The sequence below is a fragment of the Marinomonas dokdonensis genome, assembly GCF_052747885.1.
Genome location: NZ_JBRAND010000004.1, coordinates 115,344 through 173,014, shown reverse-complemented (window position 1 = coordinate 173,014; position 57,671 = coordinate 115,344). Strand labels below are relative to the sequence as shown.

Here is a 57,671-nt window from a genome sequence, read left to right as displayed (position 1 = left end):
TCAAGCCCCATGTATTTCCAAGCTCGAGCATAACCTTCTTTTTTAACAGGATCCGTTTGATCTTCTGCTTTTGGAATAGGTTGATCAATGGCAATCACCATTTCCGGAGAAGTCCCCCAAGTCACCTGAGGCTTAATATCTTCAGCTTTGATTACTACCACTTCATCAAACTTGGCATCGGCATCCGACACTAAATCTTTCCATGCAGCGACCGCCATATCCCACTGCTCGCCTTTTGGTGCATATGGGCGACCTTTTACGTACTCTAGGGTGGTGTCATCAACCGCGATCAAACCCACACGAGCACCCGCTTCAATGGCCATGTTACAGACTGTCATACGACCTTCCATAGACAAAGACTGAATGCCCGTACCACCAAATTCAATGGCGTAGCCTGTACCGCCCGCCGTACCGATCGCACCGATAATCGCCAACACCACGTCTTTTGCTGACACCCAAGGGGACAATTCACCGTCTACTCGAACCAGCATGTTACGATTTTTCTTTTGAACCAAACATTGAGTCGCTAAAACATGCTCAACTTCAGAAGTACCGATACCGTGGGCAAGCGCACCAAAAGCACCGTGAGTCGATGTATGGGAGTCACCGCAAACCACTGTCATTCCAGGAAGTGTGGCACCTTGCTCTGGCCCAACAACGTGCACAATCCCCTGACGTATATCTTTCATGTTGAATTCGGTAATGCCGAACTCATTACAGTTATCATCTAAAGTGGTTACTTGTATTTTAGAAACGGGATCTTCAATACCATCCACTCCATGAGCGCGCTCATTTTTTGTAGTCGGTACGTTATGATCTGGAGTTGCCAAGCTTGATGAAATACGCCAAGGCTTACGCCCAGCCATTCTTAGCCCTTCAAACGCTTGTGGTGAAGTCACCTCGTGAAGTAGCTGTAAATCGATATAAATCAAGGCACTACCATCGTCTCGTTGCTGGACTAAGTGACTGTCCCACAACTTGTCATAAAGGGTTCTTGCTGACATAAATTCTCTCCTAAATATCCTGTTGCGCTATCCTAAAACTTTGTATTAAATAACTCAAATTCATATTTTTCATGTTTTGGATAATTTCTTGGAATGATGGACATTACTGAACTCCTCACCTTCATCAAAGTGGCCGAGTCGGCTTCTTTTTCGGATGCTGCAAATAAGTTATTTATTACACAACCTGCGGCCAGTAAGCGTATCGCGGCACTAGAAAGCGCTTTAGGGGTTAAGCTTTTTGATCGGATTGGTCGACAGGTTCAACTTACCGAGGCGGGATTACGCTTGCTTCCTAAGGCAAAAAAAATTGCCGTGGATTTGCAAGACATTAAACGCAGCATGACCCTACAAATGGAAGGTGTGAGTGGCGAGTTACGCATTTCCACCAGCCACCATGTGGGCTTAAGAAGACTGCCAAAATCTTTAAAGCGCTTCCAACAGGACTTTCCGAATGCCCAGCTGGAAATTGAATTCACCCAATCTGAAGAAGCTTACCAACAAATCCTTAAGGGCCAAGCCGAACTTGCGATTATCACCCTTTCTCAAGCCGAGCACCCCATGTTGGAATCCACCGCAATTTGGTCGGACCCCTTAACCTGTGTCGTCAGTGCAGACCACCCATTAGCCAACCAAGCCAATTTAAGCCTCACGGACCTTGCTGACTATGCTTGTGTTTTGCCAAACAAAAACACCTTTACTCGACAAATTGCCGAACAAGCCCTAGGCAAACACGGCTTAAAACCCCAAGTAAGGATGAATACGAATAATTTGGAAACGCTAGCCATGTTGGTCAGCATAGGCTGGGGCTGGTCATTACTGCCCTCTACCCTAGTGGATGACAAGCTAGTGGTATTAAATATTCCAGACGTTAACGTGGAAAGGAAATTAGGGATTATTCACCACAAACAACGCACACTCAGCCGGGCGGCCATAGCTTTCATGGAGTTACTGAAGAGCGAAATCATTTAACGCTGGATTCGCTCTTCAAAACGCTAAGGTTAACGACGCTGACTCAAGAAAAGCACTAACAACGCACTTGCACTAACAAGTGATGCGGCAGTAAAGGCCCAAGAGCCACCTAACCATTCCCAAATATAGCCAGTAATTACCATACCAAGACCACCACCGAGACCTATGGCAAAAGCACTGTACATAGCCTGACCTTGGCCCGCAATTCGCTCTGGAAATAATCGACGAATTTGCTCTATAGACACCATATGAAATAAAGCAAAAGTGATGCAGTGTAATAACTGAGTAAAGAGCAAAACCCACAACACATCAGCGAACCAGCCTACTAATGCCCAACGTAAAATCCCACATAGAAAACTTAATGAGACTAAATGGAAAATATGAAAGCGATAAATCATATTTCCAAAGAACATGAATAGGATGATTTCAATGATCACCCCTAAGGCCATAATCAAACCAATGTTTGATCCAGAGTAACCATGATTTTCCAGATGCACAGCAAAGAACACATTAAATGGCGCATGGGACATAAAGGCTAAAAATGCCAAGCCGAAGAAAAGCAGAGATTCAGGAGTCAGAAGAACACTGAAAAATGACACACTTTCTTTTGCTGTGGTTTTTTCATAAGCCTGTTCATGAACAAAAAATGTTGTAATCACAGCCAACAATAAACAGGTACACATAGCGGGTATCACGACTGCGGCACCAAACTGTCCAATTAGAAAACCTGCAATGGCGACGGCAAAGACATAGCCCATTGAGCCACCTACTCGTATCCTTGTGTACGGAACATCTAAGGTACGAATACTGCGCACAGCCAGGGCATCTGTCATGGGCAACATGGCAGAATAAAACAGCGCCATACCGCAGGTGAGAATAAACAGGGTTTGAAAGTCTTTGTTCCAATTAAATGGTACAAGGGCAACAAAGCAGCCTAGGGTTGCCAATTGCAAAACACGCTTGGGCAAGCCTATTTTCGTGGTAAGCCAGCCCCAAAAATATGGAATCAGGATGCCTGATAAGGTGAAAGTAGACATTAACCAGCCGATTTCAGAAGCGCTCAAACCTATGCTTTTATAGTAAACAGAGATATAAGGCATCATCACACCGATGAGGGCACAAAAGAAAAAGTAGTAGATAAAAAGCGGCCAAGCTACCGGGCGAGCAGTTTTAGAAAACATGATGTATCCAAGAAAAATCAATTATCATCAACCGAGCGGCAGATAATTTAAGGTTAAGCGTATGCTGTACTAGAAGTATGCTAGAAATATGGAGAAAAAGCATCACGCAATCATTCAACTGCGCATATTTTATGTCTTATGATATAACCAAGGTATCCTTTATTAGTGTCGTTTATCTAACGGCTAACAATCTTGGCGTTAACGCATCATAACCTCTTAGGAGAATAACCATGAGCACTGAACAGGAATGGTGGCGCGGCTGTATTATCTATCAAGTTTACCCGCGTAGTTTTTACGATGCGAATAACGATGGCATCGGTGATCTGGCTGGCGTCACAGAAAAAATCCCATACATAGCTTCACTGGGAGTCGATGCCATTTGGTTATCGCCTTTCTTTACGTCCCCCATGAAGGACTTTGGCTACGATGTCTCCGATTACTGCGATGTTGACCCAATTTTCGGCACATTAGAGGATTTTGACCAGCTTATCGAAGTGGCTCATCAACACAAACTTAAAATCATCATAGATCAAGTGCTCAACCATACGTCAGACCAACACCCTTGGTTTAAGGAATCTCGAAGCAGCCTAGACAACGACAAGTCCGACTGGTACGTCTGGGTAGATGCTAATCCTGATGGTACAGTGCCGAATAACTGGCTCTCTGTGTTTGGTGGCCCAGCTTGGCACTGGGACAGCCGCAGAAGACAGTATTACCTGCATAATTTTTTAGACAGTCAGCCAGATTTAAACTTCCATAACCCTGACGTTGTTGATGCGGTACTTGATACGGTGGAGTTCTGGTTAAAACGCGGGGTGGATGGTTTTAGATTGGACACCGCAAATTACTATTATCACGACCTAGAGCTTCGCAACAACCCACCGAAAGAAGAAGTCGTGGAAGGCAGTATCGGGGTACGTTTAGACAACCCCTATGCATATCAATTGCACCTGTACGATAAATCACGTCCAGAAAACATTGGTTTTTTACAACGGCTCAGATCACTTCTAGACAAATACCCTAATACCACAACCGTGGGTGAAGTAGGCTGCGATTTTTCCCTTAAAACCATGTCTGAGTACACTCAAGGCAAAGACAAGCTACACATGTGCTACTCCTTTGACTTGCTTACCCACGATGCCTCTATGAGTCACATTCGCCAAACCATACAGACCATTGAAGAGGGTTTAGGGGACGGTTGGCCTTGCTGGTCAATGAGCAATCATGATGTGGTACGAGTGGCAACACGTTGGAACGCTGCTGGTTACAACAGTGCCCGCAGTAAAATTCATATGCTCATGCTACTGTCTTTACGAGGCAGTATCAGCTTGTATCAAGGGGAAGAGCTAGGGTTACCTGAAGCCGAGCTCACATTTGAACAATTGGTAGACCCTTTTGGAATCAATTTTTGGCCTGAGTTTAAAGGACGTGATGGTTGTCGCACCCCCATTCCTTGGAATGAAGAGCAAATGGGAGGTTTCACAAACGCAGATCAAGCTTGGTTGCCAATTGCTGACAGTCAACGCTCATTAGCCGTTAGTATTCAAGAAGATAATCGACACTCTGTGTTGCATGCTTACCGAGACTTCATGCATTTTCGTAAGCTGCATCCGGAGCTGATTTATGGAGATATTGAGTTTCTCTATGATGACGAAACCACTCTGGTGTTTACCCGTCAATTTGAAGGTAGGAAACTATTAATCGCTTTAAACTGTGCCGAGCAAAATAAAATTTTGCCAACCGAGTTGAAACTCACACCACAAGTTATGCCTGAAGCAATCCAGTCCGGCTATCTTGAGGAAAGCTCTATTGTGTTATTACCCTGCTCTGCCCTGTTTGCCATTGTCCATTCATAAAGATGCCCTAAACGAAACAGGCCCAATAAAAATTGGGCCTGTTTACTCAAAACTCAAATATCTACTCTAGGATTCTAATAATGCTTGGTTTGGCCATGCATTGATGATGGCTTTTACCAGGGTCGCCAAAGGTATCGCGAAGAAAATCCCCCAGAACCCCCAAACGCCGCCAAAAAACAACACTGCAATGATGATAGCAACAGGATGAAGGTTGACCGCTTCCGAGAACAACAAGGGCACTAACACATTACCATCCAGCGCTTGAACCACAAGATAGGCACCCACCACATAAAAGAATTCATTCTGTGTGCCGTATTGATAAAAAGCCACCAACACCACGGGTATGGTCACTGCTGCCGCACCGATAAAAGGGATTAACACCGATAAGCCTACCAATAAAGCCAATAACTCAGCATAGCGTAAGCCGAATACCAAAAAGGTAATATAGGTGACAATGCCCACGACCAGCATTTCAATGAACTTACCACGAATATAATTAGCAATTTGCTCGTTCATTTCCGAGGCAATATTACGCATCATACGACGCTCTTTTGGCAACCAAGAGGTTAAATACGCAAGAATTTTCGTCTGATCTTTAAGCAAAAAGAACATGACTAAGGGCACAAGTACCAAATAAATCATCAAAGAAAATAAAGATGGAATACTCGACAAAGAGAAAGACACCAACCATTGTCCAAGGTTGGCGGATTCTGTAGCAATGGAGTTAATTACTTCGTCAATGGCTTTTTGACTAACAATTTCACTATTGCCCTCGGCAAAACTTTGGGCTGTGTCACGGATCACCGTAAACATGCGCGGGGCATCATTCACTAAACGCACCGCCTGTCGCCAGATAATCGGTACCATTACCCCGATAAAGACCCCACAACTGGCCATAAAACTAAAAAAAACGATAAACACTGAAGCCGTATGATTAATGCCTATACGACGTAACTTATCGACCACCCCTTGTAGCAAGAAAGCCAATACCACTGCGATCAATACTGGAGCCAGTACACCGCCCCAAAAAGCCAGTACAAATAAGGTAGAAATCAGTAACAGAATAAAAACCACCACCTCCTCATGTGAGAAGTAGCGCTTTATAAGGGAATCTACAATTTTGAACATACAAGGTCCGTTTTAGTTTTTAAGAATGGTGAAAATATACACATTATTATCTTCAGTTTGTGAAACTAACGTTAAATTACTCATCGTCACATACTGGGGGATATCCTTCAATGAACCTGCGTCACCTGCCTCAACTCGTAATACCTGACCTGCCGTCATTTTACTTAATGCTAACTTGGTTTTAAGTAAGGGCATTGGACAACGATCTTCTCTTGCCTCTAAGATTACGTCATACTGTTGAGAGTCACTATTATTCATCGTTTTACCTTGCTGAGATCATTCCCGTTATTATGAGACTATTTCAACATGTTACCAGCCGCTTAACCATCTTAGTATTTGTTTTTACAGGAAGTTTTGCAAACACATCTTTGGCAGAAACACCTGATATCGCAGCGATAAAAGATGAACGCAGCTTGTCAAACCCGTCCTACATACTCGGACAATATTGGTTTCGTAAATTAAATGGCAGCCGTGCTCTTATCGACTTCCCACCTGCATACGAGTACTTTAGAGACGCCATCGCAACCCTCACTCCGCAGACTCGACTTTACAATAAAACCGTCGAAATGACCCTGTTAAATAGTACGCAAAGCAACGCCTTTGTCATTCCCGGCAATCATATGTTCATTTATTCCGACATAATGGAGATGATCAATAATGAAAACATGTTCTATGGGCTACTTTCCCACGAACTTGCCCACTTGGAGCTAAAACATTACGAACGGCAGAAGCAGCAATCCTCAGAAGAGTTGAGCAAAGCCTTAGTTCTGATTGGGGCTGGTATTGCCGCAGCTTTATCTGGGGCTGGAGGTGATGCCACCACAGCGTTATGGTTAGGTGGCATCGCCAACCAAGCAGAAAACACTCTAAAATACAGTCGAGAGCAAGAACAAGAAGCAGATCGACGAGGTAGAGAATACCTAAAAGCCGCAGGTCTTCCAGAAGAAGGTATGACTCAGCTTTTCCAAGCTTTTTTCAAAAAAGCCTTAGGCAGACCAACACTTGAGTTCTTGTCCACTCACCCTTCCCCTAATAATCGTTTGGCAGACTCATTAACTTTCGAAAAATCAAACGACATTTTTAGTACCGCAACCAACCCTGAGTTTAATTATTTTAGAGCCAGTGTGCTTGCCTATCGAGCTGGCCTTAATGATCAACCTTATGACTACCTAGGCCAACAAATCACAGATATAAATGCCAGTAACTTTGCTAAGGCGCTATTTTCCTATTTAATCAACCAGCCGGAAAGATCTTTAACTTTGCTATCAAAAATTACAGATAGCAATCTTTATACAGAATACCTAAAAGCCTTGAGTTTAATAAAAACCGGTGAGAGTGACCAAGCGATTGAAGTCATTCAGTATCAGCTAGATTTGGCGCCAAAAAACTTGCTCTTTGCCGCCTTGAAAGCACAAATAACACATACCAAAGCATTGGATTTTGGCACAGAATACCTATACGAAAAACGTCTTATATGGCGCGCCAACATTCAGTTTTACCAACACAGTAACAATATCCCTATGGCCCTGTATTATCGCTCCCTGCTTGATTTCAGCCAAGGAAAATCGAAAGAAGCCCAGCTTTTAATCAGAAGATCGGAACATGAAGCATTTAATACAGATAAAGAAATCATTCGAAAAGCCTCTAATCGTTTTAAACTCATAAAAGAAGCTGAAGCTTCTCAAGATTTAAAAGACGATTAATATTACTTAGACTTTTATTTCATAAAACAAAAAGGCCAGCTAAACTAGCTGGCCTTTAATATTATTAACAGAATATTAAGTTCTGTTAGATTTAAGTTCGTCAAATTGTGCTTGTAACTCTTTATGCTTCGCTGCATAAGCAGCTTCTTTTTGATACCAAGTACGCGCGTCTGATAAATCAACATCAGTGTTAACATTCTCACCAAGGTTTTCAAGGGTCTTAGCCAAAGCATGAACGCCTGCTTTGGCGCTGTATACGCGTTCACGTGGGGAATCATCAGAGCTGTAGGCGAAAGCAGTTGAAGAGATTGATACAGCCGCTAAAACAGATAGTGCAGATTTAGTAAATGTGTTCATTTTAATACCCTTTCTATAATATTTAAAAGTTTGGTTAGCCTGTCTAAGTAAAGCCTTGTTTGCTTGGGATGACGCTATAATAATCTTTACAAACAGAATAAAAAGACCTGAACACCTGCTTCCATTTTTGTTTCGTATAGCCGTAAAATAGACTAAAAATACGTTTATAAATAGCATTCGATGCACAATAAAATAAAGTGTCAAACAAACATCATTCAAGCACAGTAAATAAGAAAAAAGTTTGCAAGCGGCCCATCAAAAAACACACTGACAACCAAGTATGTTCAAGCATTTTGAAATAAATAAGCACACAGCTTGCACAATGCACTGCTAAATCTCTTAATTAAAAATCAATTTTTTAAAAAAATATCACTGCCCCCATCTTGACTGACCTTAAAGGCTCTTAGGCTAGACCAGATATGTGTTTTGAGAGAGTAATGTTAGGGGAAAGGTAACCCAAATTTAACCGAGTAACTTAAGCGAAAGCACTTGGTCAAATTTGAGCTATAGCTGTATTAATTTCTACATTTAGGTGGAAAGAGCTTTATGTGTATTTTGATCCGCACTTTACAACTTGAACACATCTACCGACTTATCTAGGGTTAGTGACAAGTTGGTTAGGTCGGATGCCATATTCCTGTTGCTGTTGGAATTCTCATAAGTGGCTTTGGCAAGATCGTTAATAGATACAATGCTGACGTTAATTTCCGATGCTACGTGGGTTTGCTCTTCAGCAGCAGTCGCAATTTGGACGTTCATGTCTTGAATTACAGACACAGATTGTCTAATAGATTGCAGTGCTTGGTTGGCATCATCTGACTTACTAGCGGTTGTTTTCGCATCTTCCATATTGCTACTCATTAGTTGAACAGAACGTTTTGCCTCTCCCTGCAAGCTACTAATCACGCCTTGGATTTCATTTGTGCTTTCTTTGGTTCGATTAGCAAGGTTACGCACTTCGTCGGCAACGACAGCGAAACCACGACCATGTTCGCCAGCTCGTGCGGCTTCAATGGCTGCATTCAATGCCAATAGGTTGGTTTGTTCAGAAATTGCATCGATAACTTCCAGAATTGCTCCAATACCTTGGGTTTCTTGTTCCAGTTTCGTAGTAACAAGCATGACTTTTTCGATGCCAGATAATAAAGTCGCTATGTCGTCATTCATTTCTTTAACGACCTTTATACCTTTATCAGAAAACTGATTCGCTTCTTTAGCAGCAGTGGATGCTAGTACAGCATTACGAGCCACTTCTTCAGCAGTCATTGTCATTTCATTCATTGCAGTTGATGTATTCTCTAACTGAACCATTTGCTCTTCAGAGCTTTGATTAGTTTTATCTGCAGATAATGAAACTTTGTCTGAAGAGGATTTAAGCTGACCTGTCGCATTATCGATATCACGGATAATGGATTTTAAGTTATTGATCATCAGAATGGTGGCAGCATAAACCCCTGTTTCCTGTCCGGTAACCTGTGTATTTAGTGTTAAATCCCCATTGGCAACACGCTTAACAAGTTCTTCGATTTCTTTCGGCTCTCCACCAATGGGTTTGTACATCAGCTTAACAACCGTTAAGTAGATGATGACGAGAGAAACCAAAATTAAGATAATTGACAAGGTTAAACCTTGGACAAGATTGGAGTTGGACGGTGCATTGATATCACTAGTTTTATTCCACACCCAAACAGTCCAGCCTAAAGAGGCTACTTTGGAACTGCTGACAAGATAGTCTTCCCCCTGATAGTTATATGTGTGTTGGCTGGTATCTTGGTCATAAAACTCCTCAAAAGACGGAAAAGCTTCAAAAATGTTTTTACCAATGCTCTCGGTATCTGGTGAAGCTAGAATAAAACCATCAGGTCGACTAACCATAAGTTGGTTCTGCTCAGATAAGCTCGCAGCGAAACGCGTAATGGCATCAACAGGAAGGTTAATATTTAACGTTGAAACCACTTCATTATTACGCAGAATAGGCACGGCCAATGCCATCGAGAATGTGCCATCCGCCGCATTAAAGGGCGTTGTCATAATGCGCTTTTCTCCGCCAAAGATACGTCTAAACCACTCACGATTAAGATCTTTAGCATTAAAGTTCGCAAGCTCTCCGTTCTCTGTATAGGTTATGCCGCTAGCAAGACCAACATACACAGAGGAAACATCAAGAGACTGTTTCATTTCTTGGAATTTTTTAACAGTAGTTTCTATATCTGTGATACCAGTTTTATCGATAGCTAAATCATTTCGAATAGCTTCTAGGCTGTCAAAGTACCTTTGCACTCTCTGGTCTATTGCATTGGAAATTAGAAAGGATTCAATTTTTAATTTGTCGGTCGCATTTTGATCAGATGCTGATTTGAAGTTTAAATAGCCTGTCATAGATACAATTAAAATTGCCAGTGCAAACAAAGCACCTATATATCCAAGTAACTTACCTTTAGCCGTCATAGAAGTGGTTTCCTTATCGATATTGCTCGTTGTGTTGCTATATCCTAGCGCCTGATTATTAACATAGGTAGCTTTTTTATTCGTTTAAATGAATATTTAGAGACACTTCTGATTGGCTCTTGTTATTAACGATCAGTGACAAGTTAATACGCTTAAAACGACTATGGAAAAATGCGCTCTAGTCAAAATTCATGGAAAGTAGATCAAAAGTTGATCACTCTTCAAACCGACTATCAATGTGCAGTCTTAATATGGCTAGACTTCCTAAGCTTGGTACTAGGGTTTTCCCTCTCTTAGCGCTAACATAGGGCTTTATTTTGTATTGTTTGGACTCTTTCTCGATGACACCCTTGGCACTAATTGACAATTTAGAGCATTTGCCCAACCCATTTACCCAGTTTGATCAGGTAACACACCAACTCACTAACTATGAAAACAAACTTGAGCAAACGGACTACCGAAGGGACCTACAGCTAGCTCTTTGTTTCATTTACAGCTACAACGGCTCTGTCGCTACTTTTAATTCTTATCGCCGAGAAGTAGAGCGACTTATTTTATGGTCTTGGCAGACTCAGCAGTGTCCAACGACTAGCCTTAGAAGAGAACAAATAGAAGAATTCATTCACTTCTGTATGTCACCACCACAAGAATGGATCGGCACTAAAAATGTTTCACGCTTCAAAAATCACATGGGGGCCCGCATACAGAACCCAACATGGCGGCCTTTTGTGGCTCATGTTAGCAAGCTAGATTTTAAAGAAGGTGAAACACCTCTAGCCAAGCATCACACTCTTTCTCAAGCGGCTATTCGGGCGACCTTTTCCATCTTGTCTTCATATTACGGCTTTTTAATGCAAGAAGACGCCGTACAGCAAAACCCTGTGGCGCTAATACGCCAAAAAAGTAAGTTTGTAAAAAAAGAAGTTACAAGAAAACAGGTTCGCCGTATTTCAAACCTACAATGGGATTATGTAATTGATACTGCAGAAGAGTTAGCTGAGGAGGACCCAGTAACTCACGAACGTACCCTGTTCATCATGAACGCCCTATTAGGCATGTATTTACGAATTTCTGAATTGGTGGCTGATGAAAGGTCTGCCCCTGTCATGGGGGACTTTATTAAAGATGCCGATGGACATTGGTGGTTTAAAGTTTTATCTAAAGGCAATAAAGAAAGATTAGTCGCCGTGTCAGACGATATGTTGTCAGCGCTTATTCGCTACCGTAAGTTTCGTAACCTCCCCGCCTTACCGACAGTTGCGGAAAGTACCCCTCTCATTCCTAAAAATAGAGGGCAAGGTGCTATGACCAGTTCAAGACAGGTGCGCAATATTGTGCAATTTTGTTTCGATAAGAGCTATGAGAAAATGTGTTCGGAAGGGTTAGCCACTGATGCAGACGACCTGAGAGTCGCCACTGTTCACTGGTTAAGGCACACAGGTATTTCTGAGGATGTTAAAACCCGCCCCAAAGAACATGTGCGTGAAGACGCCGGCCATGCCAGTATGGCCACGACAGATAAATACATTGATACTGAGTACCGAGAAAGACATGCCAGTGGGCGAAAAAAACTCATCCGCCCACATTAATAATTACAACAACTTACCACCTGTCGAGGCTTTGTATGTCTTCTTGCTTAGCCTCAACCCATTTACTTTCATTACCCTGAGTTTCTTTCTTCCAAAAGGCCGCACGGCTTTTTAAATAATCCATAATAAAGTCACAGGCTTGCAAGGCTTCGCTACGGTGCCCTGCACTCACCCCGACAAAAACAATCTGATCATTCACAGAAAGCTTGCCTACACGATGCACCACATGGGTGGCTAATAATGGCCAACGCTGTTTTGCTTCATCAACAATAGACGCCAAGTTTTTCTCTGTCATACCTGGGTAATGCTCTAGCTCGAAAGAGCCCTGGTCACCACTGTCTGGGGCAAATTCACGAACCAACCCAACAAACATAGCCACCGCGCCGGTTTTATTCTTTATTAAAAGGTCCCTGTATAACGCCGCTACATCAAAATCATCTTGCTGGACTTGAATCATTTATCCTCCTGTCACAGGCGGGAAAAAAGCCACTTCTTTCGTCTCTACTGTCACCACATCAGCTTCTCGGGCAAACTCCAAATCAATAGATGCCTGAATACCGGACTGCAACAAAAGCTCGCCATCTGGCATTTTTTTTGCCAAAAGTGACTGTAGCTGCGCTACTGTCATGTCTTGAAGTATTTCTAACTCAGTTTCAGCGATGCCCAGACTTTCTCGTAATGAGGCAAAAAAAACTACTTTAAGCTTGCTCATTCAACATACTCCAGTCGCCACTTTTGCCACCTTTTTTCTCAACTAAAGCAATATTTTGAATCACAATGCCTTTATCGACAGCCTTGCACATATCATACAGAGTGAGAGCCGCCACACTTGCCCCAGTTAATGCCTCCATCTCCACGCCAGTTTTTCCTGTTAATGTACACTCACATAAAATTTCTAATTTTGTATCAGAAAGTAAATTTATGTCTATACTAACTTTAGAAAGCATCAGAGGGTGACAAAGCGGGATAAGGTCGGAGGTTTTTTTGGCCGCTTGAATGCCCGCAATTCGAGCAGTTGCCAACACATCACCCTTAGGTAAACCGCCCTCAATAATTAACTTAAGGGTCTCACTTTTCATTGATAATTGTGCTTGAGCAATCGCAACGCGCTTGGTTTGTGCTTTATCCGACACATCTACCATATGTGCATGACCATGCTCATCTAGATGGGTCAGTGATTCATTTGTCATAACTAGGCTCTTATTTTGAATTAATCTATTTACAATGATAACAACGAGTTACATTAGTAATAATTTATTTTCTATTTTATATCAATTAGGCTTGTACCATGTAGAATATGCTTACATATATTTGTATGATGAATTAACTTATCTATACATGTTACCAAGCTAGGATGGCTTTAAATGAAACTCATCGTATTTTTCATTTCATTTTTAATAGCAAACCTGAGTTGGGCTTCCCATGAAACCCTACCCTTTGGTCAACTGCTGCATGACTTGCCAACCTTTCAAGAAGACAGCCCAATAACGCCAGAACAAGCCTTTGGGGCAAACTATACTGCCTCTTTGTATTCAGTCTCTCAAAGCTTTTCCGATAAGGCCTTTTGGCACAAATTAACTTTTGCGTCCTCATCAAATGCCGATGAAATACAACTCAACTTTAACTACTACCTCACAGAAAAACTAGATTTCTATTTATTCGATGGTAGTAATCTACGACAACATTGGGCTTATGGGTATGCCCAAAAACCGTCAGCCACCGATAAGCTCAGTGACGGTATTTGGATTCCAATTGAACTTTCAAAAGAACACTCCACTACCTTACTCATTCGAAAACAAGGCACTCATCCTCTCATTACCCCAATCACCTTATTTTCACCAGAAAAAGCCGCCAACGAAAAGAGTATCAAAATCATTTTTTGGGCTATCGTGCTCAGCACCTTATTGGCATTACTCACTCACAACTTATTTGTCTTCTTCCTGTTGCGCTATTCTGGGTTCTTTTACTATTTAGCTCTAAATGCCGCCCTTTTGATTTCTCTTTCTGTATTGCTTGGCTTTAATCAATGGCTATTTAGCCAAGTGATCAACCAATGGCTTACCCATCAGGCCTTTACGCTATTCGGCGTTTGCGCCTGGATGTTGTACCGATTTAGCCTTTTATTCTTCCAAGACTTAAGCCTTCCTACTAAAGACTCTATTGTCCGTAAATATGGCGACTGGGTATTTATTTGTTACCTAGTAGGATCATTCTTCCTACCTGCTGCTGTTACAGCAGCTCTGATGGGCTCACTTGAGTTGATGTTGTTTATATGCTGTAACTATTGGGGAATTCGAGCTTATAAAAACGGTTTCGTCGCGGTCCGCTTTTACCTTTTTTCTTGGTTAGTATTGATGATCGGTAGCATGCTCAGCACCTTGATTTACTGGCGCATACTGCCTGTCAACATGCTCACTGAAATGATACTGCCAATATCCTGTATTCTACAGCTATTAGGCTTCTCTTTCGCCTTTGCCGACAAAGCCAAGATCATTGAAAAGAACCGACAACTAAACAATGTTACGGACTCTCTTACTGGCTTACCAAATCGATCCTTTTGTCTAGGAAACTTAACAAACTTGTTAAAAAATCATCCTAGTGCTGTGCTTGTGATGATTGAAGTGACCAGTCATGCTCAACTAAGCCAAGCGTTCGGCCCAGCTCGTGGGGATGCCACGTTTTCCAAACTGGTGAACAAGCTGAACGACACCCTTAGTGACATGAACTTTATTTTAGATCTGGAAATGCCAGACCATCAAATCAAACATCTAATTAGAGTGACATCAAACAGAGTTGCTTTTGTTAGCCTATCTCTTAACGACTTAAATGAGCAAATAGCAAAGGTACAAAAAGCTCTCAGCGCCCCCATCTCTATTGATAAGGTGCCATTCATTCATCAATATAAAATTGGCAGTACCATCTATCCCATTCATGGTAAAACGATAGATAAGCTTTACCAGAACACCTTGGTTGCCTGTAATTCTGCTCAATTGCCCACTAACTGGGTTGCTTATGATACAAGCCTTGAGACTAACCAAGCCCATCAATTACGTTTGATCACCTTGCTGACTCAAGACATTGAACAAAACAAACTTTATTTTGAAGTTCAGCCACAAGTGAACTTCTCCCATGGGGAAATTATTGGCGGAGAAATATTACTGCGCTGGAAAAATGACGACCTAGGGATTATCTCTCCCGGCGAGTTTATCCCTCTTGCCGAGAAATCTGGACTGATTCACAAGTTAACCGACTTTATTATTGATAACGCTTTCAAGTGGGCATCCGAACATGAAGGTAAGTTAATGGGTCAGACCTTGTCCATTAACATATCCGCTCAAGATCTATTACAGCCAGACTTTGCCAACCGGGTTATCGAGCAACAAAGAAAATACAACATTTTGGCCAAGCAATTTTTTATTGAAGTCACGGAAACCAGTATTTTCCAGAAAAGCCATGTGGTGGTAGAAAATGTTAAACGTTTACGTGATGTAGGCTTTAAATTGGCGATCGATGACTTTGGAGTGGGCTATAGCTCCATGCAGAATCTGGTTACCCTTAATGCTAGCGAACTAAAAATCGATAAGTTTTTCATTGATAAGATTGTCGACGACCCTCAAAGCGCAACACTTTGTCAAAGCATGATTAACCTTAGCCGTGAGCTGGGTATCATCAGTGTTGCTGAAGGCATAGAAACGAAAGAGATTGCGGATTTACTTAGAAGCTGGAATTGCCAAGCAGCCCAGGGGTATTACTTCTATCGCCCTATGTCGAGCCAAGCCTATCTTGATGAAATAACAAAGTCTTAATGAGGATTTAACCCTAAGAGCAATTCATGCATAATAACTAACCTTCAGTTTAGCCAGTAAAAACTTGGTATTGCATGAGCCTATTAGACGATTATCGACTCCTAGAAATCCCGACCCATGCAACTGAGCAAGAGGCCAAAGCCGCCTTCCGACGCTTAGCAAGGCTTTATCACCCTGATAAAAACCCCACACAAGACACAACGGCTCACTTTCAAAAGTTGCAATTGGCCTACCAAAATATATTGGCTGCAATTAAACGTGGTGAGCAGGTCAGTGATTGGCAGCCTTTCCAATTCAGTGCTGAAAACCCCAGCTACGCAGAGTCGACACACACCAGCCATACGACTGACGCCGAACAAAGAGCCTATATAAAAGAGCAGCAACGAATTTACGAAGAAATGCGTCGTAACAATGCCCATCAGGACAAAGCTCGAAACGATGCGATTCAAGCAGCCAGAAACGCCCTAAATGAAAAACGCGTCAAAGCACTCTATGAAGAAGCCTTTAAGAATAATAAAGCGTTTAATTATGCTCATACCGATAATGAAGGAATGTCTGAAGAGCCATTCCAAGCTGATGACACTTTCCCGCCAGAACAGCCCTCATTTCATGAAAAGATGACCAGCACCTATGAGGCTTCCTCAAAGCCTCAAGTCGCCCCTATTAGACTCTATGCCGCTAAAGCCGCGTTTCGAGTCGTGACCTATATTGTCTGTTTTGCCGCTGGCGTCTATGCCACCCTGTATTGGCAATCCAACAATGCACCCGTTGAAGCAACAGCTGAAAATCGATACCAAACAGGCTTGTACCCACAATATCGTACCGGTCTGAACCACACCATAAAAGCGACAAGCTTGAAAGCCGAACCCCATGGGGATGCTCCTAGCCTTACCCAAATACCAGCACTGCAAGACATTCAAAGTATCAAAGCCCAAGGGGATTGGCTAACTGTTCGATACCAGCAAACCAATGGTTGGGTAGATGCCCGAGACATAGGCTTTGGCGGTGCCCAGCAGGCATTGCAATCCCAATGTTTAGGGCAACCCGGTGCGGCCCCCAAGCATGGGGCGTTAATTGGCGATGCGAGTGGTAACAGCCGTTTACGAATACTCAATCAATTGCCAACGGCTTCTTTATTAACCTTCGAATCTTTCGATGGTCGCCCGCCCTTCTCGATTTACCTCTATGCCAAACAAGCCTATGCGGCAAACTTTATTCCTAGGGGACAATATCGATTATCACTCGAGACAGGGTCTCTTTATCATCATGCCTGCAATAAATTCCTTTTTGATGATAAAATCCGCGTTATCTTAAATACCGTTGATTTTGCCAGCACAGAACAATCTTTAACCTTGCAAGCTCAATAACCCCTCTTTCAACGTAATGAGTACTCAGACCAAATGTTAAGTAATATCCGCATTGTATTGATCAACACTTTTCACCCTGGAAACGTTGGTGCGATTGCTCGTGCCATGAAAAATATGGGCTTATCTAACCTGTATTTGGTAGACCCAAACGACTACCCATCAGAAGAAGCCACCAGTCGTGCTGCAGGCGCTGTGGATCTGCTTGAAAATGCCACCATAGTCGACACCCTGAACGAGGCCATTGCCGACTGTAGCCTCGTAATCGGTACCAGTGCTCGTCACCGTACTTTTCAGTTGCCCATTATGAATGCAAGAGAATGTGCCGAAAGCGTTATTCCAGAAGCAAAAGATCACAATGTGGCGATTGTTTTTGGCCGTGAAACAACGGGGCTTTTAAACGAAGAAATTGCTCAGTGCCATCGCCAAGTCTATATCGATGCCAATCAAGAGTACCCTGTGCTGAACATTTCCCAAGCAGTACAAATTGTGGCTTATGAAATTTGGATGGCTAACCAAAATACCAAAATCACCGAACAAACGATCCCTGAATATCCTCACAAAAAAGACATGGACTTGTTCCACCAGCATTTAGAGGAAACCCTCTACGGTATTAACTTTATCGTGCGCAATCACCCAGGTAAGGTGCTAGATAAGCTGCAAAGATTTTTTAATCGATCTAGACCCGAGAAACAAGAGTTGGGTATTCTGCGTGGCGTGTTAGCAGCGGTACAAAGAGAGGCTGGGCTTACAGATGCCAATAATCATGGTAATGCTGAAAAGAACCAACCTCGCAAAGAATCTTAATGGGTCGATATTGCCTACTTACAAATCAAAGTTAGTAGGCAAAACCACCACATCACGAATCGTCACACCCCGTGGCCTTGTCAGCATAAAAATAATGATCTCAGCAATTTCCTGACTATCAATCAGGCTACCCTCAGCTTGCGCCTGTGCTAATTTTTCAGCCGGCCAATCCGCCAACAAAGAGGTCACCACAGGCCCTGGGGATATCGAGCCAACTCGCAGTCCATCTTTAAACACTTGTCGACGGGTGGTTTGCACAAAGCAATCAATCGCCCATTTAGAAGAGGCGTAAACAGGCTCCCATGGAGTTGGGTAATGGGCCGCCAATGAGCTGGTCACTATTATGTCACCTGTCTTTCTGTCCGCCATATGGGGGATCACTTGTCGCACGTTCTTCATCACAACATTGATATTTAAATTCAGCATGCGGTCTATGTCGTCCACATCTGCGTCCACCAGATCCCCACCCACATACAAGCCTGCATTAGCATGAAAAATGTCAATCGCACCCACTTGCGCTAAAATCTTAGGAATTAATTGTTTACAGGCAGCAGGGTCGAGTAAATCGGTTACCATAGGGATAAAGTCATCTCCCAATTGCTGTTTAAGCTCAGCCAAAGCCTTTTCATCCCTGTCCACACAAACCACTTTTGCCCCTTCTTCCAGCATGGCTTTAGCACTGGCCAAACCAATTCCTGAAGCGGCGCCAGTCACAACAGCCACTTTATTCGCTAACTTACCCATCACCCTCTCCTATTATTTTTATCCTGCAAACTAGCCTTGCACCTTAACATTTAGATTAACAAAATAATAACTTAGCTTTTTGGCTAATCCATTGAAAAATAGAATAAAGCAGGTTGATATTTAGAATGGCATGCGTATAATCTCGCCCCAAGGTCACAGGCCTCCTTTATGGTGTCTCTGCTGGTCCCCTCGCAACGATAAATCGTGAATCTGGTCAGGTCCGGAAGGAAGCAGCCACAGCGGTCGACTCGTGTGCCGAGGTGCGGCTGGTAGAGATGCCACCTTAATTTTCTAATCCCTATATCTAAACCACCACTTTAATCTCAATAAGTTTATTTAAGCTGGATAAATTCGCACAATACCCGTTTTTCCTTCCATATCGCCAAGTATCCAAACTTTTTCAAACACGTGCCCCGTTGGCATAAGGATCTTATGCTCCAAGGCTTTAATGTCTTCTTGTTGCCATGCGGGATGCGCATTACGGATCACTAACCATACACGTTTGGTTTTATAGGTTTTAGTCGCTTTATTTTCCAGAATACGATTTAACGAAGACAATAACCTGTCATCCGCTGGTTCATTCTTTAGTCTGTGCAATACTTGTCGGGTTTTATCCGTGAGGTCTCGCCCTAAAATCTCCATTGCTTCTTCTTCGGAGCCATAGAGATGGGCAATTTCAATATCTAAGCGCTCTCCTTCAAACATACAGGATACATCTGGACGCACTGGGTCATTGTGCCAAATATGACGAATGGCTTTACCCGTATTTCGCTCATAGCAGCGCATAAAAAGCTTAGCTGCCTCATGCTCCAAGGCGATTTTTTCTAATTCACTCTGATGCATAGCCTAACCTCTCCTTTGCCGATATAAATATAAGTGCTATTTATTATGCAGGGAATTAACAACCAACAGAGTCTATAGTTTAGACTGAACATGAAATAGCAGATGAAAATGCCGAAATTGAATTAATTATTAGCATTTTAGATTAGCTAGAAATTGAAATAATACGGTAAGATAACACTTACATTCTATTACATTTACAGGACACCTTATCCTTTATGAGCTTGAAAGCCTTTGAAGACCTCCCAAAAGGAGAAAAACTTCCCCTCGATACAGTTCTCGCCAACCTTAAAACGGATGATCAAGGTTTAATTGCTGCCATCGCTCAACAGCACGATACCGGAGAGGTATTAATGCTGGCCTATATGAATGAAAAATCCATTCGTGAAACACTCGAAACAGGCCAAGTGTGCTATTGGTCCCGTTCACGTCAAACCTACTGGCGCAAAGGGGAAAGTTCTGGTCATCGCCAGACCTTAGTGTCTATGTCTTTTGACTGTGATGGAGACTGCATCTTATTAAAGGTAGAGCAAAAAGGCGCCGCCTGTCACACCAATAGAAGAAACTGCTTCTTCTTTACCGTAGACAATGAAGAAATTGTCATCAATTCCGCACCAGAACAGTGCTGATTAAATTAGTTATGTTAGGGGATGATTACGGACGGATCTCTTCACATCCCTTTTCAGTCACTTACAAGTGACTAACCGTGGGCAATAAATCTCTCTATCAGCAAAATTATTCATTGAAGCATTAATGTCTGTTTATATTAACGAAATACATTCAGTTTGCTTCTAAGTATCTGATAAGGCACATTTATTGCTTAGTTTGATTAATCTACCCAAAAGGTAATGAATATGATCAACCTTTCAGTTCGTACAAAAATTCTCGCCCTAATCGCATTATTTTCATGTGTCATCATTGGTGTCAGTATCAGCTCCACTTTCATCAGTAAATCTGTTTCTAACCAGCTAAAACAGTTGTCCTCACAAAGTTTGCAACTTACTACGGATTTAGAAAAAAGCCGTCAATTACTCCTACAACAGTCGGTTGAATTCGAACGGGGCTTTTTCCAGGTCTCTATTGCCAAATCTATGGGCGGTTACGGCATCGAACAAGTAGCGGAATCCGCGGAAAAGTTTAAGGCATTTACATCAGAGATGATCGACAGCATTATCAATGTGAAAGCTGTATTAACACAGATGCCTGACAACGAATTCAAAGACGTTCTTTACCAAGAAATCGAAACACTAGAACTAGAGCAAGCTTCTTTCTTGGAGGCGAGTAACACGACTTATGAATGGTGGATTAAGCTAAAAACCCTGCAAGCCAATAAGGCCCGTCGAATTGCCGATGCCAGTTTAGCCAATGTTCAGGTGCAAATGGAAAGCATTATTACCCATATTGATCAATACACCAATGAGGTTGCTTCCCAACAAAACACTAAATTAGACCAAGCCTTGCTCGCTAGTAGCGTGTTTGCTGGCGTACTAATTGTGGCTGGCATCATTATTAGCCTAGTGATTGTTAATGGCATTTGTGGCCCATTACGCCAAGCAGTAAAACGCGCAGAAGAAATTGCCTCAGGTGAACTTAAAGAAAGCCTAGGCACCAGTAAGCGTAAAGATGAAATTGGCTTACTCGAAGTGGCGATGGATAAACTGGTTGCCCAATTAAGCAGTATTTTGCATGACGTCGCAGAATCCAGCCGCTCGTTAAGCGAATCGGCCCAGCACCTTAATGTCATCACCGACCAATCGTCTAAAATGGTTGATCAACAACAGCAGGAAACCAGCCGCATTTCCCAAGCTGTCGATGAAATTCAAGCCACAGCCCAACACGTATCTGAATCCACCGCAGAAGCCAGCCAAGCGGCTCACGACGCAGAAAGCGCCGCTAATGCTGGCATGGAAATTGTCGTGAACACAATTTCCAGTATTGAAGAGCTCACATCTGAGATTTCAGGTTCAGCCTCTACCATTAACGACTTGCAGAGCAACACAAACGAGATCAGCAACATTCTTAATGTCATCTTAGGTATAGCGGAACAAACCAACCTACTGGCATTGAATGCTGCTATCGAGGCTGCCCGAGCTGGCGAGCAAGGCCGCGGTTTTGCGGTGGTTGCCGATGAGGTTCGCCATCTTGCTCAAAACACTCAAGATGCCACTCAGCAAATTGAGAAAATGATTACTGTATTGCAAACGGGCGCCACAAGTGCGGTTAATGCCATGTCCAGCAGCCAACAGCGTTCAGAAAATGCGGTTTCACAGGTTAAGCATGAAGAAGCCTCATTACAGAATATTAATTTAAGTGTTACCAAGATTCGTGATATGAATGACAGAATATCCGCTACTGCCGAACAGCAAGCCATTGTGACAGCGGATGTGAGCAAAAACGTCAGCAATATCTCTGACATTGCGGTAAAAACCACTGAATCAATTTATGCCATAAGTGAATCTTCCGAAAAACTCGCTCACCTGGCGACTCAGTTATCTCGCAAGATCAGCTATTTTAAAGTGTAATAAAGTAAACGAGGCTCAGCCTCATTATTAGGAGCAAAGATGTGTCGTTGGATGGCTTATAAAGGTGCCCCAGTTTACCTTGAGTCTTTATTGTTTGAACAAGAACATTCATTGGTACATCAAAGCATCAGTGCTAGAAAATCTACCGTAACGGTCAATGCCGATGGCTTTGGCCTTGGTTGGTACGATGAAAGAGAAGAACCAGGCCTTTATCACGAGATCTTACCTGCTTGGAGTGACTGTAATTTAAAAAGTCTCGCCAAGCATATTAAGAGCCCTCTGTTCTTCGCCCATGTTCGAGCCTCCACTGGCACCGCCACCAGCCGAGCCAATTGCCACCCTTTTAGCTATAAGAACTGGTTGTTTATGCACAATGGGCAAATTGGCGAATACGAATCTATCCGCTGGCAATTGGACCGCATGATTCCAGAACACCTGTACAATGAAAAACACGGTGCAACGGACTCGGAAGTGATTTTTCTTTTGATGATAGCCAATGGCTTAGAAAGTGATCCGATCAAGGCCGTTACGACGACACTTGCACAGATTTTAGACATGATGGCTGCAAAGAATATCTCTGAGCCTTTGCGCTTTACTGCGGTGTTGTCAAACGGTGAAGAGATTATTGCGGTTCGTTACTCTAGTGATGACAAAGCCCCAAGCCTTTATTGCAAAGCCTATGAGCAACACACAGTAATAGGCTCCGAGCCTCTCGATCTCTCAAATAAGGGGTGGGAGCTTGTGCCAGCAGATCATGTGGCAAGAATCTCAGACAAAGGCTACACAATCGAGCCTCTGCCTAACATCCTTTAGTCAACCAGCACTGCATCGTACAGAGAAGGTATTACTTACCTTCTCTGTACGCATAAGTGGCATCAAAACGAGACTGAATCCAATCACCGCTTAAGATAGGCTCATACTTAGCGGGCTTATCAGCAGCCATACAACTTGGCACGCAAGCCACTTCAGTTTCGTAATCTGGCTCCACGAAGAATGGGAAAGAGTAGCGATGCACATCCTCTTGAGAAGCTCTCACACGATGCGCTGTCGAAACATACTCATCATTCGTCCAACGTTGCATGAGATCACCAATATTGACCACTAGGGCGTCTTTAATTGGCGTAGCATCTACCCACTCTTCATTACGGTTTTTCACTTGCAAGCCACCAATATGATCTTGCAGTAGCAAGGTGACACAACCGTAGTCTGTGTGAGCGCCGGCACCATTATCATGATCCTGGCTTGGGCGTGGCGGATAGTGAATCATACGTAGTACGGTGACGTGATCTTTGAAACATCGAGTGAAAAAATCTTCCTCTAGCTTTAACGCGGTTGCCATGGCAGTAAGAAGCTTCTGCGCCACTTCGAAAGCCTGCACATAATATTCTTGCAATACTTCAACGGTTTGTGGGTCAGATGGATTCTGATTAGGACCATACATGGTGGGATATTTCGCCGCCAAAGGGTGATCGCTAGGTAAATCCAACGCCATATCAAACGTTTCTTTCCAATCGGAATGACCCACTTCATCCAGCTGCTCTTCCCCTATGCTGCCGTAGCCACGGTGGTTCACACAGCTCTTGATATCGATGGCTTTTTTATCTTCTTGAGGAAGGGCAAAAAAGCGCTTTGCCTGAGTCATGAGCGCAGTCATTAGCTCTGTCGAAATACCTGTATTGACCAGATAAAAAAAGCCAATCTCGCGACAAGCTTTATCAAGAGCGCTAATTTCTGTTTGTCGAATGTCTTTACTAGCATGGGTCAACTTTGCTAGATCAATGAGTGGAATAGACATTTAAGGATTCTCCTGCTTTTACAATTATGTCCGTGAAGACAACTTAACCAATTGAGTATATTTCGGATTGAAGCGTTTTAAACCCGCTTCACCAAAGTCGACGGTAATCATTTGCTTACCCTCTTGTTCTTGCCGCACTACCACACCCTGCCCATATTGCTCATGGCGAACTTTATCGCCCGCTTTAAGGGAAGATTGAGAATCCCCCATGCGTTGTCGAAAAGTAAGCTCCGGCACCTCTGGTAAAGTGTTCAAGTAGCGCTGAAACACCTGCCCCTTCTCTGTATCGATGGGGCCTTTAATAAGCTCACCCGATAATGCCTTACAAATCTGACTGACGGCATAAGGCTGCGCTTCAAACACAAATCGTGATAACGATAAACTCTTTAACGCCGCTCTAGGGATCTCCCCAAGCTTTAAGCGTTTATGTTCTTGTGCACTTGGTGCCTCTAAGATCACCAGCTTTTGTTTAGCTCGGGTGATCGCCACGTAAAATAGACGCCGCTCGGAGGCAAGCTCTAGGGCGGCCTGTTTATCAATGGCACTTAAATCTTCCTCATAATAGGGAAAGCGCCCTTCTTGCAAACCTGATACCAACACCAGATTAAACTCTAGTCCTTTCGACTTATGAATGGTCATTAGGTGAATACCATGATCACTATTACTCAGCCCAGCGTTCAAGTTTGCCAGTTCAAGTAAGCTTGCTTGCGCATCACTACCAACGCCTTTTACGTAGGCCATGAAAGCATCACAGGTAGCGATTTTCTCTTGGGTTTGAATGTCTTTATTACTGGTACTTTCGAAGTAGCGATAAATGCCTAGTTTATCTATGGTATGTTGCAAACCTTGGGCGGGATCATTCTTATAAATACTTAAACTACGTAACCAATCGGCCCGCTCATAAAGCTTCTTCGCTCGCCAGCCCTCGGTACTGTCTGCCAAAGACTCAATCATTTGTGGCAATAAGTGAACGGACTGCTTAGCCTGCTGAACCAACAAATTACGCTGAGCAGCCGCCAAACCTAAACTAGGAACGGTTAGCAAGTATTCCACATCATCTGGATTAAAAAATACATTCGGGTCTTCTAATCCCCCCGCCATAACTGCCATGTAGGCCATTAACATGCGGATCTGACGATTCTCCAATAAAGGTGAATCGCCGTGTAGTTGATAAGGTAGTTTTTTATGCATTAAAGCCAGCTGAATTGGCACCATGTCACTGTACAAACGAACCAAAACTGCACAGTCGTTCAAGTTTTGCCCTTCTTCGAGCCAAGCTTTTAATTCCCCCAGTAAGGCTTTACCCACTTTTGGCGCTCGTGCAAAAGACACACGAGTTTGATCCCCGACGCCAAGCACCAGCGATTGTTTGTCATTTTCGCTAATAACACTGGAGGCCATTAAGCCTATGCCGTGGCCGAATCGAAAGCTTTGGCTTAATGGGTAAGTGATCGCCGAGGGAAATTCTTCGTCAAACTGTTGTGCCATAATACTCGGGCTCGCACCACGCCATTCATAGATACACTGCTGCACGTCACCGACTATCATCCATTGGCAAGATTGCCCATAAAGCTGCTTTAGTAATTCATACTGACAAGGGTTGATGTCTTGAAATTCGTCGATTAATAAATGACTAAAGGCCGGTACCTGCCCACGCACTCGGTGACACTCGCTTTCATCAAGCTCAGATAACAATGCATGAGGGTCGCTAAGTAGATCCGAGAAAAAGCGTATATTATCCCGCTTACGAATGTGTTCTAGCTGATCATATAAGGGGACAAAGAAATCCCGCTCTTTTGACCAGGACATGTCACTGAAAACCTTTGCGGCCGATAAACCAGAGGCCTTTACTTGATCAATAAACAACAACACATCTTCTAGCCAGTCTTTCTCATCTTGCAGGGTAATTTTTATCCCTTGGCGAAATAATCTTTGCTGGGCTTCACGAATACGCTTAACCAAGCTGAAATCATCTGTGATGAGTTTTGCACTTGGCAACCAAGACTGTTGCTCCAAGCGTCGGCACAACTTCATGCCAAAAGCGTGGAACGTCATCACACTTGGAATGGCACTGTAACCCGCTTTGTGAAGATGAGTGGTAAGTCGCTGGGTAAACTCTTCTTGGGCACTTTTATTAAACATAAAAACGCCGATGCTCCGCGCTTCTACACCCTGAGCTAACAAGTACTCGATGCGCGAAATGAGAGTTGTGGTTTTACCGGCGCCGGCCACAGCGATCACTTTGGCCGGTTTTGTTACATCGTGCTGAACAACCTGTTGTTGTTCTGACGTTAAGGGAAATGCCTTAACGGAATCTGTTTGAACCTGACTCAAAATAGCTTTGCCTAATCTTCAAATAAGTGACCAATCTCACGAAAAGCCAAATGCTCTCGGCCTGCTATTTTTGCAATGGACTCACCATACACCACCAGCCTACGCTGCACTCGAGCGAAAAACACACCATTAGTTCGCGCCACCAGTGGATAGCTAGAAGTGCTTACATCGTCTTCCATGAGGTTCACCACCTCTCCTATCACCTCGCCAGCTTCTACTTCATCACCTATTTCTTTGTGATAGCAGACAATACCAGCACAAGGGGCTTTGACCAGATCCATAGCATCTAATGGGTAATATTCCACATTGCTCACATCCACCACAGGAGTTTCACCCGCTAGGACACCACGCAATACGAAATAGTCGTACAAGGCTTTGGCGTCTTGCTCTGCAAACTCATCAGAAATATCGTTTTCACCGCGCAACTCAAGGGTAAGCGAACGTGCGCCCCAAGGGATTAAGTGTGCATAATGGGATTTCAAATGACGCCACACACTGACATTGGTTTCATCAAAAGACGATGCGCCGGTTTCCAGCTCAGACAAACCAACCTTTGCCCCCAGTAACGCCAGCAAGGGAGCAAAATGATTTTCAAATTCTTGCGCCACATAAGCATGCATGGAAGCCTCACCAGAACAGTGAAGGTCAATGATTTCATCTGCATCCATAGACAAAGCCAACAAGGTTTTCTTCATGCCTTGCAACTCCGTTGCCTCAGGAAGCAGGGCCAGCTCGTCATTAATGGCTTGGCGAATTAGGACTAAGTCATGATCTTCATGGCCTGTAATATCACCCTTGATACGTTTTTCGACTTTGGTACCAAGTTGCGGCCAGTTGCGGTTAAAGTTCCCGCCACCATCTGAAAATGCAAAACGCCCTGGAATATAGCCGTGAAAGTTTTGCGCCAGACCAATCGGGTTAGCCACCGGCACTATGATGATTTCACCTTGGATCAAACCTGCCTCTTCTGCAGTTTTTAAACGCTTCAGCAGGCGGTTGAGCACGAGAAAACCCGGCCACTCATCCGCATGTAGGCCAGCTTGCAAATAGACTTTAGGTCGGGCGCCCGCCTCTCCAAAATGATGGGCTTTTAAAACCCGCTGAGTGCCCGGTGTGGCACTGGGTAGCGTGTGTGAAAAAATTTGATAAGCCATAACACCTCGAATTAAATTGGAAAACACTCAGTCCATTTGAGCCTGCAACATGTTACGCTAAATCAATTTGTTAATAAAAACCTAATCCTTTAAAAAACTACTGTAATAAATTGAACTTAGCTTACGTCTAACACTCATAACCTAAGTTTAATTCGGAGATATTGATGAAATTATCGTTCGCGGCCGCTTCCCTGTGTACTTCTTTACTCTTCACCAGCCTACCGGCACACAGTGCTTGGCAAGACACCCTAGAAGAAGCCAAAGGCCAGACTGTGTACTTTAATGCTTGGGGCGGTGCCGATAATATTAATGGCTATATCCAATGGGCTGCCGACCGAATTGAAGACCTGTATGATGTTAATCTAAAACATGTAAAACTTACGGACACGGCTGACGCGGTTAACCGAGTGATCGCAGAAAAAGCTGCGGGCAAAGATCAGCATGGCTCGACGGATCTTATCTGGCTCAACGGTGAGAACTTCCGTGCCATGAAAGATAATCAGCTTCTTTTCGGTCCTTTTTCACAAGGCCTACCCAATTATCAGGCCTATATTGATGAAAATGCTAGACAGAGTTTAACCCAAGACTTTGGCACCTCGGTGGAAGGCATGGAGTCTCCTTGGGGCATGGCGCAAGTGGTATTCATGCACGATACCCACACACTTACCACGCCACCAAAATCTAGCTTGGAGTTACTGGCATACGCCAAACAAAATCCTGGCCGCATTACCTACCCAGAGCCACCGCAATTTGTCGGTACCGCCTTTCTAAAACAGGTTCTACATGAAGTTGCTATCGACCCATCTACACTGCTTATGCCAGTGGACTCAGTTGACTTTGCCAGCATTACAGAACCACTTTGGCACTACCTAGACGAACTTCATCAGGTGGCTTGGCGTAACGGTCAAACCTTTCCTTCAAGCTCAGAAGAAATGATGCGCTTATTGGATGATCAAGAGATTGATGTGGCCTTAAGCTTCGATTTATCCGCCGCTTCCGTACAAATTGATCAAGGAAACCTTGCCGATACGGTTCGTTCTTACGTATTTGACCGCGGCACTATCGGTAACACTCACTTTGTTGCCATTCCATATAACAGTGGTGCCAAAGCGGGCGCTCAAGTGGTTGCCAATTTCCTACTTTCCCCAGAAGCACAGATCTACAAGCAAACACCGACAGTTTGGGGAGATTTGAGTGTTTTAGCTTATGATAAATTGAGCGAAAAAGAACAAGGTCAGTTTGATGATTTACCTCGCGGTATCGCTACACTAACCATTGAAGAGCTAGGTAACACCTTGCCTGAGCCTCACAGCAGCTGGAGCACCGCCCTAGAAAATGAATGGCGCAAGCGATATGCCCAATAAGTTTTCTTGTTTAGTGAAGTAACAACATAGATGTCATTACCCCATTCCCGTTGGCTAGCCTTATCGATTGGCCTTTTGCTCGCTTTTCCTATTGTTATAGGATTAGTGGGCACTATTTTACCTGCTTTCCATTACTTTCCCCCCCTAGGAGAATATCAATTTTCCTTAAGCGCGTGGTCTCAACTTTTCGCACAAGGGGAATTCTATAGCAGCCTCAAGCTTACTCTGATTACCGGTATTGGCGCCCCCATATTGGCCTTGTGGCTTGCCTTGTCATTACTGGCTTGGGGGTATCAAAAGCCAATTTTTGCAAAATTAGAAAGCTTGTTAGCGCCCATTTTGGCCATTCCCCATGCGGCAATTGCCATTGGGCTACTCTTCTTGCTCAGTCCATCAGGCTGGCTGGTACGGATTTTTAGCCCTTGGCTGACAGATTTTCAGCGACCACCCAATTGGATTAGCGTACAAGACCCCTATGGACTATCGCTGATTTTTGCCTTAATCGTAAAAGAAATGCCTTACTTGCTATTTGTCATGCTGTCATCTATGAAGAGCATTAAAGCCAGACAAAGCCTAGAAGTGGGTCAAGCCCTTGGTTATGGTCGTCTTACTCTTTGGCGTAAAGTGTTGATCCCTCAGCTTTACCCAATTATTCGCTTACCTTTATTCATTGTTATCGCCTTTAGCCTAACCGTAGTGGACCTAGCTCTTGTTATTGGGCCTAACACCCCCTCTACTTTGGCGGTCACTCTATTACGCTGGTTTAATGACCCAGACCTTGCCATGCGCTTTGTGGCCAGTGCTGGCGCCGTCATATTAATGCTGGTCATCGTCTTCACCCTAGCGGGCTGGGAAATGAGCCATAAATTACTGAGCCTCTTAACCCGAGCGGAACGCAGTAATGGAAGACGCTGCGGTCCTTCCGACTATTTACTTCGATTCGGAGCTTTCTCTGGCCAGCTGACATTACTTTTGAGCGTGGTGGCTTTGCTGCTATTGCCGATCTGGTCATTTGCGAAGCGCTGGCGCTTTCCTGATGCACTGCCATCACAATGGACCATGGACAATCTTTCTCGGGCCTATCCATTACTGATGGAGCTCTCGTCTAACACCCTGATCATTGCCATCATCACCACATTACTAGCTTGTGGGCTCAGCCTACTCATGCTGGAAAGTAAGCGTCAAAGTGCTGGTACACGTCATGCCAGACACTTATTCGACTGGCTCATTTATGTGCCGATTTTACTACCACAAATAGGTTTTTTGTTTGGCCTGCATGTATTGTTAATCTATTTGGATTTAAACGGTGATCTCTGCGCCATTATTGCCTTACACCTCATGTATGTATTGCCATATGTTTATCTAACCCTGCAAGGCCCCTACTTGGCGTTTAATCAAAGCTATTTACAACAGGCTAATCGTTTAAACCATCAGCCATTGCGTAACTATTTCAGAATTAAACTTGCCATGCTTAAGCCACCTTTATTTACCGCTTTTGCAATCGGTTTTTCGGTCAGCATTGCCCAATATTTGCCCACTTTGATCGCGGGTGAAGGCCGCTACAGCACACTGACAACAGAGGCTGTCGCCCAAGCGGCATCAGGTGATAGAAAACAAGTGGGGGCCATGGCATTGCTTCAAGCTCTCTTCCCTATTTTGATATTTTGGTTAGCCCAAAGCTTACCACCCCGTTGGACCAAGTGGCGGTTGGCCTGCAAGAGCCTGTTTTTAAGGCTGAGCCCATCCACTTCTCAAACACAAAAGGATCGCCAGTGCTAAGCCTAAAAAACTTCACACTGCATAACGGCAGTAAAAAACTCATTGATAATTTGAGCTTCGACATAGAGAACGGCCAAGTGCTTTCTATTATGGGGCCAAGTGGTATCGGTAAATCCAGCTTATTGAGCTATCTTAGCGGCACCTTGGCGCCTCAGCTTAGCGCCCAAGGTGAAGTACTGCTCAACCAACAAGCGATTCACACCAAGTCTATCCAAAGTCGTAAAGTCGGTTTATTGCAGCAATCTCCTTTGCTATTCCCCCACATGAGTATTTTAGAAAACTTGCTGTTTGCCATTCCAGAACAGATGCCGAAGCAACAACGTGCCGAACAAGCTCATCAAGCCCTGCTTAAGCTTGGCTTAGCGGATAAAGCTTGTGCCATGGCAGATCAACTATCTGGTGGTCAGCAAGCCCGTGTTGCCTTACTTAGAACCTTGCTCGCCCAGCCAGACTTTCTGTTATTGGACGAACCCTTCAGTAAGTTAGACCCAGCCTTAAGAAGAGATGTGAGGGAGTTTGTTTTAGCCGAAATTCGCCACGCCAACATTCCTGCCCTTTTGGTGACCCACGATGCAGAAGATGCCAAAGCTATGCAGGGCAATTGTTTGGATTTAAAACCCTTCCATCCAGCCAGCAAGGCTTAATTAGGCTTTGCTAGCTGCTCGAATAATGCCTGATAACTTGGCAAGAGTGTTTCGCGACTAAAGCCCTGACAACTTGGCAATGGCTGGGGATTTTCCAACAGAGCTAAAAGCGTATCTACGGCACTAATGGCTTCTTGCTCGACATCTTCTAGCACGCTGCCGTACAAATAATCTTTTGCAAATAACTCTGGATACACCTGACGATTAGGCAGCAAAGGAACACAACCTAGACTCACCGCTTCCAATACCGCCAAGCCTAAAAATTCATGCAAGGCAGTTGAGAGCACCACATGCGCGCTGGCAAGATAATTCAGGTATTGCTCACGACTTGGTACATAACCAAAGTGCTCGATACGATGGGAATACCGCCGTTTTATTTCCGCAAACGCTTTTGGCACTTCACGAAACTGCTCCCCTAATACCGCAATTTGAAAGTCCTGATGCCGTGATTCCAACTCTTTTAAAATTGCCAGCAACCGATCTGGGCCTTTATCAAACTCCCAGCGGGCATTCCAAACCAGTTTGATAGACTCCGAAGAGTCATACCGCTTAACTGGCTTAACCAAATCCGTGCTGACTTCAATAGGGACAGGCAATACGCAAGAGCGCTCCTCAACCGCTTGCAACCAGTTAGGAGATGAGTAATCAGGTAGCTTTTTTAATAAAGCTCTGGCGCCATCGAAAAAGCTTTGCTGGTTAAAATGACTGTTAAACACGCATTTATCTGCCGCCATGGCACTGTACAAAGTGACCATCTGCATTTCCACCAAACCTTGCTGTTTGTCATTGGCAGGATAGGCAAATTGATTCTCGTGAAAATACAGCAACCATGGAATCCTTTGTAAGTTCGGACACAGGGCTTTTAGACCGGCACAATCTGTCATAGAGGTAGCCACAACAAGATCGTATTGGGCATCTAACAATGGCCGGTAGTCTGCATCCATGGCAAAACTTAGCGCGTTGCCTCGAATGCGCCAAGCAAAGTGCCTTGCGGGTAACGCCAGATATTGCCATTGATGCTCACTCAACCCAGACATCAATGTATGCGCCCAAGCTTTATGGCTGCTTGCCTCGTAGGCACTGATCAATAATATTCTCACGATTTCCCTTCTCTATTCTTCGTTTTCTAAGCTAGGTCGCATATCATGTAGGAAAGTAACACAATTTAAGGAACACCATGATCATCCAACAACACGATCAAGACATAACCACACCTACAGGCTTAATGCGCTGCACCGTCTATCGCCCACAAGCTGAAGGTCGCTACCCATGCATTATCTTTTACTCTGAAATCTTCCAACAAACCGCCCCTATCGCTCGCTCAGCCGCCATTATGGCAGGCCACGGCTTTGTGGTGTTAGTGCCAGAAGTTCATCACGAATTAAACCCTATTGGCACAGTGTTGGGTTACGATGATGAAGGCAAAGACAAGGGCAATAACGACAAATTCACCAAGCCTTTAGAAGCTCATGACAGCGATACTGTGGCGATGATCAGCTATTTCGAACAAGAAGATTATTGCAGCGGGCAATTTGGTGCAATGGGGGTTTGCCTTGGTGGGCATTTGGCCTATCGAGCAGCATTGAATCCTTGTATCCAAGCAGCTTTCTGCCTTTATGCAACAGACATTCACTCTAATACTTTACCTTGTGAAGAAGGTAACGATTCCTTTACTCGCACAGAGGAAATTCAAGGTGAATTGGTCATGGTTTGGGGCAAACAAGACCCTCACGTACCAACCACTGGCCGCCAAAAGATTTACCAGCAACTAATGGATACTGAGCGTAATTTCACTTGGTATGAAGTAAATGGCCAACACGCTTTTATGCGTGATGAAGGGGACCGTTACGATCCCGCATTAGCCTTAGAGTTTTACGCAAAAGCCGTCGCTTTGTTTAAAAACACCCTACATAAAAGCTAAAGCGACCTATGGCGAGGTGGATTAGGATTCGCCTCGCCATATTGGCGTCATCAAACATTCACCACGCTCACTTGAGATCCACATTTCACCGTCTTGAATGGTGACATTCAACTGCATAGAACGAGCACACAACTCAGCCAATAGCACCACTTGGGACTCAGCAAACTGCAACACACGTAGGTTATCAAAGCGGCTATTCTTGCCCTGATTTTGTTGCCACCAGATATCGGACTTGTCGTTATAATTCACAACAATGACTTGTTGAGCACGACCACAGGCTTTACGAAGACGTTTTTCGTCTGGCTGGCCTAGCTCTACCCATAGCAGGACTTCATCAGAATAATTTTTTTGCCATAAATCCGGCTCATCTTCGGTACTGATTCCTTTCGTAAAAGCGAGCTGCTCCTCACCTTCTTTTTCGTCGGCCAACAAGGCAAACGCCGCCAAACGCACCATCATCCGCTCCTGAGTTTCGGATGGATGCAGCGCTAATGTTAGGTCGTAACCCTGATAATGATGACGATCCATATCGGAAACCTGTACGGATGCTTTGTAAACAGTTGCTTTAATAGCCATGCTGGTGAATCACTACTCTGAAAAAGATGAATGCCCAATATTAGGCGCGTGCATTGTACAGCAAAAAACACCGAAAGGAGTGATTAACAAGGCTAAACTCACCAGTCACTTGTCGATCGCAAAAAGCTGTCTGTTTTTTCACCTCAACTGGTTGACATAAAAGCGCTTATCAGGCTGAATATAAGCACTTATTCATTTTAGCAATAAGTAAATTCCGTTGAACACATTTGAAGGAGATACGCATGATCATTAACACTGTGACCTACGCCACTATCTCTCGATCCGTCTGCTCAAAACGAAATACCATTCGTTTTGTCACGCGTTCAATGGCTAGGTAATACCCATCACATTGACCGCGAAATTTACGCGGTCTTGCTTCAAATTCCCTTTCAAAACCTCGTAAATTTCGCCCTTAACTGGAGAGAAATTATGAGTCTAATCGCCCTACTAAACTACGCAAAAAACTACTTTCATCAAGCACGCACCCAAAGAAGCTTGAACCATCTAAACGATCATTACCTAAATGATTTAGGGTTTTATCGTGACCATGGAAAAATTCGCCCCCTTAGCCCTAAAAACACAAACCTAGGGTGTGACCTTAACCAAAGCCCACCGGCAGAGCCCGTAAACCCAAGGTGAGCATTAGGTCGGGTTGGTATGAAAACCTACCCGACCTAGTCTACCTATGTGCGCCAGCTAAACTTCCCAACCACTTTTTCGATAATCAGTAATTTCAACCAAAAACCCATTAAGATAAATAATATACTCAATTTATCTTTTGTTTTATTCTTTCCACAATGTCCAATCACAATGAGGAATTTGCATTTTAGACTACACGTCAAAGTAAATTTTCGTATATTATTGTATGACAATTTCAGGCCAAGGATGTGGTCACACCCCTTGATAGCTTTCACTGAAATGAACGAGGCAAAATAGCCTTCTTTACATTGTCTACTGTATTTAATATAGGAATAACATGAATAATAAATTGACAGGAAAGAACATTCTTATCACTGCTGGTGCTCAAGGTATTGGCGAAGCCATCACAAAACACCTCATTGATAGTGGTGCAAACCTCGCCATTCACTACTTCTCTAGCGCCGACACAGCCAACAAACTTATCGAATACGCTGCGAGCAAAGGCCAAAAAGCCGTTGCTATCAGTGGCGACCTAACAGACGAAGCACAAGCCAACGCACTGGTTGAAAAAACTGTGAGCGAGCTTGGCAGCTTGGACATCTTAATTAACAACGCAGGCTCTTTGGTCGCGCGAAAATTACTTAACGAAATGGAAACCGACTTCTGGCATAAGGTGATGGACATTAACCTAACGTCCATGATGTTTGTTACTCGCGCTGCGACTCCTCACCTAACCAAGAACGAAAACAGCAGCATAGTAAACCTTGCTTCTCTTGCGGGTCGTAAAGGTGGTCACCCAGGCTCTTTGGTTTACTCAACCAGTAAAGGCGCTATCTTAACCTTCACTCGTGCCCTGTCTGCTGAACTTGGCCCACAAGGTGTTCGTGTTAACGCTGTGGCGCCTGGCTTGATCCTTGGCACATCTTTCCACAACACACACACCACCAAAGAATCTGCCGATGAAACCACTGCAAGCATTCCGATCAAACGTGCTGGTAACGCAGACGACGTAGCCCGCGCTGTGACTTACCTAGCCTCGGAATACGATGGTTTCATTACAGGAGCTACTCTGGACATCAATGGCGGCGTTTACAACATGTAATCCCGCCCCATAAAAAATGGCCCTCACATGGGCCATTCTTTATTTCAGCAAAGCCTTTATGCCTGAATAAGCTATAAACAACTGACTCAAATAATGCCCACTCACCTTCTTCCACTCGTCGTCCGCATCAGCTACACGACCATGATAGTAAACATGGCCTGTCGCATCGGGGACTTTATGGGCTGGCACTAATGCTGAAGGGACAGTAAGAAACTCTGGCAAAAAACCAATCTTAATACGACAGAAACTCGGCTTGTTGCAACGCCCACATATGCCCCGTTTTACGGGAGAAAATCCAGCCTGATAACTTTTGAACGCCACATCAGTTAAATCAAGCTCATCACAGTCTGTCAGCAAATACACACACTCATCATTTTTGTAAGAGCTAGGAGCTCCCAATTTTCTGCAAAGTAAGCCAACATTTTATTAATGCAGAAGTCTGAGATAAAGTAGCAAGATCAAATACTTTATAATGGAAGCCTCATGACGACTCAACAACCAAAATACCAAAAAATTATCCATACAATTATTGGTTTTCTTATTTTTTCCGTGACGGTATTCATAGGCATAGAATTATTACAAAGTTATAAATTAACTGGCGCTGAATTTGTCAGCCTTGTAAGCATCTTCGCAGTTATATCTCTTTTAATTTCACTTTCAGATCAAGTACAAGAATTTTCTATTGCAGGCAACTTAGTAAAACTAAAAGAGGTTAAACACGATGTACAACTAGCCATAATAGAACTTCAATATGCACGTGACTCAAACTTCAGAGCGCTGTTAAAATTATCTTTGCAAACAGGAGGTGCTCTTTCTGACATTTCAAACCCAAAAGAAGAGAGAGTTAATAAATTTTGGGATATATTCCAAGCGATAAAACAAGCAAACGCATACAATAATTTAACAGAGGATATATTATCTACCTTAGAAAGTGTTATACGAGCCCAGCGTTACAAAATCATGGATAGTTGTAGCCTACATACAAATAGAGAAAATGAAATACATCCAGATGACCTTTTGATAGAAAGACTTGAACCATCTGTAATTGATGAACAAATTTCCCGCACAACACCTACTCCAGATATAGAAGAAGTAAGAACTGGACTGAAAGAAGCAATTCGAGAATACAGAAAACTATACAATTTACGTGAGCAATTGAGAGTAGAACTGAAAAATCAGCCAACTTTTAAATAGACCGGAATCTCCTCGCTTCATCTTCTCCAAAGTGTCTACCTGTCACACTTATTAAAGCAGTTAGAGATTTGAATAGCCGATACAGGGTTGATTTGGCATTAGGAAATTTCTAACTCTGTTAGTTAATAAAATCATCCCCCTTTATCAATAAATGAGGCTCCATCATCCAACTGCAACCATCTAGACTTAGTCGCTTACACTTAAAACACTCCCTCACCTCTTCCCAGCCCCCTCTATTCCGCATGTCGCAATACCGCCCGCGCTTTTAGAAAATTCTTAACCAAGTATTTAATTTATGTGAAAAACCATAAGCCAATGCGCTTAGAAATCCTGTAATTTTATGACATAATGTCAGGAATCATTCGCAGCACGATGTTAGTGCATAGCGAACCACTTACAAGATTGTTGATTTTATAAAATGCCACAAGAAATAGGCGCAAGCCCTGTAAACACAAAGGATAAGCTGGATAGACGCTTTTCCATCGCACCCATGATGGATTGGACCACCAGTGATTATCGAGTGTTTGCCCGTACTCTCACGAAACAAACCCTGCTTTACACTGAAATGGTCACCACGGGTGCTTTATTGCAGGGCAATCACCCTGAACGTTTTTTAAAGTACGATGAGTGTGAACACCCTATAGCTCTGCAATTAGGGGGTGCTGATGCCAAAGCATTAGCTGAGTGCGCCAAGATGGCGGAGCGTGCCGGGTTTGATGAGGTAAATCTCAATGCGGGTTGCCCAAGCGATAGAGTGCAGAACAGCCTAATTGGCGCCTGTTTAATGGCTCACCCTGAAAAAGTGAAAGACGCCATGCGTGCCATGCAGGATGCCACTAGCCTACCTGTCACTATTAAGCACCGTATTGGGTTAGACGATCAAGAAGACTACAGTGTGGTTCGGGATTTTGTTGGCGATATAGCCAGCACTGGAGTAAAAACCTTTATTGTGCATGCTCGTAATGCGATCTTGCAGGGTTTAAGCCCGAAAGAGAATCGCGAAGTGCCGCCGCTAAAATATGATTATGTTTATCAGTTAAAGAAAGATTTCCCAGACCTTGAAATCATTCTTAATGGCGGCATTAAAACCATAGCGGAATGTAAAAACCATTTAACCCAATTAGACGGGGTGATGCTAGGCCGTGAGGCATACCATAACCCTTGGTTACTCAGCCAAGTTGACCAAGAAATTTACCATGGTCAGCCTTGTGTGAGTGATCGCTACCAAGCGCTGGAAGCTTTTGTTCCTTATGTGGAACAGAAACTCGCAGAAGGTGAACGACTATTGCACCTTACACGGCACATTTTAGGTATTTTCCAAGGTCAAGCCGGCGGCAAACAGTTCCGTCGCTACCTTTCTGAAAATGGTCATAAAGCCGACGCAAAAGTTAATGTATTATTAGAGGCCATTGATTTGGTCAAACATCATCAACACAAAGGATAGAGCAATGAGCAACAAGTTATCTCAACTAAAAGAGTTCACGACCATTGTGGCCGACACAGGTGATATCACAGCTATCAAAGACTTTTTACCAGAAGATGCAACCACTAACCCATCTTTGATGCTAAAAGCCGCGCAAATTCCAGAGTATGCTCCTTTCCTTGAGCAAGCCGTTGCTTGGGCGAAAACCCAAAGTGATGACAAAGCCCAGCAAATTCTAGATGCAGGTGACAAACTAGCTGTCATCGTAGGTACTGAGATCCTAAAATACGTACCTGGCCGTATTTCTACAGAAGTGGACGCACGCTTGTCTTTCGACAAAGACGCGACCCTTGCTAAAGCACGCAAATTGATCGCCCTGTACGAAGAAGCAGGTGTTTCTCGTGACCGCGTTCTGATCAAAGCCGCTTCTACTTGGGAAGGTATTAAAGCTGCAGAAGAGCTAGAAAAAGAAGGCATCAACTGTAACCTAACTTTACTGTTCTCTTTTGCTCAAGCTCAAGCATGTGCTGAAGCTGGTGTTTACCTGATCTCTCCTTTCGTAGGCCGTATTCTTGACTGGTACAAAAAATCTACTGGCGAAACTTACACAGCAGAAACAGATCCAGGTGTAGTATCCGTTACTGAAATCTACAACTACTACAAAGAGCACGGTTACAACACGGTTGTTATGGGCGCAAGCTTCCGTAACATTGGTGAAATCGAGCAACTAGCAGGCTGTGACCGTTTAACAATCAGCCCTGCCCTTTTGGAAGAGTTGAAGAAAGACGAAGGCACTCTAGAGCGTAAATTGCTACCAGCCACTAGCGTTAAGCCTGCCCCTGAAGCCATCACAGAGTCTGCGTTCCGTTGGGCAATGAACGAAGATGCCATGGCCACTGAGAAGCTTTCTGAAGGTATCCGTAACTTTGCAGTAGACCAACGCAAACTAGAAGAAACGCTAGCTTCTATGCTGTAATGACTTAGCCTTAACAGGCAAAAGTAGCTCAATAAAAACGCGACCTTATGTCGCGTTTTTTATCTTTAAAATTAGGGTAATTATGCGTTCAGAATTTGAGAAAATGCTTGCTGGTGAAGTCTTCAACCCATTAGACCTAGACCTACGCTTGCGCCGTGAAGTAGCCCGTCTCGCTTGTGCCAAATACAACGCACATCCGAGTAAAGGCAACCTACGCCACATTACCCGTCTCTTGGGAAGTTTTGAGCAATTACAAATAGAGCCAGGTTTTCAATGCGACTATGGCAGCCAAATCCATTGCGGCAAAAACGTCTATATAAATTTTGCTTGCGTACTGCTGGACAGTGCAGCCATTTATATCGGAGATAATGTTTTACTAGGCCCGGGGGTTCATCTTTATACGGTCGATCACCCAAGAGATGCCCAGCAACGGGCTGAAGGCATTTGCTATGCGAAAGAAATCCGCATTGGTCATCAGGTATGGATTGGTGGTGGCGCGAAAGTCTTACCAGGAGTCACCATTGGCGACCGAGCTATCATCGCCGCTAATGCTGTTGTTACCCGTGATGTTGCCGAAGATGAGCGTTACTTTGGTTGAGTTTAAAACTCTTCATTCTCCCAATCGTCGTCTTCCCAATCATCATCACCCCAGCTGTCATCCCCCCAACTATCGCCTGAAGCTGTTTCGGATTGCGGAGGTTCACCATCGTAAACGGCGTTAACACGATTTTGCAGATACACGTCACGAATAAATGAGTAGCGATCGCCAAAGATAAAGCCTTCGAAAGATAATAATCCTGCCCGTGTTTCAACGATATCCAAACCACGCACAGCCCAACGCTCATCGTGGTTTAAATCCAGCTCTTCGGTGGCATCGTAGTTGTAGTAGTCCACTGCTAAACCACCCGCATCACGTACCGTTGAAGGCCCAAAGAAAGGCAAAACCAAATAAGGACCAGAGTCCACGCCCCAGTAGCCCAAGGTCTGGCCAAAGTCTTCTTCATAGCGCTTTAAGCCCATCTCGCTGGCCACATCAAAAATACCAAACCAACCAGCCGTGCTGTTAATCACGAAGCGAAAAAACGAGGACGCCGTGGCATCCCATTTACCTTGCAAGAGGTTATTGGAAAAATTACCTATCTCCCCAAGGTTAGAAAAAACATTACTCACCCCTTTTTGAACTGGTGTTGGGGTGATTGCTTTATAGCCTTCTGCCACAGGCTTCAACAACACTGAATCCAAGCCATCATTAAAGCTAAACATGGCACGGTTAAACCCTTCCCAAGGGTCTTCTTCCGTGGCGGAAATAGCCGGCTGAGCGCAGAGCATTACAAAACTTAGGCCAAAAGCAGCCACTAGACTTTTCATGCGTTAACTTCCTTTCTTACACCCTAAATGAGGTGATTCATGTAAACCTTACACCAGCTTTTTCACCAGCTGCCATTGCTTTGATAAGCGCTTATCTGAAATTGGCTCTAATGTACCAACAGACTGAGCAAACAATGAAATTCTATATTCTTCCAACATCCAGCGATATTTTACCAACTCTGGATCGTACAGAGATTTTTCATTATGCGCTGTTTGTTGTCTTTGATAAGTTTGCCACAAAGATTCTAACTCAGACACAAAAGCGTTTTCTTTGTTCAAATGATTTTGAAAACGTTCAAGTCGCACCTCTATGCCTTTGAAATACCTTGGCAGTTGACCCAGCCAAAAAAGTGGCGTTTTGCCAATGAAGCCTGGGTAAATCAAATTTCCTAACTGCACTTTAATGTCTCCGTAAACTCGCGTCCAAGGCAAAGGAATTTGACCCTTCATCTTTTTCGCTACCCCTTGATAGGAGGACAAGACGCGGTACAGTTGGGTTGCCATCTCATTAGCTACGGTAACCAATTGACCTTTATGATCGCTGATACATTGCTCAAATTCCTTTTGACGACGCGGCAAAGGTCGGCCATCTAAAAAGACCTTATCCAAAATGGCATTGAGCAAGTCTTCTAGAAGAAGTTCTTTTTTTCCTAACGGCGCAAATATCAATAAAGATTCACGCAAGTGAGGCAAGTTCTTCTGCAAATAACGCATGTCTTTTTGCAGGGTAAGTTTTAACAGGGCAATTACCCCTTGGCGGTGATTTTCCTGGGCTGTAGATTGATCATCAAACATCTTCAAGGCCACACTGTCCCCTTGAGACACCAAGGCAGGAAACGCTGTTACCTTAATGCCAGCTTGAGTGATTTCTTGGCGCTCAGGAATATCTTGATCCGGCCATTGGCTTAGATTGTCTTGCTCGTGTTGCTTAGTACCAAACTTGGCAAAACTCTCTTCAACAAGCTCGCTGAATTGGCTTTGTAGCTTAGCTAAATCCTTGCCTACACCCAGCACCTTGCCCCGCTCGTCTACGACTTCGAGATTCAAAGTTAAGTGAGAATCAAGTTTTTCGGCATTCCATTCATTCAATGGAATATCGATCAGGGTTTCACGCTTAATTTGAAGACTCAACTGAGCCAGCAACTCCCCTTTGTCCTTAGAAAGATTAGGGTAAACACGGTCAACGAACTGTGGAATTGGTACAAACCGACGCCTTAAGGCTTTAGGCAAACCACGTAACAAAGCTTCACAGCGTTCTTTGATAAAGCCTGGTACTGCCCAACCAAGATCATCCAAACTAAGCTGTCGCAACAAGCCTACAGGGACTTTCAAGGTGGCACCGTCTTTGGCTTTACCGGGATCAAACTGATAATCAATGGGTAAAGCGACCCCATGCAAGCCAAAGCTGTCTGGGAAGGCAAATTCATCCACTTCTACTTGTTGGTTCACCAGATCTTCCCGAGTCATAAACAAGACATCCGGGGAAGTTTTAACGAAATAGTCTAGGCTCTTGGCGTTACGTACCTTGTCGGGCAGACGTTGATCATAAAAATTAAACAGACTTTCATCGTCCACCAAGATGTCACGGGTGCGAAGTTTCGCTTCTTGAGTTTCCAGCTGTTCAACCAGTTCTTTGTTACGAATAAAGAACTTCTGCTTGGTGCGCAATTCACCTTCTACTAGCCCAGATCGAATAAAGATCTCCCGTGCCTCTTCTGGATTCACATGGCCATAATCAATTCGACGTTTCGCCACGAGCACTAAGCCATACAATGAGACCTGTTCATTGGCCATGACTCGGCCTTGCTTACGCTCAAAATGTGGGTCGAAATACTGACGTTTCACAAAGGGAGCAGCGTATTCCTCAATCCAACTTGGATCAATTCTTGCCACTACCCGAGCGTACAGCTTGCTGGTTTCCATGAGCTCCGCCGCCATGATCCATTGGGGAGGCTTTTTGAACAACATAGAGCCTGGGAACACAGAAAGCTTGCGTGAGCGACAGCCCAGCATCTCCTTACTGTCGTCCATTTTATTGGCCACTTGTGTAAACAAGCCTGCTAACAAAGCTCGGTGAATGGCTTCGTAATTACGCTCTGTGCTGGCCACTTCTTTAAAGCCTAATTGTTTGCAGGCAATTAAAATTTGTCTGTGTATGTCACGCCATTCACGCATACGCATGAAGTTTAAAAACTGCTTACGACAATATTGGCGTAGCTGGTTTTGGGACAACTCCTGACGCTGGCCTTCAAACCGCTCCCAAAGGTTAAGCAGTACCGCAAAATCCGAGTCTTCGTCTTTGTCTTGAGCATGTGCTTGGTCAGACTGAGTTTTCTTATCCTGCGGGCGCTCACGGGGGTCTGGAATAGACAAGGCACTGACGATCACTGCCACATCTTTCAACACATTATGCTGCTGAGCGGCAATCAGAATACGCCCAAGTTTTGGGTCAATTGGCAGCTTGGCCAGTTGACGACCCACTGGGGTAAGTCGCTCCCCTTGTAACGCTCCCAACTCAGTTAATGCTCGATAACCATCGTTGATCATGCGTTTTTCAGGCATTTCAACGAAGGGGAACTTCTCTACTGCACCTAAGCGCAAGTTGGCCATTTGCAGGATGACCGACGCTAAGTTGGTTCGGAAAATTTCTGGGTCGGTAAATTCAGCGCGCGCTTGGAAATCGGCCTCATCGTATAAACGAATACAAATACCATCGGCAACACGTCCACAGCGCCCCGCCCTTTGGTTCGCACTGGCTTGGCTGATCTTCTCAATAGGTAATTGCTGAACCTTAGAGCGCACACTGTAGCGACTAATACGGGCAAGACCCGGGTCTATCACATAACGAATGCCGGGCACGGTTAATGAGGTTTCGGCAACGTTGGTAGACAAGACGATTCGGCGACCAGAATGGGCTTTGAAAATTCGTTTTTGCTCACTGGCACTTAGACGAGCGTAAAGGGGTAACACTTCGGTGCTGCGTAATTCCGCTCGACGCAGAATCTCGGCCGTTTCACGAATTTCACGTTCACCGGGCAAAAATACCAGAATATCACCCGCGCCTCGATAACCGGTTTTCCGCTCTTCCGCAATTAACAATTCCACCGCATCGAGAATACCCTGCTCCATGCTTTGGTCTTCGTCCAACTCTTCCGAGTCCGATTTGCTCAATAATGGCTGGTAACGCACTTCCACAGGGTAAGTTCGACCAGACACTTCAATGATGGGAGCATCACTGAAATGCTGCGAGAAGCGTTCCACGTCTATAGTGGCAGAGGTGACGATGACTTTAAGATCAGGACGTTTTTCTAACACACGTTTTAGATAGCCCAACAAAAAGTCGATGTTTAAGCTACGCTCGTGGGCTTCATCTATGATGATGGTATCGTATTTATACAGCAGTTTATCTTGTTGGATTTCGGCCAACAAAATACCGTCTGTCATTAACTTAACTAGGGTCTGTTCATTGCTTTCATCGCTGAATCGCACCTGAAAGCCCACTTGTTCCCCCAAGTTGACCTGCATTTCATCACTGATACGCTCCGCCACACTTCGTGCTGCAATACGACGAGGTTGAGTATGACCAATTAGCCCAGCAACACCACGACCCGCTTGCAAACACATTTTGGGAAGCTGGGTGGTTTTACCTGAGCCCGTTTCACCGGCAATAATAACCACTTGGTTATTCTCTATGGCGCTTATTATTTCTTCGGCACGAGCCGCGACAGGTAGGCTTTCATCGTATTTGATGGTGGGCATGCAGGCTTGACGAGATTGAAACAAAGCCGCTGATTTCTCAATCATTTGCTGCAATTCGTTCGCCATACGGTCATGGGGTAAGCCGTCTTTTTTACGTTTTGCTAATTGCGCCGTTTTTTGGGCAATAAGATGACGATCGCGCGTCATTAAGACATGATGATCCATGGTATCCAAAGGGTTATCCTATTTAGTTGATGCGAAGTCGTTTGATGTTGTAAGCCGAGCGCATCGTTTCTATCTATATGGTTGTAAATTCTAACATTAATCCCTATGAAGGGGTTATAGTGTTGTCTGTTTACGGGTTCGATTACTAAACCTTCGACGTCTTATAAAACCTCTCAATAATAAGGAAATCGTATGTCTCAGCAAATTTTCGAAGATAATTCTTTATCCATTGGCGACACGCCACTGGTACGCCTTAACCGCATTGGTAACGGCAATATCTGGGCGAAAATCGAAGCTCGTAATCCCGCTTTTTCTGTGAAATGTCGTATCGGCGCCAATATGGTTTGGGACGCTGAGAAAAAAGGCATTTTGAGCGAAGGCAAATCCATTGTTGAACCTTCCAGCGGCAACACAGGTATTGCTTTATGTTTTGTAGCGGCGTCACGCGGCTACCCTATTACCATCACTATGCCATCAAGCATGAGTGTGGAACGCCGTCAGGTAATGAAAGCTCTAGGCGCAAACATCGTATTGACTGAGCCAGCTAAAGGCATGAAAGGTGCTATAGAGAAAGCCCAAGAAATCGCTCAAGATGAAAACTTTGTCTTGTTGCAACAATTTGAAAACCCAGCCAACCCGGAAATTCATGAAAAAACCACAGGCCCAGAAATTTGGGAAGACACAGCGGGTGAAATCGATGTGTTTGTCGCAGGTGTTGGTACAGGTGGCACCATTACAGGTGTTAGCCGTTACATCAAAAACACCCAAGGCAAAGCCATTACCAGTGTGGCGGTTGAACCTACCAGCTCACCTGTTATCAGCCAAACACTGAATGGCGAAACGCCAACACCAGCACCTCACAAGATCCAAGGTATTGGTGCAGGCTTTGTCCCTAAGAACTTAGATCTATCAATTGTTGACCGTGTTGAGCAAGTTTCCAATGAAGATGCCATTGCTATGGCGAAACGCTTAATGCGCGAAGAAGGCATCCTATGTGGTATCTCTTGTGGCGCAGCGGTTGTGGCAGCAGAACGCCTAAGCCAAGAAGCAGAGTTTGAAGGCAAGAAAATTGTCGTAGTTTTACCAGACTCTGGCGAGCGTTACTTATCTACCGCTTTGTTTGAAGGTGAATTCACCGACAACGAGCTTGTGCAGTAATAGCCCATTCCATCACAAAAAATCCCGCTTAGGTGCCGTGACCTAAGCGGGATTTTTTTATAAAAGTGTCCTTTACAATGAAGGCATTATGGCTTTATTTGCGCCACCACTTCACCGCCTTCAAAAACACAAAGCTCCCCTTCTTGCATTTGCTGCCACACCTCATCCGCCGTTAAGGGTTGGGTGACAATCACCGTCACCACATCTTTGTCTGTGGTAACTTCTTTGAAATCTATGGTGACATCTTCATCGGACAAGCTGGCCTTTCTGAAAGGCGCTCGGCGAGTAATCCAATGCAGTTTGGTGGTACAGAAACAATACAGTCTTTGACCATCGGATAACATCATATTAAAGACGCCACGCTCTTTAAGCTGGGTAGCAAGCTCAAACAAGGTTGCCGACAGCAGATCTAAATCGGGTTTCTGATCAGAAAAACGCTGTTTTAATTGGGATAAAATCCAGCAAAAAGCACGTTCTGAGTCCGTATTACCAAGGGGTGCATAGTCATCAACAGGCAAAGCAGACGAATCCTCAAGTTGACCGTTATGAGCGTATGTCCAAGTTTCTTCCCACAACATTCTGCTAAAAGGATGTGTATTGAGTAATGAAACCGCCCCCACATTGGCTTGGCGAATATGGCTAATCACTATGTCACATTTCAAGGAGGTGTTACTCATTACCTCCGCCATGTCTGAGTCAGCACTGGGTCTTGGATCATGAATTGCCCACACATCTTTATCGCGATACATGGCCATACCCCAACCATCTTTATGGGGGCCTGTACGGCCACCTCGCGCGCGCAAGCCAGCAAAACTAAAACAAATATCCGTTGGCACATTGGCACTCATGCCCAATAACTCACACATGTTTATCTTTCACTCTATACAGATTTTTTCTTGGCTCGGCGGTACAAGATTACACCACCGACGATAACGATCAGCCCAGCGAGATTTAATGCCCCATACAACATCCATTCATTAGCAGAGAAAATATCTTGCTGATCACCTTCAATACTTGTGTCTATTTGAGCAGGTTCTGGCGTCAGATCATTATTTTCGTCTTGCACAGGGGCATTCGGGTCAGCCACTTCGACAACACTAGAAGGCACGTAAATCGGCATCACATCAACTTTAGGGGCAGCAATCACTACACCTGTGTCACTGCTCTGGGCTGTCGCAGTAATGGGTTCCGCAATGACATCTTGGCCTTGTTGCCAAGGCTGGGACCAGTATTCAAAGTTAACACCATTCTGTGTCACACCTTGTAGATTTACCCTAACTCTAAGCCCTTTTTCAGCTTCTAGAGGCACAACCTGCTGCCAGTAACCTTGCCCAATCAAGGGCATGTCTTCAATACGTTTAGTGCCATCTTGGTAGACGTATTCAATACGCACACTGGAACGCAGTAAGTGCAGCTTAAGGTTCACAGGCTTAGCAGAAAAAGCCATGAGATCTGGGCCCACTTTTTCAGCACTAAAATCAATGGCTGGATGCACGGTAAACACCTGGCTCATTTGGCGGGAGAAGCTTTGCCCATCCACATGGCTTAGCAACTCATAGTTACCCGGTGTGAGTGAATCACTCAGTTTGGATTTATAGCTGAAACCTACTGGTACCATCTCTTGTTGAGAAACAAGATTTCGACTTTCGCCATTTATTTTATATAAGCTTTGCTCAACCTTTAATAACCCCAACACACTGTCATCTTGAATTTGTTGTTCATTCTCAAACAAACCCAACGTCGAGAAAATTGGTTCATTAATAAACAAAACTGGCGCGATCTTCGTCACTTGTGCATTAAGGTCGGTGATAATACGAATACTACTGCGCTCAAGATCCACGTTATTAACTTGCCAGTCCCCTACCTGAGGCTTGGTAATGGTGACTAGGGTGTAATGAGAAGAGGCCGCAACGCTCACTCCTTGGGCATTCGTTAAAGGCAATTCACGGCCAGTAGGCGTAATGATTTCCGGTTGTTCTCCCGCACGATGGAAGACCACTAGAGTAAGCTCTTCAATGGCCTCGTCTACGAAAAAACGATTGCCATCGAAAGGCAGCTCTTCACTAGGAGAGGCCTGAGTAAAAATGCGCTCGAAGGTATCTAATAAATCTTCTGGGGCGGCCACTTCGACATGACTGGCATTGGTTTTTAAAGACAAGCTTTTTAACAAAGCTTTGTCTGTATAGCCCGTCATAGAAATGGTATGTAGATGAATACACTGCTCTTCTAAACGGGTTGTCAGTTCGTAGAGGATACGCTCTCTGGAGGCATTGTTAACCTCTTCATCAAGACTAATATCCACCATGCCGTCGGTCACTAAGATCCAGTGACGATCAAAGCCCGGTTCTAACTCACCTTGGTCTGGAGTGTTAAGAAGCAAAGCAATAATAGCTTCTAGATCTGTTTTAAGATCTTCTGTGGCATAGCTGTCGACATACTGGCTTAACTTGGCTTTGGTTGCCTTATTGATGCGATCTTCAGGCAACAACACCCGAGGGGTTTCACCAAATAACCAAATGCCTAAGGTGGCATGCTCTTCTGGGGCGAGATTAGAAATTAGGCGGAGCGCTTCGGAGGTCAGCTTGTCTGGATCACTCATTAACATACTGCCAGAAGCGTCCACAATAATGCGAAACTGGGTGTCCGCACGACTGCTGGTAGCGCCGAATATCAGCACGCTCATTAACACTACAATAAGATTTTGTTTAAACCACTTCACGTTAACGAACTCCTAATACAGGCGATTGACCGTTAAACTGATACGTCAATCTATTGAATACGGTTCAGGCATACCATGCACCCATTTGATAATATGGGTTTCCCAATCGTCTTCCTCTACACTGTTTTCATTCACAGCGTAATGCTCAACGGTTAAACCCTGACGCTTCATTTCTTTCTGGCTACCGACTTTCAAAGGGTGCCACTCTGGCAAATCCCCTGTTTCATGAAGCACACGATAACCACAGGTGTCTGGCAACCAATGAAATTCTTCTAACTGATCTAGGGTCAGCGTAATACAACTGGCCACTTTTTTCTGGCGTGTTTCATATACCTTACATTGGCAGGCATTGATATCAAGCTGATGACACGCCAAAGTGGTGTAAAACACCTCTTCGGTTTCGTCATCTTGCAGCTTCTGTAAACAACACTTACCACAACCGTCACAGATAGACTCCCATTCAGATGCTGACATCTTTTCTAGGGGCGTCGTTTTCCAAAACGGTTCATAACGCTTTGCAATCATAATTAATAAGCAGCCTGAGTTGGCGTTTTATACAGATCCAACAAATAGTCATCTTTCGCAGGCGGAAGCTGTAGGTAAAAGCCTTTTTCACGAATCCCTTCAATGACATTTTCTGGCTTGGAACGGGCCAATTTACTTTCTGTAGTGAGTAGCATGGTCATGGCGCTAATGCCTTTACCAAAACGTGCCATTAACTCTTCTGGCACTTTTTTAAGACCTATGCTTTTTTCCACATACAAGTACATTTCGTCGTGTTTGGAAGAGCGAAAGACTTCTACAATTAAATGCTGTTTCATAGTTTTCTCAATTTTGTCGTTTTGCAACAACGAGCTAAGCAAGTTAGCGACTAAGGGTTTGACTTAAATTTCTCTAACACAGGATTAACAATGGCCTCTCGACGCCAACCCAACAAAGCTGGATTTTGCCAATTCATATCCGAGCCATCGAACAAATGACGAACCAAAGGGTCCAGTAATTTGCGCTTCATCATGGCTTCTGGGGCAATTTCTAATGATTGTGCCTGTTCGCGTACAAAAGCTTTAATGGCCTTTGTTAACTCTCCCGCCTTAGAAGGCAGAGGAATTTCTAACGCTAACTGATATTCATCAGGGGATAAGCCTTTCACCCAATGAACTTTTTCTAAAATCACATCGCCATATAAACGGTGCTGACGACCGGTTAATTCTTCCGTAGTGGAAATCGCTCTATGGTGGCTTGGTAGATCTTTCGCCAAAGCCCACAAAGTTCGATCTTTCAGAATTTGGCCTTTCGGTACATCTTCTTTTCGAGCCTGTTCATCTCGCCAAATAAACAACAAACGCAATAGCGTTAAGCCTTCTGGAGTCAAACGCCAAGCGGTTTTAATATTCGCCCAATTTTGCTCAGGGTCAGAATTTTGCTGATATTGCCACTTAAGGGACTCACAGTCTTCTAACACCCAATCCAGCATATTTTTGGCTTTCAGCTTTTCAATTTGCTGAGGGTAAACCTGTGCCAAATACACCACATCCAAAGCGGCATAGCGCTTTTGGGCATCGGTTAAAGGACGCTGTAGCCAGTCGGAACGCGTCTCATCCTTCGCCACTTCGATGTTTAAATAGGCATGGATCAGCTTCACATAGCTTAAAGACCATTGGGCATTAGCGTAAGCTTCGCCTATTTGCGTGTCATAAAAAGGCGTTGGCAACACACCAAGCAAACGATCAAAAACATCCAGATCTTCCGAACAAGCGTGAAATACTTTCATCACATTTGGATCTATCATTAGGTCCCGTAACGGTGCCCAATCATCAATGCTTAGGGGGTCGATTAATACCGCCTTCTCCCCTTCACTGATTTGAATCAATCCCGTGATTGGGTAATAAGTACTGCGGCGAATGAATTCCGTATCCACCGCAATCACAGGTAATTCTGCCCAATACTCACACCAACTTCTTAATGAAGCATTGTCAGCAACCCAAATGATATTCAACGCTTGCTCTTGATCATTCATACTAGAGTGTCTTCCGTCCCTCTAGCGCAAGTGCCAGAGTGTTACCATCAACGTATTCAAGCTCACCCCCCATGGGAACCCCATGAGCAATGCGACTCACATTGATGTTCAGTTTTTTTAACAGTTCCGCAATATAGTGACAGGTTGCTTCACCTTCAATGGTGGAGTTTGTCGCTATGATCGCCTCTTCTACCGAGTTGTGCAGCACTAGCTGCTCAAGTCTGTCTAAGCCCAATTCTTCCGGACCAATGCCATCGATGGGAGACAGGTGCCCTAGTAATACAAAGTAACGGCCGTCGAAGGTTCCTGCCGATTCAATAGCAATCACATCGGCTGGGGTTTCAACGATACAGAGTTTTTTCGGGTCCCTATCGGATGACTGACAAAGACTACACTCAGACTCTTCCGTGAGTGTTCGACAACTAGAACAACGCCCAACTTTATCAAGAGCTTCACGCAATGAATTCGCTAAACGATCGGCCCCTTGATGCTCTCTTTCAAGCAGGTACAAAGCCATTTTCTGCGCAGATTTTGGCCCAACACCGGGTAAACAGCGCAAAGACTCAATCAGCTCTTTGATCAGAGGACTAAACAAGACAGCCTCCTAGAAAGGCATCTTGAAGCCAGGTGGTAAAGACATACCCGCAGTCGCGGCGTCCATCTTTTCCTTTTGGCTTGATTCGATGTTGCGTACCGCATCATTTACCGCTGCAGCAATCAGGTCTTCTAACATTTCTTTATCGTCTTCGAATAAAGAATCGTCGATAGACACACGCTTAACATCGTGACGGCCTGTCATGATAATTTTTACAAGACCCGCACCAGCTTGGCCTTCTACTTCCATGTTGGCGACTTCTTCTTGGGCTTTCTGCACGTTTTCCTGCATTTTCTGCGCTTGGCGCATCATGTTACCCATTCCACCTTTAAACATATCTTTTCTCCAATTTACGCTTTAACTTTGACTGTATCGTATATCAATTGTGCGCCCATCGTCGTTGAAAGGGCTTGCACAACTGGGTGTGCATTTAAATGATCTATGGCCACCTGTAAGGCTTCGGCACGCTTACTGGCGGCAAATTCTTCTGCGGTCACTCCGCTGACATCTTCCACCGTATCAATGATGAGCGGAACAGGAATACCAAAAAAGTCGCTTAGGGCATTTTGTATTTGCTCATAGCGAGTTTGATTCAGCATGTGCCCGTACTCCAAGGGCACCTGTAAACGTACCCCTTGGTCTGTGGACTCTATCAAGCTTGAGTTCATTAAGATGTTATGAACCAAACCCGATAACGCTAACCTTGGCGCCACCAGCCACCAAATTTTCATGGTTAACTGGTTATAGTGGGACATCTCTGGCACTGGAATACCAAGCGCTGGCTGGGCAATCCGATCGGGGATTTTAGCCAATCTATTATCCGTTGATACCTCCGTTTGAGGCTCTTCTTCAGCAGTGTCTTCTTCTACATCACTGTTTAATGCCTCAACCAAGGCCGCCGATGCGTTATATGGGTCTAAGACATCACTGATTGCCCGCTCTTCGGCTTCTTCTTCATCTTCCTCGTCCTCATCTTCTATGGGGGCGATTGGCTTTTTTTCATCGGTTGGTACGAATGATTCAGCCTTTTCCTCGGGTTCAAGAGAAGACTCAAGAGGAGATTCAACAACAGAATCAGCTACTGGAACTTCTTCTGTTTCCTCAATAGGCTCATCGCTCTCAACGTCTGGCTGTTGCTGTACAATAGGCGCATCAACCATAGAATCTGCAACAACAGGTTCTTCAGAAATGTCTTCTGCTGGGCTTTCTGGCACTGCAGGTTCAGCATCACTTTCTTCCCAAGGGGGTCGTTGATCTTGTGGTAATGATGATGCTTGAGAAACTGGCTCCGCTGGCGCTTCTACTGGGCTTATTGACTCAACCGCTGCCTGAGGCATTGAAGTCTCGGGGCTTGCAGAGGCTGTACTGCCTTCTATTGGCGCTTCCAGTGACTTTTCAGCGGGTGCTGGTGGCACTTCATGAGATACAGATGACGCTTCATGAGATACAGGCGTTTCAGCCACAACAGGCTCAGCACTTGTGTGTGTTGGTGCAGACACCACAGGGGCTTCAGGAGACGCCGAGGCTTGCGTTACTGGAGGTGCTTCGTAGCTCACTGTCATTGGGGGAGCAGGACGGAAAGCGATAAGGCGCAGCATTAGCATTTCAAAACCGGCGCGTACCGAATGGGCCAAGTGTAAATCTCGCTTACCAACCAATAAGCTTTGGTACATAATCTGAATTTCTTCTGCTGCCACCTGGCTCGCCATGGCTTGAATACGCGACAAATCCCCTAACTGATCCTGTAAAGCGCCGGGCACCTGTTGCTCAATGGCCACTCGATGCAAACAATCCATTAGGCTGCCACAAATGGCACTAAAGTCAGGCTGGTAATCCGCAAGCAGTTCAATTTTATGCATGACTTGTGCGGCTTGCTTAGCGACAACCGTTTCAAGTAAATCCAACACTTGAGACTGATTCACAAGCCCAAGCATGGCCGTCACACCAGACTCAGAGATATGACCGTTACCAAAAGCAATGGCTTGATCTGTCAAACTCAGCGCATCACGCATACTTCCATTGGCTGCTTGGCCGATTTGCCACAAGGCAGGCTGGTCGTATTCTATGGTTTCGCTTTGTAGCACGGTTTGCAGATAATCCACCACTCGTTGCGGTGTCATATTTTTAAGATTGAATTGCAAACAGCGAGACAAGATCGTTACGGGTAATTTCTGTGGGTCTGTAGTCGCTAATAGGAACTTAACATGGGCTGGCGGCTCTTCTAAAGTTTTTAATAAGGCGTTAAAAGAGTGAGTCGACAGCATGTGCACTTCGTCTATCAGATAGACTTTAAAGCGACCACGGGTCGGTGCATATTGGACGTTTTCTAATAATTCGCGAGTATCTTCCACCTTGGTTCGTGATGCCGCATCCACTTCGATAAGGTCAACAAAGCGACCTTCGGCGATTTCACGACAACTATCACAAGTGCCGCAAGGCTCTGGCGAGATACCATTGGTTTCACAGTTTAAGCATTTAGCAAAAATTCGCGCAATGGTGGTTTTACCGACCCCTCGGGTACCGGTAAATAAATAAGCATGGTGCAAACGTTGTTGGCGCAAAGCGTTAACAAGGGCTTGTAAAACATGGTCTTGTCCAGCCATTTCAAGAAATGTCTGAGGGCGCCATTTGCGTGCTAAAACTTGATAACTCATGATAGATACTGGCTAATGAAAAGCGATTTTTTATTGTACGGTAGTCGAAGCAATTTCGAAACCATTGTTGAACGACATTGGGGAGGGATTTTAACAGATTTCTGGAGAATTTGAGCGAAAGATCAAAGGTTTAAAAACACTCGGACTCAGTCCGAGTGTTTTTTGAACAAGTTATTTAGCGGCCGCTTGACGAATTTTACGTTGGCGCTCTTTTTCGGCTTCTTTTTCACTGCGGTGTTTTGCAACGGCTTCTGTTACTTCAGCACCTATGTGCTCTTCACCACGAGCTTTAGCTAACTGAACTTGACGTTCACGCTCAATAAAACGCTGGCGTTGCTCTGGAGAATACTTGTCAATACAGTGCACACAGCTAACACCTTGAACATAGGACTCAAGCTGCTTTTCTTCTTCTGTGATCGGCATACGGCAAGCGTGACACTGGTCGTAATCGCCTTTTTCTAGATCGTGATTAACCGACACACGGTTATCAAACACGAAGCAGTCACCTTCCCAAAGCGTCTCTTCTTTCGGTACTTCCTCAAGGTATTTTAAGATGCCGCCTTCTAGGTGATACACCTCTTCAAAGCCTTGCTCTAGCATGTAGGCCGTGGATTTTTCACAGCGAATGCCACCCGTACAGAACATGGCAACTTTCTTGTGTTTCGCCGGATCCATATTTTCTTTTACATAGGATGGGAATTCACGGAAGGTATCTGTTTTTGGGTTAACGGCATTTTTGAAGGTACCGATTTGCACTTCGTAATCGTTACGAGTATCTACTAGAACCACATCTGGGTCAGAGATCAGATCATTCCAATCTTGTGGCTTAACATAAGTGCCTACCACACGTTTTGGGTCGATGCCCTCAACGCCCATGGTGACGATTTCTTTTTTAAGCTTCACCTTAGTGCGGTAGAAAGGCATGTTTTCGTCGAAAGATTCTTTGTAAACAATATTGTCCAGCCCTGGCTGAGCATCTAACCAAGCCAACATAGCGTCTATGCCTTCACGGCTACCTGCGACAGTACCGTTAATGCCTTCACTGGCTAACAATAAGGTGCCACGAATGGCGTTTTCTTCGAGCACTGCTTGTAGAGGCTCACGCAACTCTACGTAGTTATTCAGTTCAACGAATTTATACAGGGCACATACAACAACTTTCGACATTTCTTTCTCCTCTGCGATCTGGAACGTAAAACCAGAGCAATTAAACAAGCCGCGCATTATAGAGATTTTTTGCCTGTGTTTCGAGACTCTACCCCTTATTTTAGGGCAATAATTTTATTGATCCGGATCAAGGTTTTGCCCAGTAGTGTTATTAACTCGAAACCAGCCCGCGATACTGTGGCGCGTTCGCTTAGCCACCTTCACTTCGTGATAAAAACATTCGCTCAAAAAGAACGCCATGCGGCCATTTTTTGGAAAAAAACGTCCCAACTCGATTTCTGGGTTATGTTCATCATAAATGACCAACTCCCCACCATCGCCTTCTTGCCAGTCATCGTTCAGATACAAAACGGTAGAAAGAATGCGGTTACTCTCCCCTTTAAAGGCGTCTATGTGTTTTTCATAAAAGGCACCTTTTTCGTAGCGAGCAAAATGCGCTTCATAATCAAATAGACCAATGAACAAATGGCGATTTAGCGCCACCCGCAATAACTCCATGGCATTTAGAAAGTCATGGCGAATTGCCGACTCTGGGTCGATCCAACGTATGTAGTCTCGGCGCGCTTCTAGCAACACCTGATGGTCTTGCTGACGTCCCACGCCAGCCCTTTGCATCTCTTCCACAGGTAAACCATGGGCTTCGTCCCGCAAGACTTTTGTGAAGCGAGTTGAGAAGAAGTCGTCCTGAATACTCCACCCCTTTGTCTGCAAATCGTTCAATAAATTGTAAAAAGGCTCTTCACGATCAAAAAGGGTAAGGGGTTCTTCGAAATACAAAGAACCAAGGGTCAACTTTTCAGGGGTCGTCAATGGATTAATCACTTATAAAAAGGCAAAATGAATGGCGCCGCCATCATACTTCAGCCTTTGCTTTAACACACCAAGATTCGCTCACTATGACACAAACTTTTAAATTACGTGATTATCAGCAACAAGCGGTGGAATCGGTCATTGAGCATTTTCGTCGACATCTAGACCCCGCTGTGATCGTCTTGCCAACTGGCGCTGGCAAAAGCTTAGTAATTGCAGAGCTTAGCAGGCTTGCCAATGGTCGAGTTGTTTGCCTAGCCCACGTGAAAGAATTGGTGGAGCAAAACCATGCAAAGTTTGAAGCTACGGGGAATACGGCTGGTATTTTTTCTGCTGGGCTAAATGAAAAAGCCAGCCATCACAAAACCACCTTTGCCAGTGTGCAATCCATTTCAGCTAATCTGTCGGCTTTTCAAGAACCTGTGAGCTTATTAGTCATTGATGAGTGTCATCGCATTAGCATGCAAGACAGTAGCCAATATCAGCAGACCATTGAGCATTTTAGAAAGCTTAACCCTAAGGTCAAAATACTGGGCTTAACCGCTACCCCCTATCGCTTAACTACCGGTTGGATTTATCAGCAGCATTATCATGGCTATTGTCGTGGGCAAATGGAGGATGCCAAGCAGGCAGCCTTTTTTAAAAAATGCATTTTTGAGCTTCCCTTACAACACATGGTCAAACAGGGCTACTTAACACCACCAGTTCACTACGATGCTGCCATAGCCCATTATGATTTTAGTTTGCTAACAGAGAGCTTAGACGGCGAACAAGACGCAAACGACATTGCCCTGAACGAACTCATTCACAAATACCCTAGAGTCACTCAAGCGGTTACCGAGCAGATATTGCAACTGAGTGAAAACCGCCAAGGGGTGATGATCTTTGCCGCGACCATAGATCATGCCTATGAAATTGGCAGCTATTTACCTGAAGACAGAACCGCCATTATTACCGGCAAAACGCCCATTCGTGAGCGAGACCAACTCATACAAGCCTTCAAACAGAAGCAGCTTAAATATCTCGTGAATGTCTCGGTACTCACCACAGGTTTTGATGCGCCCCATGTGGATGTTATTGCCATCTTGCGCCCTACCCAATCCATCAGTTTGTTCCAGCAAATTGTGGGCCGAGGTTTACGACTAAGCGAAGGCAAGCAAGACTGCTTAATTTTGGACTACACCAACAATGGCTATAATATTTTTCAGCCTGAAATTGGTGAAAAAAAGCCCACCAGCGATTCAGTAGCAGTACAAATTCATTGCCCTGAATGCGATTTCGCCAACACCTTTTGGGGACGAGTGGACGCTGAAGGAAACATTCTTGAACACTTTGGACGCCGCTGTCATGGGCTAGTGGAAATGGGCGATAGTAAAGAGCAATGCCAATATCGCTTTAAATTTAAACGCTGCCCTCATTGTGACAGTGAAAATGATATCGCCGCCCGACAATGCCACCAGTGTTTCGAAAAGCTGCTCGATGCAGACGATCAACTGCGCAATGCGCTCAACCTAAAGGACAATAAAGTATTACGATGCTCTGGCTTCACAACCGAGCATTCCATTAGTGGAGAGACCCTTAAAATTATTTACCACGACGAAGAAGGTATTACCCTGACCGAGACATTCCGTTTTAAACAAAAAAAGTCTCGGCAAGCCTTCAATGACATATTTGCAAAACGCTTAGCAGCGGCGACGCAAAACATCAGCTTTGAGAACGTTGAGGAGCTGCTGCCTTTCTTACCATACTTGCCTTCCCCAGACTTTGTTATCGCCAAGAAGAACAAACAGTATTGGCAAGTGACAGAGCGTCTCTTTGATTACCAAGGCCCCTACCGAAAAGCCAACCAACTGTAGCCCTTAGCCTTCCGCCATTAGGCTTATCAAACGGTTACCGCCTTGGGATTTGGCGATGTATAACGCTTTATCGGCTAGGCTAATATAGCTTTCAATTTGCTCGTTAGAGACTTCACCACTTGGGGTGACAAAATCAATACTACAAAAACCAATAGATAGTGTGAGATATACATCATTTTCACTC

The 57,671-nt window shown here is 44.4% G+C and carries 52 protein-coding genes and 1 other RNA gene (2 of these 53 cut by a window edge); 23 read left to right on the top strand and 30 right to left on the bottom strand.

Annotated features, from left to right (window positions below; all coding sequences use genetic code 11):
* Positions 1-1,004, bottom strand: the 5' portion of a protein-coding gene (gene leuC, locus ACUM5Y_RS11595) for a 3-isopropylmalate dehydratase large subunit (RefSeq protein WP_445977036.1). It extends 424 nt beyond the left edge of the window; 1,004 of the gene's 1,428 nt are visible here — the first part of the coding sequence; it begins with the start codon at positions 1,002-1,004; the stop codon falls past the left edge of the window.
* Between the two features lie 93 nt (positions 1,005-1,097).
* Between leuC and ACUM5Y_RS11590 the strand changes: the two genes are divergently transcribed.
* Positions 1,098-1,973: a LysR family transcriptional regulator gene (locus tag ACUM5Y_RS11590; protein ID WP_445977035.1), complete on the top strand. Its 876-nt coding sequence runs from the start codon at positions 1,098-1,100 to the stop codon at positions 1,971-1,973.
* Between the two features lie 29 nt (positions 1,974-2,002).
* On the opposite strand, the gene ACUM5Y_RS11585 is transcribed toward ACUM5Y_RS11590, so the two are convergent.
* Positions 2,003-3,154: an MFS transporter gene (locus tag ACUM5Y_RS11585; RefSeq protein ID WP_445977034.1), complete on the bottom strand. Its 1,152-nt coding sequence runs from the start codon at positions 3,152-3,154 to the stop codon at positions 2,003-2,005.
* Between the two features lie 230 nt (positions 3,155-3,384).
* Between ACUM5Y_RS11585 and ACUM5Y_RS11580 the strand changes: the two genes are divergently transcribed.
* Complete coding sequence (locus ACUM5Y_RS11580; protein ID WP_445977033.1) at positions 3,385-5,010, top strand: alpha-glucosidase; 1,626 nt, start codon at positions 3,385-3,387, stop codon at positions 5,008-5,010.
* A 66-nt stretch (positions 5,011-5,076) separates the two neighbouring features.
* Here the strand turns inward: ACUM5Y_RS11580 and ACUM5Y_RS11575 are convergent, their stop codons facing one another.
* Positions 5,077-6,138 (bottom strand): AI-2E family transporter, encoded by a 1,062-nt coding sequence (locus ACUM5Y_RS11575; protein ID WP_445977032.1) that lies wholly within the window; start codon positions 6,136-6,138, stop codon positions 5,077-5,079.
* A gap of 12 nt (positions 6,139-6,150) precedes the next feature.
* A complete protein-coding gene (locus ACUM5Y_RS11570; RefSeq protein ID WP_445977031.1) occupies positions 6,151-6,396 on the bottom strand; it encodes a sulfurtransferase TusA family protein in 246 nt (81 codons plus the stop codon).
* A 32-nt stretch (positions 6,397-6,428) separates the two neighbouring features.
* Between ACUM5Y_RS11570 and ACUM5Y_RS11565 the strand changes: the two genes are divergently transcribed.
* Positions 6,429-7,841 carry a M48 family metalloprotease gene (locus ACUM5Y_RS11565; RefSeq protein WP_445977030.1) on the top strand — a complete coding sequence of 471 codons (1,413 nt, stop codon included), beginning with the start codon at positions 6,429-6,431 and terminating at the stop codon, positions 7,839-7,841.
* Positions 7,842-7,916: 75 nt separating this feature from the next.
* Here ACUM5Y_RS11565 and ACUM5Y_RS11560 read toward each other — a convergent pair whose 3' ends face one another.
* On the bottom strand, positions 7,917-8,198 hold the full coding sequence (locus ACUM5Y_RS11560; protein ID WP_445977029.1) for a hypothetical protein: 282 nt from the start codon (positions 8,196-8,198) through the stop codon (positions 7,917-7,919).
* Between the two features lie 567 nt (positions 8,199-8,765).
* Positions 8,766-10,646, bottom strand: a complete 1,881-nt coding sequence (locus ACUM5Y_RS11555; RefSeq protein ID WP_445977028.1) for a methyl-accepting chemotaxis protein — start codon at positions 10,644-10,646, stop codon at positions 8,766-8,768.
* A 341-nt stretch (positions 10,647-10,987) separates the two neighbouring features.
* Here ACUM5Y_RS11555 and ACUM5Y_RS11550 point away from each other — a divergent pair, with 341 nt between their 5' ends.
* Positions 10,988-12,235, top strand: a complete 1,248-nt coding sequence (locus ACUM5Y_RS11550) for a tyrosine-type recombinase/integrase (protein ID WP_445977027.1) — start codon at positions 10,988-10,990, stop codon at positions 12,233-12,235.
* A gap of 13 nt (positions 12,236-12,248) precedes the next feature.
* Here the strand turns inward: ACUM5Y_RS11550 and ACUM5Y_RS11545 are convergent, their stop codons facing one another.
* The 3 genes from ACUM5Y_RS11545 to moaC are packed head-to-tail and all read right to left on the bottom strand — an operon-like array spanning position 12,249 to position 13,425.
* Positions 12,249-12,692, bottom strand: coding sequence for a molybdenum cofactor biosynthesis protein MoaE (locus ACUM5Y_RS11545; RefSeq protein ID WP_445977026.1), 444 nt, complete (start codon positions 12,690-12,692; stop codon positions 12,249-12,251).
* Entirely contained in the window at positions 12,693-12,947 is a 255-nt protein-coding gene (locus tag ACUM5Y_RS11540) for a MoaD/ThiS family protein (RefSeq protein WP_445977025.1), read from the bottom strand.
* Positions 12,934-13,425 (bottom strand): cyclic pyranopterin monophosphate synthase MoaC, encoded by a 492-nt coding sequence (gene moaC / locus ACUM5Y_RS11535; RefSeq protein WP_445977024.1) that lies wholly within the window; start codon positions 13,423-13,425, stop codon positions 12,934-12,936. Before moaC ends, ACUM5Y_RS11540 begins: the two co-directional genes overlap by 14 nt.
* A gap of 174 nt (positions 13,426-13,599) precedes the next feature.
* Here moaC and ACUM5Y_RS11530 point away from each other — a divergent pair, with 174 nt between their 5' ends.
* From ACUM5Y_RS11530 to trmJ, 3 genes are all read left to right on the top strand, one after another.
* On the top strand, positions 13,600-16,041 hold the full coding sequence (locus ACUM5Y_RS11530; RefSeq protein ID WP_445977023.1) for an EAL domain-containing protein: 2,442 nt from the start codon (positions 13,600-13,602) through the stop codon (positions 16,039-16,041).
* A gap of 74 nt (positions 16,042-16,115) precedes the next feature.
* Complete coding sequence (locus ACUM5Y_RS11525; protein ID WP_445977022.1) at positions 16,116-17,408, top strand: J domain-containing protein; 1,293 nt, start codon at positions 16,116-16,118, stop codon at positions 17,406-17,408.
* Positions 17,409-17,441: 33 nt separating this feature from the next.
* The gene (gene trmJ / locus ACUM5Y_RS11520) at positions 17,442-18,212 is read left to right on the top strand and encodes a tRNA (cytosine(32)/uridine(32)-2'-O)-methyltransferase TrmJ (RefSeq protein WP_445977021.1); all 771 of its coding nucleotides are present in this window, start codon (positions 17,442-17,444) and stop codon (positions 18,210-18,212) included.
* A gap of 18 nt (positions 18,213-18,230) precedes the next feature.
* Here trmJ and ACUM5Y_RS11515 read toward each other — a convergent pair whose 3' ends face one another.
* Complete coding sequence (locus ACUM5Y_RS11515; RefSeq protein ID WP_445977020.1) at positions 18,231-18,956, bottom strand: SDR family oxidoreductase; 726 nt, start codon at positions 18,954-18,956, stop codon at positions 18,231-18,233.
* A 178-nt stretch (positions 18,957-19,134) separates the two neighbouring features.
* Between ACUM5Y_RS11515 and ffs the strand changes: the two genes are divergently transcribed.
* An RNA gene (gene ffs, locus ACUM5Y_RS11510) (signal recognition particle sRNA small type) lies at positions 19,135-19,231 on the top strand.
* A gap of 61 nt (positions 19,232-19,292) precedes the next feature.
* Here ffs and ACUM5Y_RS11505 read toward each other — a convergent pair.
* Positions 19,293-19,799, bottom strand: coding sequence for a hypothetical protein (locus ACUM5Y_RS11505; RefSeq protein WP_445977019.1), 507 nt, complete (start codon positions 19,797-19,799; stop codon positions 19,293-19,295).
* 215 nt (positions 19,800-20,014) lie between these two features.
* Here ACUM5Y_RS11505 and hisI point away from each other — a divergent pair, with 215 nt between their 5' ends.
* The 3 genes from hisI to ACUM5Y_RS11490 all read left to right on the top strand — a co-directional run bounded on the left by hisI (position 20,015) and on the right by ACUM5Y_RS11490 (position 23,131).
* Positions 20,015-20,425, top strand: a complete 411-nt coding sequence (hisI, locus tag ACUM5Y_RS11500; protein ID WP_445977018.1) for a phosphoribosyl-AMP cyclohydrolase — start codon at positions 20,015-20,017, stop codon at positions 20,423-20,425.
* Positions 20,426-20,650: 225 nt separating this feature from the next.
* Complete coding sequence (locus ACUM5Y_RS11495) at positions 20,651-22,318, top strand: methyl-accepting chemotaxis protein (protein WP_445977017.1); 1,668 nt, start codon at positions 20,651-20,653, stop codon at positions 22,316-22,318.
* A 39-nt stretch (positions 22,319-22,357) separates the two neighbouring features.
* The gene (locus ACUM5Y_RS11490; RefSeq protein WP_445977016.1) at positions 22,358-23,131 is read left to right on the top strand and encodes a class II glutamine amidotransferase; all 774 of its coding nucleotides are present in this window, start codon (positions 22,358-22,360) and stop codon (positions 23,129-23,131) included.
* Positions 23,132-23,162: 31 nt separating this feature from the next.
* Here ACUM5Y_RS11490 and ACUM5Y_RS11485 read toward each other — a convergent pair whose 3' ends face one another.
* From ACUM5Y_RS11485 to ACUM5Y_RS11475, 3 genes are read right to left on the bottom strand one after another with little or no spacing between them, the layout of a single operon-like run.
* Positions 23,163-24,113 (bottom strand): isopenicillin N synthase family dioxygenase, encoded by a 951-nt coding sequence (locus ACUM5Y_RS11485; protein WP_445977015.1) that lies wholly within the window; start codon positions 24,111-24,113, stop codon positions 23,163-23,165.
* Between the two features lie 24 nt (positions 24,114-24,137).
* Entirely contained in the window at positions 24,138-26,447 is a 2,310-nt protein-coding gene (locus tag ACUM5Y_RS11480) for an ATP-dependent helicase (protein WP_445977014.1), read from the bottom strand.
* A gap of 11 nt (positions 26,448-26,458) precedes the next feature.
* Complete coding sequence (locus ACUM5Y_RS11475; RefSeq protein WP_445977013.1) at positions 26,459-27,601, bottom strand: succinylglutamate desuccinylase/aspartoacylase family protein; 1,143 nt, start codon at positions 27,599-27,601, stop codon at positions 26,459-26,461.
* Positions 27,602-27,765: 164 nt separating this feature from the next.
* On the opposite strand from ACUM5Y_RS11475, the gene ACUM5Y_RS11470 reads away from it, so the two are divergent.
* The 3 genes from ACUM5Y_RS11470 to ACUM5Y_RS11460 are packed head-to-tail and all read left to right on the top strand — an operon-like array spanning position 27,766 to position 31,388.
* The gene (locus ACUM5Y_RS11470) at positions 27,766-28,965 is read left to right on the top strand and encodes an ABC transporter substrate-binding protein (protein ID WP_445977012.1); all 1,200 of its coding nucleotides are present in this window, start codon (positions 27,766-27,768) and stop codon (positions 28,963-28,965) included.
* Between the two features lie 30 nt (positions 28,966-28,995).
* Positions 28,996-30,744, top strand: a complete 1,749-nt coding sequence (locus ACUM5Y_RS11465; protein WP_445977011.1) for an ABC transporter permease — start codon at positions 28,996-28,998, stop codon at positions 30,742-30,744.
* Positions 30,738-31,388: an ATP-binding cassette domain-containing protein gene (locus ACUM5Y_RS11460; protein ID WP_445977010.1), complete on the top strand. Its 651-nt coding sequence runs from the start codon at positions 30,738-30,740 to the stop codon at positions 31,386-31,388. Before ACUM5Y_RS11465 ends, ACUM5Y_RS11460 begins: the two co-directional genes overlap by 7 nt.
* Here the strand turns inward: ACUM5Y_RS11460 and ACUM5Y_RS11455 are convergent.
* The gene (locus ACUM5Y_RS11455) at positions 31,385-32,488 is read right to left on the bottom strand and encodes a tRNA-queuosine alpha-mannosyltransferase domain-containing protein (RefSeq protein WP_445977009.1); all 1,104 of its coding nucleotides are present in this window, start codon (positions 32,486-32,488) and stop codon (positions 31,385-31,387) included. The genes ACUM5Y_RS11460 and ACUM5Y_RS11455 overlap by 4 nt on opposite strands.
* A gap of 77 nt (positions 32,489-32,565) precedes the next feature.
* Between ACUM5Y_RS11455 and ACUM5Y_RS11450 the strand changes: the two genes are divergently transcribed.
* A complete protein-coding gene (locus ACUM5Y_RS11450; RefSeq protein ID WP_445977008.1) occupies positions 32,566-33,309 on the top strand; it encodes a dienelactone hydrolase family protein in 744 nt (247 codons plus the stop codon).
* A 21-nt stretch (positions 33,310-33,330) separates the two neighbouring features.
* Here ACUM5Y_RS11450 and ACUM5Y_RS11445 read toward each other — a convergent pair whose 3' ends face one another.
* Positions 33,331-33,885: a YaeQ family protein gene (locus ACUM5Y_RS11445; protein WP_445977007.1), complete on the bottom strand. Its 555-nt coding sequence runs from the start codon at positions 33,883-33,885 to the stop codon at positions 33,331-33,333.
* A gap of 429 nt (positions 33,886-34,314) precedes the next feature.
* Between ACUM5Y_RS11445 and ACUM5Y_RS11440 the strand changes: the two genes are divergently transcribed.
* Together ACUM5Y_RS11440 and ACUM5Y_RS11435 are read left to right on the top strand one after the other, a co-directional pair.
* Entirely contained in the window at positions 34,315-34,524 is a 210-nt protein-coding gene (locus ACUM5Y_RS11440) for a hypothetical protein (protein WP_445977006.1), read from the top strand.
* A gap of 337 nt (positions 34,525-34,861) precedes the next feature.
* Positions 34,862-35,626 carry an SDR family NAD(P)-dependent oxidoreductase gene (locus tag ACUM5Y_RS11435; protein ID WP_445977005.1) on the top strand — a complete coding sequence of 255 codons (765 nt, stop codon included), beginning with the start codon at positions 34,862-34,864 and terminating at the stop codon, positions 35,624-35,626.
* Positions 35,627-35,665: 39 nt separating this feature from the next.
* On the opposite strand, the gene ACUM5Y_RS11430 is transcribed toward ACUM5Y_RS11435, so the two are convergent.
* A complete protein-coding gene (locus ACUM5Y_RS11430) occupies positions 35,666-35,989 on the bottom strand; it encodes a hypothetical protein (protein ID WP_445977004.1) in 324 nt (107 codons plus the stop codon).
* 120 nt (positions 35,990-36,109) lie between these two features.
* Here ACUM5Y_RS11430 and ACUM5Y_RS11425 point away from each other — a divergent pair, with 120 nt between their 5' ends.
* The 4 genes from ACUM5Y_RS11425 (at position 36,110) to ACUM5Y_RS11410 (ending at position 39,817) form a co-directional block, all read left to right on the top strand.
* Complete coding sequence (locus ACUM5Y_RS11425; RefSeq protein WP_445977003.1) at positions 36,110-36,820, top strand: hypothetical protein; 711 nt, start codon at positions 36,110-36,112, stop codon at positions 36,818-36,820.
* A 418-nt stretch (positions 36,821-37,238) separates the two neighbouring features.
* Positions 37,239-38,264 (top strand): tRNA dihydrouridine(20/20a) synthase DusA, encoded by a 1,026-nt coding sequence (gene dusA / locus ACUM5Y_RS11420; RefSeq protein ID WP_445977002.1) that lies wholly within the window; start codon positions 37,239-37,241, stop codon positions 38,262-38,264.
* Between the two features lie 4 nt (positions 38,265-38,268).
* Complete coding sequence (gene tal / locus ACUM5Y_RS11415; RefSeq protein ID WP_445977001.1) at positions 38,269-39,219, top strand: transaldolase; 951 nt, start codon at positions 38,269-38,271, stop codon at positions 39,217-39,219.
* 82 nt (positions 39,220-39,301) lie between these two features.
* Positions 39,302-39,817, top strand: a complete 516-nt coding sequence (locus ACUM5Y_RS11410; RefSeq protein WP_445977000.1) for a sugar O-acetyltransferase — start codon at positions 39,302-39,304, stop codon at positions 39,815-39,817.
* A gap of 2 nt (positions 39,818-39,819) precedes the next feature.
* On the opposite strand, the gene ACUM5Y_RS11405 is transcribed toward ACUM5Y_RS11410, so the two are convergent.
* Both ACUM5Y_RS11405 and hrpA read right to left on the bottom strand, forming a co-directional pair.
* The gene (locus ACUM5Y_RS11405; protein WP_445976999.1) at positions 39,820-40,587 is read right to left on the bottom strand and encodes an MlaA family lipoprotein; all 768 of its coding nucleotides are present in this window, start codon (positions 40,585-40,587) and stop codon (positions 39,820-39,822) included.
* Between the two features lie 48 nt (positions 40,588-40,635).
* Entirely contained in the window at positions 40,636-44,511 is a 3,876-nt protein-coding gene (hrpA, locus tag ACUM5Y_RS11400; RefSeq protein ID WP_445977268.1) for an ATP-dependent RNA helicase HrpA, read from the bottom strand.
* 192 nt (positions 44,512-44,703) lie between these two features.
* On the opposite strand from hrpA, the gene cysK reads away from it, so the two are divergent.
* Positions 44,704-45,669, top strand: a complete 966-nt coding sequence (gene cysK, locus ACUM5Y_RS11395) for a cysteine synthase A (RefSeq protein WP_445976998.1) — start codon at positions 44,704-44,706, stop codon at positions 45,667-45,669.
* Positions 45,670-45,755: 86 nt separating this feature from the next.
* Here cysK and ACUM5Y_RS11390 read toward each other — a convergent pair whose 3' ends face one another.
* From ACUM5Y_RS11390 to ACUM5Y_RS11345, 10 genes are all read right to left on the bottom strand, one after another.
* The gene (locus tag ACUM5Y_RS11390; RefSeq protein WP_445976997.1) at positions 45,756-46,535 is read right to left on the bottom strand and encodes a class II glutamine amidotransferase; all 780 of its coding nucleotides are present in this window, start codon (positions 46,533-46,535) and stop codon (positions 45,756-45,758) included.
* Positions 46,536-46,549: 14 nt separating this feature from the next.
* Positions 46,550-48,388, bottom strand: a complete 1,839-nt coding sequence (locus ACUM5Y_RS11385; protein ID WP_445976996.1) for a VWA domain-containing protein — start codon at positions 48,386-48,388, stop codon at positions 46,550-46,552.
* 45 nt (positions 48,389-48,433) lie between these two features.
* Positions 48,434-48,913: a YcgN family cysteine cluster protein gene (locus ACUM5Y_RS11380; protein ID WP_445976995.1), complete on the bottom strand. Its 480-nt coding sequence runs from the start codon at positions 48,911-48,913 to the stop codon at positions 48,434-48,436.
* Positions 48,914-48,915: 2 nt separating this feature from the next.
* A complete protein-coding gene (locus tag ACUM5Y_RS11375) occupies positions 48,916-49,209 on the bottom strand; it encodes a YcgL domain-containing protein (protein WP_445976994.1) in 294 nt (97 codons plus the stop codon).
* 50 nt (positions 49,210-49,259) lie between these two features.
* On the bottom strand, positions 49,260-50,405 hold the full coding sequence (gene rnd / locus ACUM5Y_RS11370; protein ID WP_445976993.1) for a ribonuclease D: 1,146 nt from the start codon (positions 50,403-50,405) through the stop codon (positions 49,260-49,262).
* 1 nt (position 50,406) lies between these two features.
* The gene (gene recR / locus ACUM5Y_RS11365) at positions 50,407-51,000 is read right to left on the bottom strand and encodes a recombination mediator RecR (RefSeq protein WP_445976992.1); all 594 of its coding nucleotides are present in this window, start codon (positions 50,998-51,000) and stop codon (positions 50,407-50,409) included.
* Positions 51,001-51,009: 9 nt separating this feature from the next.
* Complete coding sequence (locus tag ACUM5Y_RS11360; RefSeq protein ID WP_445976991.1) at positions 51,010-51,336, bottom strand: YbaB/EbfC family nucleoid-associated protein; 327 nt, start codon at positions 51,334-51,336, stop codon at positions 51,010-51,012.
* A 14-nt stretch (positions 51,337-51,350) separates the two neighbouring features.
* On the bottom strand, positions 51,351-53,654 hold the full coding sequence (gene dnaX, locus ACUM5Y_RS11355) for a DNA polymerase III subunit gamma/tau (protein WP_445976990.1): 2,304 nt from the start codon (positions 53,652-53,654) through the stop codon (positions 51,351-51,353).
* 171 nt (positions 53,655-53,825) lie between these two features.
* Entirely contained in the window at positions 53,826-54,821 is a 996-nt protein-coding gene (gene trhO, locus ACUM5Y_RS11350) for an oxygen-dependent tRNA uridine(34) hydroxylase TrhO (RefSeq protein WP_445976989.1), read from the bottom strand.
* 114 nt (positions 54,822-54,935) lie between these two features.
* Positions 54,936-55,631 (bottom strand): 2OG-Fe(II) oxygenase, encoded by a 696-nt coding sequence (locus tag ACUM5Y_RS11345; protein WP_445976988.1) that lies wholly within the window; start codon positions 55,629-55,631, stop codon positions 54,936-54,938.
* Positions 55,632-55,717: 86 nt separating this feature from the next.
* Here ACUM5Y_RS11345 and radD point away from each other — a divergent pair, with 86 nt between their 5' ends.
* Entirely contained in the window at positions 55,718-57,487 is a 1,770-nt protein-coding gene (gene radD, locus ACUM5Y_RS11340) for a DNA repair helicase RadD (RefSeq protein ID WP_445976987.1), read from the top strand.
* Positions 57,488-57,490: 3 nt separating this feature from the next.
* Here the strand turns inward: radD and ACUM5Y_RS11335 are convergent, their stop codons facing one another.
* Positions 57,491-57,671, bottom strand: the 3' portion of a protein-coding gene (locus tag ACUM5Y_RS11335) for a GGDEF domain-containing protein (RefSeq protein WP_445976986.1). The gene runs 872 nt beyond the window's last position; only the last 181 of its 1,053 coding nucleotides appear in the window; its start codon lies beyond the right edge, outside the window — the gene reads right to left on this strand; it ends in the stop codon at positions 57,491-57,493.

Excerpts from the sequence above, each read along its gene's own strand:
- cysK (WP_445976998.1), top strand. The coding sequence starts at position 44,704 with ATGTCTCAGCAAATTTTCGAAGATAATTCTTTATCCATTGGCGACACG.
- ACUM5Y_RS11485 (WP_445977015.1), bottom strand. The coding sequence starts at position 24,113 with ATGTCTATTCCACTCATTGATCTAGCAAAGTTGACCCATGCTAGTAAA.
- radD (WP_445976987.1), top strand. The coding sequence starts at position 55,718 with ATGACACAAACTTTTAAATTACGTGATTATCAGCAACAAGCGGTGGAA.
- ACUM5Y_RS11560 (WP_445977029.1), bottom strand. The coding sequence starts at position 8,198 with ATGAACACATTTACTAAATCTGCACTATCTGTTTTAGCGGCTGTATCA.
- ACUM5Y_RS11450 (WP_445977008.1), top strand. The coding sequence starts at position 32,566 with ATGATCATCCAACAACACGATCAAGACATAACCACACCTACAGGCTTA.
- ACUM5Y_RS11405 (WP_445976999.1), bottom strand. The coding sequence starts at position 40,587 with ATGAAAAGTCTAGTGGCTGCTTTTGGCCTAAGTTTTGTAATGCTCTGC.
- ACUM5Y_RS11575 (WP_445977032.1), bottom strand. The coding sequence starts at position 6,138 with ATGTTCAAAATTGTAGATTCCCTTATAAAGCGCTACTTCTCACATGAG.
- ACUM5Y_RS11555 (WP_445977028.1), bottom strand. The coding sequence starts at position 10,646 with ATGACGGCTAAAGGTAAGTTACTTGGATATATAGGTGCTTTGTTTGCA.
- rnd (WP_445976993.1), bottom strand. The coding sequence starts at position 50,405 with ATGAATGATCAAGAGCAAGCGTTGAATATCATTTGGGTTGCTGACAAT.
- ACUM5Y_RS11550 (WP_445977027.1), top strand. The coding sequence starts at position 10,988 with ATGACACCCTTGGCACTAATTGACAATTTAGAGCATTTGCCCAACCCA.
- hrpA (WP_445977268.1), bottom strand. The coding sequence starts at position 44,511 with ATGGATCATCATGTCTTAATGACGCGCGATCGTCATCTTATTGCCCAA.
- ACUM5Y_RS11470 (WP_445977012.1), top strand. The coding sequence starts at position 27,766 with ATGAAATTATCGTTCGCGGCCGCTTCCCTGTGTACTTCTTTACTCTTC.
- ACUM5Y_RS11465 (WP_445977011.1), top strand. The coding sequence starts at position 28,996 with ATGTCATTACCCCATTCCCGTTGGCTAGCCTTATCGATTGGCCTTTTG.
- dnaX (WP_445976990.1), bottom strand. The coding sequence starts at position 53,654 with ATGAGTTATCAAGTTTTAGCACGCAAATGGCGCCCTCAGACATTTCTT.
- ACUM5Y_RS11490 (WP_445977016.1), top strand. The coding sequence starts at position 22,358 with ATGTGTCGTTGGATGGCTTATAAAGGTGCCCCAGTTTACCTTGAGTCT.
- ACUM5Y_RS11525 (WP_445977022.1), top strand. The coding sequence starts at position 16,116 with ATGAGCCTATTAGACGATTATCGACTCCTAGAAATCCCGACCCATGCA.
- hisI (WP_445977018.1), top strand. The coding sequence starts at position 20,015 with ATGAGCTTGAAAGCCTTTGAAGACCTCCCAAAAGGAGAAAAACTTCCC.
- ACUM5Y_RS11360 (WP_445976991.1), bottom strand. The coding sequence starts at position 51,336 with ATGTTTAAAGGTGGAATGGGTAACATGATGCGCCAAGCGCAGAAAATG.
- ACUM5Y_RS11580 (WP_445977033.1), top strand. The coding sequence starts at position 3,385 with ATGAGCACTGAACAGGAATGGTGGCGCGGCTGTATTATCTATCAAGTT.
- trmJ (WP_445977021.1), top strand. The coding sequence starts at position 17,442 with ATGTTAAGTAATATCCGCATTGTATTGATCAACACTTTTCACCCTGGA.
- tal (WP_445977001.1), top strand. The coding sequence starts at position 38,269 with ATGAGCAACAAGTTATCTCAACTAAAAGAGTTCACGACCATTGTGGCC.
- ACUM5Y_RS11540 (WP_445977025.1), bottom strand. The coding sequence starts at position 12,947 with ATGAGCAAGCTTAAAGTAGTTTTTTTTGCCTCATTACGAGAAAGTCTG.
- ACUM5Y_RS11570 (WP_445977031.1), bottom strand. The coding sequence starts at position 6,396 with ATGAATAATAGTGACTCTCAACAGTATGACGTAATCTTAGAGGCAAGA.
- trhO (WP_445976989.1), bottom strand. The coding sequence starts at position 54,821 with ATGTCGAAAGTTGTTGTATGTGCCCTGTATAAATTCGTTGAACTGAAT.
- ACUM5Y_RS11545 (WP_445977026.1), bottom strand. The coding sequence starts at position 12,692 with ATGATTCAAGTCCAGCAAGATGATTTTGATGTAGCGGCGTTATACAGG.
- ACUM5Y_RS11495 (WP_445977017.1), top strand. The coding sequence starts at position 20,651 with ATGATCAACCTTTCAGTTCGTACAAAAATTCTCGCCCTAATCGCATTA.
- ACUM5Y_RS11445 (WP_445977007.1), bottom strand. The coding sequence starts at position 33,885 with ATGGCTATTAAAGCAACTGTTTACAAAGCATCCGTACAGGTTTCCGAT.
- ACUM5Y_RS11585 (WP_445977034.1), bottom strand. The coding sequence starts at position 3,154 with ATGTTTTCTAAAACTGCTCGCCCGGTAGCTTGGCCGCTTTTTATCTAC.
- ACUM5Y_RS11505 (WP_445977019.1), bottom strand. The coding sequence starts at position 19,799 with ATGCATCAGAGTGAATTAGAAAAAATCGCCTTGGAGCATGAGGCAGCT.
- dusA (WP_445977002.1), top strand. The coding sequence starts at position 37,239 with ATGCCACAAGAAATAGGCGCAAGCCCTGTAAACACAAAGGATAAGCTG.
- ACUM5Y_RS11375 (WP_445976994.1), bottom strand. The coding sequence starts at position 49,209 with ATGAAACAGCATTTAATTGTAGAAGTCTTTCGCTCTTCCAAACACGAC.
- ACUM5Y_RS11475 (WP_445977013.1), bottom strand. The coding sequence starts at position 27,601 with ATGGCTTATCAAATTTTTTCACACACGCTACCCAGTGCCACACCGGGC.
- ACUM5Y_RS11515 (WP_445977020.1), bottom strand. The coding sequence starts at position 18,956 with ATGGGTAAGTTAGCGAATAAAGTGGCTGTTGTGACTGGCGCCGCTTCA.
- ACUM5Y_RS11565 (WP_445977030.1), top strand. The coding sequence starts at position 6,429 with ATGAGACTATTTCAACATGTTACCAGCCGCTTAACCATCTTAGTATTT.
- ACUM5Y_RS11440 (WP_445977006.1), top strand. The coding sequence starts at position 34,315 with ATGAGTCTAATCGCCCTACTAAACTACGCAAAAAACTACTTTCATCAA.
- ACUM5Y_RS11435 (WP_445977005.1), top strand. The coding sequence starts at position 34,862 with ATGAATAATAAATTGACAGGAAAGAACATTCTTATCACTGCTGGTGCT.
- ACUM5Y_RS11530 (WP_445977023.1), top strand. The coding sequence starts at position 13,600 with ATGAAACTCATCGTATTTTTCATTTCATTTTTAATAGCAAACCTGAGT.
- moaC (WP_445977024.1), bottom strand. The coding sequence starts at position 13,425 with ATGACAAATGAATCACTGACCCATCTAGATGAGCATGGTCATGCACAT.
- ACUM5Y_RS11380 (WP_445976995.1), bottom strand. The coding sequence starts at position 48,913 with ATGATTGCAAAGCGTTATGAACCGTTTTGGAAAACGACGCCCCTAGAA.
- ACUM5Y_RS11390 (WP_445976997.1), bottom strand. The coding sequence starts at position 46,535 with ATGTGTGAGTTATTGGGCATGAGTGCCAATGTGCCAACGGATATTTGT.
- ACUM5Y_RS11425 (WP_445977003.1), top strand. The coding sequence starts at position 36,110 with ATGACGACTCAACAACCAAAATACCAAAAAATTATCCATACAATTATT.
- ACUM5Y_RS11590 (WP_445977035.1), top strand. The coding sequence starts at position 1,098 with ATGATGGACATTACTGAACTCCTCACCTTCATCAAAGTGGCCGAGTCG.
- ACUM5Y_RS11410 (WP_445977000.1), top strand. The coding sequence starts at position 39,302 with ATGCGTTCAGAATTTGAGAAAATGCTTGCTGGTGAAGTCTTCAACCCA.